Source organism: Paenibacillus sp. 1_12, assembly GCF_900114475.1.
In the GTDB taxonomy this organism is placed as follows: Bacteria; Bacillota; Bacilli; order Paenibacillales; family NBRC-103111; genus Paenibacillus_S.
On record NZ_FOTE01000003.1, the window covers coordinates 288,358 to 346,028 of the forward strand.

Here is a 57,671-nt window from a genome sequence, read left to right on the forward strand (position 1 = left end):
CTCGGTTGATGCAGGATACTTACGAAGTCGAGTTTTTGCTGGGCAAAACTCTATCACTTCAGATTGAATTCGCTGTAGAAACAGGCTGTAACAACAGCCGCCTTGTATACCGTCAAGGTACACCGACTTACCGTTGTGCCTTGACGGATCAGCGGATTAATCAACTGCGCTGTGATCCAAGGCAAGCCAAACACGGGGTATGAGAGGAGCTTGCTCTTAAGTATGGATACAATTACACATACATTATTCGGATTGACGCTGTATGCAGCGATGAATAAAGCAGCCTATAGCCGCAATGAAAAAAGAGCACTGTTCATAACGGCAGTCGGCGGTTCGCAAATCCCGGATATCGATGTGATCTCTGCCTGGTGGGATACGGCTGGACGTTACCAAATGTGGCATCGGGGTCTGACGCATTCCGTATTTCTGATTCCGGTATGGGCAGCTCTGTTGGCGCTGTTGAATAAGCTGTTCTTTAAAACGGGGATCTGGCGTTTTTTTGGACTAGGTCTGCTGGCCGTATGGATTCATGATACTAGTGATCTGTTCAATGCATGGGGGACAGGTTATTTGGAGCCGTTTTCTTCAAAAAGGATAACTTTTGGAACCGTGCCTATCGTGGATTTGACACTATGGGTTATCATGCTGGGTGGTCTGCTGTTCGTGAAGCTGCGCAAGCCGGAGAAGCCTTATCGTGTATATCGGCTTGTTGGTTTGCTGCTGGTCTGCCATTTTATCATCCAATCGGCGCAAGGTTATGTACTATATCAGCAGCATGGCAGTCGCTATGATCAGTTCGCTCTCTCGGCTGGCTTTGTACCGGGACAGTTTCAAATCATCGGTAAAAAGGGTGACCAGATTGAAATAAGCGAGGCTACCGTATTTACCCAGCCAAAGCTGCAAGTTGCCTTGCAATCCAGTGAGAGTGCCAATCTCGATCGCTTGTTCGCCGGCAATCCAAAAGCTAGAACCTTGTATGAATGGTCACCATTCGTTGTGACTGTGGACGATGAGCAGCGACTTGGCATTTATGATCCGCGTTTTTACCGCAATGGGCAATCATTCCTATTCGAATTTATTTTAAAGTAAACAAAGACCGACCTCATCCAAATTCGGAGAGGGTCGGTCTTTGTTTGATTCATGTTTGTAGTCAAGCAGACAATCTGTCTGCTTATGCATACTGGTTATGGTTGATTTTGTTTTTCGCCAGCTTTAAGTATCCGTTGACGTTCAACAGCTCGCTTTCATCCACAAAACGCAATTTAATGGGACCAGCGGCTTCAACAATATAAGAACGAAGTGCCGCAGCGCCACCACCGATGACATAAAAGCATTGTATATCAGGATGCTTTTTCCAACGCTTCTTGATCAGGTCCACGATTTTGTTGGCTGCCCGGCTGAAGTACAGATCGACTACCTGCTTCATACTGGATTGCCCTTCGCCGATGCGCCGAATCGTGAAATCATTTTTCTTGATCCGTTGGACCAGCTTGGCACGGCTTGGAAACCGGTATCCGTATTGATCCTCCACATCGCGAATAATGCTGTCCAAATAGGTAGCCATTCCGATCTGCTCCCCAGTGCTGAATTGATTATCGATGCTCATTTTATTGATGACAGGAAAGTCGGTAGTCAAGGCGCCAATCTCGCAAATTCCGATGCAGCCCTGATGCAGCTCTTCATCCCTTACTTGCAGGTTGTCATGAGTGGCCATGTGGAATAGCGCCGCTGCACCTTCAATTGAAATGATCGCGCGTCGGATCGACACTTTGACTTTTCGATTTCGCAAGGTAGGCGTAGTCAGGAAGGTGACTTCATGCTCACCGACTAGCCGGTCCTCGAACATTTTATTGTAATAGGAATAGCTGCGTACAGGAAGACCTGTTCCCAGTGTATATTCGACTTCCTCAATGTTGCCGTAGCCATTGGCTGTCGCGGATTGACTGACAAGGCCTGCATAGGCTAGAGCCGTTAATGCTACGACTAAGGACTGGTCAGAAACAGCTTTATTGTCCGTCTCCTCAAGTTCCATGCTGTCCTCATTCTCCATAGCGAGTAAGCCTACAAAATAACGCTGATTGTTCTTGGACAGCCGCGGACTGTGAACTACCACATCAAGCGCCTTGAGTGGAGAGTCCTCCTCCTGAAAGATATGCCTTTCATAGCCCGGAGCCACAATATTTTGAATCATTAATGGCTCGCGTACTCCGTCTAATACTACTTTAATACTATCATTGCCGATATCAATACCAGCCAGCTTCATTATACAAATTCCCTCCAATCATTTCCTAACAAATTACTTTAGTACTAGAATTCGATTTGCTTCTACAAAATCCCTTCGTACTTTAGAACCATTTTCCAGGGAAGCCCGTAAATAGGCAGGGTTATGAAGCAGATTTGACGAATAAGAACGTAGATTTAGCGAATTTTGTTGGTAAATATTACTTGATGAGCGCGTATCTTGCCGAAGGAGCCAATATGAAATTGGGATGGGGTAGTAAAAAATTTACATTAGTCATTATTCCAGATGCTAACCGTTCGGTTCGCCAGTTTGAGATGCTGCATTCGATACCTTACCTAGCAGTGGCAGCTGTATGCATCCTGATGCTCATGACTTTAGCACTGCTTTTTTTTCAGGGTCGAACAGCAGTCATTGCAGATCAGCTGAAGGTAAGGATGGATAGTCAGGAATTGGTGTATAACCATACGGTGGAGGATAAGAATGAAACGATTGAGCAGCTTCAGAATGAAGTGATCAAGCTCTCTCAGCAAACAACGGATATGAAAGCAAGAATTGACGATATTCGCAAAATGGAGGACGAAGTACGTTCGATCACAGGCTCCGCCAAAATAGCAGCAGCGGCTGAAGGCACTAATGGTGTTGACAGCGCTATGGGGGGAATCAGCCTTCCGGCTACGAATAACGAAGTGAAAGATCTGCTCAGTCAAACCAAAACACAATTAGGCGATATGAATCAAGAATTGGCTGCCCTGCAGCAAAGTATTACGGATACGAAGTACAAGGCATTGGCCATTAAGGAGCAGCTTCGTGTTACGCCTAACATTTGGCCTGTAGACAGCCGGAGGATCACATCAAACTTTGGCTTGCGTCAAGACCCCTTTACACGTCGTCCGAGCTTTCACAGCGGCTATGATATTGCCGCGCCTGCCAATTCGGAGGTTTCGGTCACAGCAGATGGTACTGTGCGTACCACTGGAAGTGATTCTGAGAGAGGCAATTATATTGTGGTTGACCACACCAATGGCCTGCAAACGATGTATATGCATCTTAACAAAATCCTTGTGCAAAAGAAGGATTCGGTTCAAAAAGGACAGCTGATTGGACTTGTCGGATCAACAGGCAGAAGCACAGGCTACCATTTGCATTATGAAGTTTTGCAGAATGGTGTCAGTATCGACCCACTGCCTTATTTAAAATAAACCAGCTTGAAAGGGGAACGATGATGTTTAAAGGTAAGAAGCACGCGCTCGGTTTATATGCGACCGATACGTTAATCGGTGAGAGCACCTTGTTTGAAGGCAGAATCAAGTCGGAGGCAAGCATCCGCATTGAAGGGCAGGTTACTGGGGATGTAGATTGCGCAGGAGATGTAACCATTGGAGAGAAGGGCATTGTTAAGTCCAACGTCATTGCGCGAAATGTCATTTTGGCCGGAACGGTCAATGGAAATGTTTTGTGCAAAGGCAAGCTTACTATCCATTCCACTGGCAAGCTGTACGGAAACACAACAGCTCAATCACTTGTTATTGCGGAAGGTGGCCTGTTTCAAGGAATGAGCAAAATGGAGAACGCCGATTCCAGCTCCTTTGAGCAGTCGACTTTATCCAAAATGCCGGATTCGGCCCAAGCAGCACCTTCAGCTATCACTTGGCAATAGTTTACATAAAGATAAGACATGCGTACAGTGGGTGAACCTGTATGCATGTCTTTTTTTGTAAAAAGTCGCGTGATGCCTTAGATTGAAGTATAATAAAAGCTAATAGCGAAGTGGAACAGAGGCATTCAAATAGGTTTGTCTCAATCTATAACAAGGGGAGATACGATGCTCGGTAAGTTTCAAATCAACAGGCGCAGTGTGCTCCTTACTTGGCTTCTATCTTATCTGGCCGTTTTACTACTGCCGGTCTTTATGAGTATAATCGTATACACGCAGTCAAGTAAAACATTGGAAAATGAAATCAACCAGGCCAATCAATCGCTGCTTAAGCAGGTTCGCGAAGTGATGGATAATCAATTCGAAGCGATGGAGCGGCTGAATTTTGAATTAACCTGGAATGTAAGACTTCAACAGTTTCTATACTCAGGCAAGTATCAAATCTACCCGAATGAATTTTTGTACGACTTGCATCAAATCACACAAGATTTGTTGATGTACAGAACCTCCTACTCCCTCATTGATCTGTTTTATATTTATATAGCAAATAGTAATCAGGTTCTTATGCCTGATGTATATAGAGATGCTCCTTTTGCCTACAGCTTGATTCATAAGAATGGTATCTATAGCTACGAGCAATGGAGTCAAATTGTGAACCAAAAGGAGTTTAAAGGCTTCATTCCGATGTCTCGCATCGATGATAGCGGCAAATATCGGGAAACAGTAGCTTATATCAGCACGTATCGCAAGGAAATGGATAAGCCTGGAGCTACAAATGTGATCATGATTGACCAATCCCGTATTCTTCGTGCTATTGAAAACATAGAGCTTTTTAATAAGGGGCACGTAATAATCTTAAATGAGGCCAACCAGGTATTGGTAACCAGCTCCAAGGAAAGTCAAAATTTGTTGAAGGATTTTCCTTTTGAGAAGGGAATGTCCGGATCGAATCTATTTTTATGGGAAAAGGCAGGCCAAAATTACGAGGTCACCTACATCAAATCAGACCGTTCCAAGCTTAAATATTTATCGATCATCCCGAGCCGATTGTTTTGGGAAAAAGCCGAGCAGGTACGGAACCTGACCTATATGAGCATTTGTATCAGCTTGCTTGGGGGAATTATTTTAACCTACGTGTTTTTACGCAAAAATTACAATCCGGTTAGGCGGCTTGTTGCCACTTTATCTGGAAAAACCGAGATGGCTGGCGGTCAAGGTTATAATGAGTTTCGTTTTATTGAGCAAGCCGTTGACCATACGTTGGTAGAAATGGCCAAAATTATGTCTGAACGAAAAAAACAATATCATATTTTGCGATCCAATTTCGTAGGACGGATGCTAAAAGGAAAGCTCAATGAACAAATCCCTGTCGATGAATCCTTGGCAACCTTTAATATGCGGTTTACTACAGATGATTTCGCCGTTATTGTGCTCTATATACAGGAAAGCGCTACTTTCCATGAACGCATTCAGGAAATCGGTTCAACGGACCCACAGCTGCTGATGCAATTTATTATTACCAATGTGATGGAGGAACTAGCAGCACAGAACCATCAAGGTTATGTGACCGAAATGGAAGATACACTTGTCTGCCTCATTAATTTCTCTGCCACAGATCCAGAGCTAAGAATGGAAGAATTGATTCGTATCTCCAAGGATGCCCAATCTTTCATCTTGTCCAAGTATCATATTAGTTTGACCCTTTCGATAAGTGGTATTCATAGTGGGATTAACGGAATTTCTCAAGCCTATTTGGAAGCGCTTGATGCTATGGAGTATAAGCTGGTTATGGGCAGTAAGGAAATCCTATCCTATGAAGATATTCATCAAAGTGCAGTGACCGAAGATACGGATACCGTATATTACTACCCGCTTCAAGTGGAGCTGCAGCTCATTAATTACGTCAAAATCGGGGATTTCGCAATGGCTCGACAAACACTCGATGATATCATTGAGCGCAATTTTAAGCGTTCGTTTATGTCTGTGTCCCTTGGCCGATGCTTGATGCTAAATTTGGTCAGCACGATGATCAAAACGATCAGTGAGCTCGGATATATCGAGGACAGCTTGTTAATACGCAATCCAAGACGTATCGAAAAAAGGATTGAGCAGCTTGCGACCTGTGAAACGATTCAGGAAATGCAGGTTCAAATGACGGAATTTTTGGAAAAGGTGTGTGAGTATACCTCCAACAAGCGTCAGCAAAATATTCAACAATCCAAACAGCGGGTCATGGATGAACGGATTCAGCAAATCGTTAATTACATTAATGAAAGCTACATGGACCCGAATCTCAATATTTCCATGATCGGCAGCCATTTTGACATGAAGCCAGCTTATTTATCCAAATTGTTCAAGGACCATACCAATGAAGGGTTATTAGATTCAATTAACAAAACCAGGGTAGCCCGTGCCAAGGCTATATTAGATGAAAGCAGTAAGAATATAAGCGATGTAGCAGTCTGTGTAGGCTTTAATGATGTTAATGCTTTTATTCGGACCTTTAAAAAATATGAAGGGATAACTCCCGGAAAATATAAGTAAATGAAGGAGGAATAGGCCGCTGCGAAGCGGTTTTTTCAATAGTATTGATCATTTTGTATATCCATTTGTACTTTTTGTTGATTCATAATCGTGTTTTTGCCGATAAAATTGGCACAATTTACGATATCATTTTATGTAAGCGTAATCATATAATACGGGTATGGGAAACAGGCACTTTCAAATCTCATATAGAAGTTTCATTATTCGGTTCAGCCGAAATATTAGGGAGGTCTTCATACTATGAAGAGCAAAAAGAAAATCGTCTCCACTCTAGTAGTTACAGCCATGATGAGCACTGCGGCAATCGCTTGTTCTACACCTGCAGCCACACCCGCACCTGCACCTGCTGACACGAAAACACCTGCTGCTACAACTCCTGCACCCGCACCAGCTGCTGCCGCAACTACGTATCCGATGAAGACGGACAAAACACTTACTTATTGGATGGAGATGACAGGTAACCTCGTCGGCGTGAAAGCGACTCACCAAGAGACCCCATTTTTCGCAGAATGGCAAAAGAAAACCGGCGTTCCTTTGAAATTCATTGCACCTCCGGTCAACCAAGCCAAAGAAGCTCTTAACGTAATGCTGGCTTCTGGAGATTTGCCTGACATGATTGAGTTCAACTTCTTTAAGGACTTCCCTGGCGGTCCAGAAAAAGCGATAAAAGACGGATACATTCTAAAGCTGAACGATATGATCGATAAATTTGCGCCAAATCTGAAAAAATATTTAAAAGAGCATCCCGAAATTGATAAGATGGTCAAGACGGACAACGGCAGTTACTATTCGTTCCCATTCATTCGCGGTGATGATTTGTTAATGGTATATCAGGGCCCCATTGTTCGTCAGGATTGGCTCGATGAGCTGGGAATTCCAATGCCGCAAACGATCGACGACTGGACAGCGATGCTGAAGGCCTTTAAAGAAAAGAAAGGCGCAGCAGCTCCTTTCACTGCAAGCAGCAAGCCTCGCGTTTTTAATGAATTCAATAGTGGACATTTCATGGGTGCCTATGGGGTAACACGTGATTTCTATCTCGAAGGCGGTCAAATTAAGTTCGGTCCTGCAGAAAAAGGCTATAAAGATTGGCTAGGATTATTCCGTGGTTGGTACGAGCAAGGATTACTCGATAAGAACATCGCAACCGTTGATGCCAAGGCTTTTGATGCGAATATATCTTCAGGCGCTTCCGGTGCTACTGTAGCGAATGCAGGTGGCGGTATTGGTAAATGGCAGCCGCTGGTTGAAGCCACTAATCCTAAAGCGAAGCTCGTACCTGCACCACAGCCGGTATTGAAAAAAGGCGATACACCGAAATTCGGGCAAAGAGACCTGCCGTTCTCCATTAATGGAGGTATGGTAGCGATTTCAGCTACATCCAAAAATGCAGAGCTGGCAGTTAGGCTGCTGGACTATGGCTACAGTGAAGAAGGACATAACTACTTCAACTTTGGTCAAGAAGGCGTCAGCTACAAGATGGTGAATGGGGTTCCAACCTATACGGATCTCCTTATGAAGAACCCGGATAAATTGGCTCCAGCTCAGGCGCTTTCCTTGTATACTCGGGCAAACTACAGCGGCCCATTCGTACAAGACAAAAATTATATTTTGCAATATCTGGCGCTTCCACAGCAAAAAGATGCTGTTGCTCTTTGGGCTAAAACCGATGTAGCTAAATATCAATTGCCACCGATTACACCGACGCCAGAAGAAAGCTCAGAAATGGCCAAAATCATGACGGATGTTAATACACTGGTAGATGAAATGACATTAAAAATTATCCTGGGTGCTGAGCCATTGGACACTTATGAGAAGTATGTTGAAAAACTGAAATCAGTAAAGCTTGACCGTGCTATCGAGATTCAAAAGGCAGCTCTGGATCGCTATAACAAACGCTAAACGAATATGGGGAGGGCCGACGAGCCCTCCCATCCATTCACACTATGAGCTTGTGACAAATAGGTAAGGAAGGAGCGGTATGAGATGGCTAAAACGATACAGCTTGAAAGTTCACAATCGGTGAGGAAGTCAAAACCTACCTTTATGAATCGGTTTATTCGCGATTTTGTGATGAACAAATACTTATATTTAATGATGGTTCCCGTCATTGCTTACTATGCCATTTTTCACTACACTCCTATGTATGGAGCTATAATCGCTTTTAAAGATTATACTCCGATGAAAGGTATTGTGGGCAGCCCTTGGGTTGGCTTGCAGCACTTTAACGATTTTTTTGGCAGTTATTATTTTTGGCGTATTTTAAAAAATACCGTTGTGATCAGCTTATATTCTTTGATATTTGAATTTCCGACTCCGATTATCCTTGCGGTTCTGATCAATGAGGTTCGCAATCAAATATTTAAACGAGTAGTACAATCGATTACTTATATGCCGTTTTTTATTTCGTTGATCGTTGTCTGTGGTATGATTAGTGATTTTACAAACTCGGATGGAATCATAAACACACTCCTGATGTACTTTGGTTATGATGGAAAAGCCATGCTGCAAAAGCCTGATTTATTCCGTAGTATCTATGTTCTTTCTGAAATTTGGCAAAAAATCGGCTGGGAGTCGATTATTTATATTGCAGCACTGATGGGTATCGATCAGGAGCAATATGAGGCAGCCCGTATGGATGGCGCAAGTCGTTGGAAGCAAATTTTCCATATTACACTGCCTGGTATTATGCCGACGATCACCATTTTGTTTATCTTACGGATGGGGAATCTGCTGAATGTAGGCTTTGAGAAGATCATCCTGCTTTACAATCCCGTTACCTACGAAACAGCGGATGTAATTTCCTCCTTCGTATATCGTAAAGGTTTATTGGAATTCGGTTGGAGCTACAGTGCGGCTGTCGGTATATTTAATTCTGTGCTGAATTTAATGCTCTTGGTTACAGCCAATTACGTTAGCCGCAAAGTAAATAATAGCAGCTTATGGTAAAGTGAAGGAGGGAATACGTTATGCCGAAGGATCAAGGCTTAATGGATAAAATATTAGATATCGGGATTCATATTGGACTCGTCATCTTAGTGATATTTGCACTCTATCCGATGCTGTATGTAGCATTTGCATCGATCAGTGACGCGGGTCAGCTGATAGCTCATAAAGGATTGCTATATAGACCGCTGGGATTCAGCATCGAGTCCTACAAGAGTGTATTCAAGAACCCGGGTATTTTGATTGGATATCGCAACACCTTATTTATAGTAATTGTGGGCGTTACGATTAACCTGCTCATGACCTCTATGGGTGCTTATGTGCTCTCTCGTAAAAATGTGATGTGGAATCAAGCTTTTATCTTTATTATCGTGTTTACGATGTTTTTCAATGGCGGTTTGATTCCCATCTACCTGACAGTTAAAAATGTTGGATTAATCAACACACTTTGGGCTACCATCATTCCTTTTGCGATTACTACATTTAACCTGATCATTATGCGTACAGCCTTCATGTCTGTACCGGATAGTTTGGAAGAATCAGCCAAAATGGATGGAGCGAATCATTTTACGATCTTGTTCAAAATCATTATTCCTTTGTCTATGCCGGTTATTGCGGTGATGGTACTGTACTATGCAGTGGAAAAGTGGAATGGTTGGTTCTATGCATCTATTTTCATAAAGGATCGTGAGCTGTTCCCGCTGCAGCTGACATTGCGTGAAATATTGTTGGCTAATCAGACTGACAGTATGTCGGCAGGTGCGAGTGCAGGCGACCAGTTCCAGATTGGGGAAACGATCAAGTATGCGACCATCATGGTAGCTACGATTCCGATTCTGTGCGTATATCCATTCGTACAAAAATATTTTGTTAAAGGTGTTATGGTAGGCGCATTAAAAGGTTAATGAATAAGATTCTGTCATGAAAAGTCGTTCATACTCCTATTTAAGATAGGTCCATGAACGACTTTTTGATGTTGAGAGCAACAAATATACGGATCATTTTCTGCCCTATTACTCCATCTTAATTAAAGGAATGATTGGAATGACCTATATTACGGATAACAATGGGAAAAAACAATTATTATACGAGCAGACTATTGAAAAAATAAGAGAGGAAATTCGCTTAAGAAAGCTGAAGCCTCATGATCCGGTTCCATCAGAGGGCGAGTTTGCGGGTTTATTCGGAGTGAGTCGGATGACCACGAAGCTAGCCTTAGAAGCATTGGCTAAACAGGGACTTGTATACAGGCTGGCACGCAGAGGAACGTTCATTGCGGAAAATTACGAAACGTCCCAAGCAGAGAGGGATAATGGGAACTCCCCCGTACAAGAAGCGCAGCATTTAAAGATGAAAAGAATTGCTATTGTAGTTCCTAATTTAGACGACTACTTATCCCGAATTATCATATCAGTAGAGAGTGAAGTGCGTAAATTAGGCTGTCATCTGCTGATCAAGATTACAAAGGATAAGGATGATGAAAGCAGCTGCCTCCAGGAGCTATACGACGATCAGGTGGATGGTGTTATTTTATTCCCAAGAGGGAGGAAGACGTGCAGCGAAAAGATACTCAGGCTCACGCTTTTAAACTACCCATTGGTTATCATTGACCGCATTTTCCGTGAGGTTCAAATCGACTGTGTGTACCATGATCATTATCAAGGCGCCTATCGACTCGCTGAATACTTGATCACAAAAGGGCACAACAAAATTGGGTATTTATCGATGTCTTTTGACGGAGTGACGAGCAGGGAAGATCGCTATAAAGGTTACATGCAAGCGCTTCTGAATTACCATATCCCCATCAACAGTCACTGCATGCTTTTGAACTGCTCAGAGGACTATATGGACAATTTGACTGTCTCCAACCAAGAGCTAATTTCCTTTTTTGAACAGAATCCGGAATTGACTGCCGTGATGTGTGCGGATGATTATTTGGCTGTTTCCTGCATGTACACGGCTTTGAATATGAAGATGTCTATTCCGGAAAAGCTGTCGATCGTAGGCTTTTCTGATATTCAGCTCGCAAGCCTGCTGCCGGTTCCCCTCACCACAGTCCGACAACAAACCAAGAGATTTGGGCAGGCGGCCGTACAATTGCTAGTCAAACGAATGAACAATAACAAAGAAGTGGCTACAGCAATCAAGGTAGACACGGCTTTGGTTGAACGCAGCTCGGTTCATTTTCTTCAGGCGATTGAGCAATCCAAATCATAAAAAGCGGTTCGAAACCAGCGGTGCTGGCTATGAACCGCTCTTTGCTGAAATATGGAACTTAATCCAGTTTGGTTCCATCCGTCAAAGCCGTCTTTTCCTGAGGTCCCGTAGGACCGTTATCGAGCAGCGGTTGTCCGAAGACAGAGCCTTGTGATGGATTGCCCCAACGATAGATAGCTCCGCTGCTTGCGCTGGTGTAATCTTTTTTCAACCAGTCAGGCCAAGTCGTGTTAAGACCTCTTCCTGTAGATTGAGCAGGGAAATATTCATAGTTTTTCATATTGTTCCATGTATCCCATGCTGTGCCCTGACTGCAGTCATCCGTTAACTGAGCCACCACAATATTTTGGTAAACGTGACTGCCTGCATCCTTCCACATCCCGTGCGAGCCTAACGCGGAAAAGGCAACAGCATGCGTACCATTTACCTTAGTGACTTCATTCCAATTGTAACCGGTTCCAAAACTATGTGCCCCATAATATACTTGTACAGGCTTTACGTAATTGATCTGATTATCCGTAAATTTGGCCAGACGGACGGTTACGCGCTCCCAATCCCCGACATGATCACCAAACTCAGATCCAAGCACGACCTTACCCAGATTGTACGGACTATATTGGAAATAAACGAGGTCGATATTGTTATATTCTTTTTCGACCCAGAACGAATAGACAGGTGCGTTAGCTAGATCCCCAGCAAAAAAAGGCAGCTTCAGGCTGTATGGATTCAGGGTTTGAACCGTTTTGAGCTCGTAGTTGCCTGTGCTGGTATTCAAGTAGCGCTGCATAAAAGGTTGAGCGTACTCAACGGAAGATGGAAAATATGTCTCTCCCTGGGCCATCCATATTCTTGGTGCAAACGCTTGCAACAATGCGTTTTTGGCGGCATCATTGAATGTATTATTTAAGACTGGGACACTTGTCGAGTCTATAGGTGAAATGGTCTCAATCTTCAGACTCGAGGTTTGATCGTTAAAGTCACTGAGATATAATTGATCGCTGGTTAATACTTTGGTGGAGCCTTTAAAACCGGCATCTTTGTACAAAGTAACCTTATAACCCGGAGCAACCCTTATGCTGGAAATCGCATCATTCCCGACTACGCTTAACGCACTTACATCATACGATCCAACATCAAATTCTTGCGAAGAGCCTGAGTATGGAGAATCCTTATAAACGGTTACGGGTAAATGATTGATGGCAAAAATGCTCTGAGGAACAACAACTAAGGATAGTAGGATGGATCCCGCAAGAGATATGGATTGAAGCCGTTTCCATTTGATCACAGACATGTCTCCCTTAACTTATAATTTTTTTGCCAAAAAGAAAGCATCATCCATGTAACTGCTTATCATTTCACCTCCCGTTTGATGCTCAGTGTCCAAGTAATCAGTTCGATAAGTTTTACAAATTATACCACTGGCAACATTATCGTATATTATATCACTGACATATTCAATACATTAAAAATGGAATATTATTCTTATTTTTATAAATATGCCGTTCACAAACAAAAAATAAACTATTGCAAAAAACTGGAATACGAGGTATTATACAGACATTAATAAAACGCTTTCATTCCCAATTTAGGTACATTAAACCGGTTTAATCAAGGTGGTGAAAATTAAGTTTTGGTCAACGAAATATAAGCCAAATAATTGCAATCAATTCTATTAAACCGGTTTAATCACATACATATGATGCATACATAAATGGTTTTATAAACATATCAGCTTTTATTAAACCGGTTTAAATTATGGGGGAGGTGTAAAATACGATTTACCGAAGTTTGTAACACAAGTTGAATGATGAACTCAATATGGAGGGGATATTTTTTGAAAAAAATCGCGTTGTTTATTGTTATGATGTTGATGTTTACAGCTGTTCTGGCAGCCTGTGAAAGTGACCCCAATGCAAAGACAGCCGTAGTTGTGACTCCTGTTACTCCAGACAAAGCGACTCCGGTTGTTCCTGCGAAAATAGAGGGCTTTAAAGAGGCTCCGATGCTGGCTAAGCTTGTTGCTGCTTCTACTTTGAAAGCGGTTACTGAACGCCTGCCGGCTAAGGAAGATATCATGGTAGAAAAGGTATTAGAGGAAACCGGCAAGTATGGCGGCGATTGGAAGCTGCCTTGGAGTGGGGTTAATGATCGCTGGACGGTGGGTCAACCTACAGAAGAAGCACTTTTCCGTTTTAACAAGGATGGAAGTACGGTTGAACCTAACATAGCCAAAGGCTTTGATGTCAATAAAGATTCAACAGAGTTCACGATTTACTTAAGAAAGGGCATGAAATGGTCGGATGGTATGCCTTTTACAGCTGATGATGTCCTGTTCTATTGGGAGCATATGCTTACCAAAGAGACCTTCGGTAAAAAAATCTATGATGCTTATTACTCGATTGACCCTGTGACCGGAGATAAGGCTCTAGCGAAAGTCACCAAAATTGATGATTACAGCTTCAAGGTCGTTCATAAATATCCAAGCGTGCAGTTCCTGGAGCGTGTGGCGATTGACAACAAATGGTTCCAAGCACCAGCGCACTTTCAAAAAACGATTTTACCTGAATTTATAGGTCAGGATAAAGCGCTTGAGATCGCAAAAAAATGGGGCTTTGAGGACGTAAAATCTTTCTTAGTAGCTACCGGATATTATTACTGGGTCTACCCGCAAATTCCAACCTTAAGAGCTTGGGTAGCGAAAAATGATCCGAATAGTGATCAATTCATTATGGAACGCAATCCGTATTTCTGGAAAGTCGATGGTGAAGGCAACCAACTTCCATACATGGACCGTATTGTGGCTACCAAGGTTCAGGACCCTGCTCAACGCATTCTCGGCACCTTGGCTGGAGATTATAATATTCTCGATTTTGACTTTAAAGATTTCACTGTATTGAAAGAGAATGAGAAGAAAGCGAACTTCCGTGTATTGCCTTGGACAACGCCAACCTGGTCAAGTGCAGGCATTCAACTCAATCAAACGACTGAAGATCCGAACCTGCGCAAGTTGTTCCAAGATATTAAATTCAGAGAAGCCTTATCCGTTGCTGTAGACCGTAAAGAAATTTCCGAAATCGCTACGAATGGCTTAGGCGCTCCGATACAGGCTTCAGTTCCCGAAGGTTTGGTAGGCTATCAAAAAGGCTGGGGGGACCAGTGGAGTAAATACGATGTGAAGCGTGCGAATGAATTATTGGATGGACTTGGTTTGACTAAACGCGATAAAAACAATTTCCGTTTAAATGCGGATGGTTCTGATTTAACGATTACCGTGATTGAAGGCAGTACGAGCACGGCAAGCTTCCTGGAATTAGTAAAGAAATATTATGAGGCTGTTGGCATTAAAGTAGACCTCAAGGTTGTGGATACAGGAACCCATCAAGAGCTCAAATACGCGAATAAAATCCCGGCCACGACGGAAAACATTTCTTTAGTTAATGTATCTTTTAGACCTGATACGGTAGTGCCTCTAAGAGTATTGACTCCATGGTACGGGCAATATGGATTGTACAGCTCTTCCAATGGAAAAGAGGGGGTTAAGCCTGAAGGTGATGTTGCCTTGATTCTTGACTACTGGAATAAAGTGAAAGCATCGACAAGCAAGGACGAAATCAATAAATGGAGTACTGAGATCCTTAAGCTTCATCAAAAGAATCAGTGGGTTATTGGTTATGCAGGTCCAACGCCACGGTTAATTGTCGCATCAAACAAAGTGGGCAATGTGCCGAAGGATTTGGTATTTGCGGATGAATTCCGCAGCATCGGACATGGTCATCCTTCACAATTCTTTATTAAACAATAAGTCGATATAGTAATCAACATGCGGGGAAGCGAGCTTCCCCCATGATTGGTTTCAACAACATCTTCGAATTCAGCGGAGAGGATAGGATCAGCGATGCTCCAATATATTTTAAGAAGAATCATCCTAGTGATACCGGTTGTCATTTTTATTTCCATTATCGTGTTCTACATTATTCAGCTCCCTGCTGGTGATTATGTATCTAGTTATGCGGCCAAGATGGCTGTAGCCGGCGATGTGATGACCCAACAGGATATGCATGAAATGAGAGTAAGCTTGAAATTAGATCAGCCCTGGTATATACAGTACCTCGTCTGGATGAAAAATATCATTTTACATTTCGACTTTGGTTATTCGTTTAGCTATAACAAGCCAGTAATGGCTGTCATCCAGCAATATATGGCATTAACGATCATCGTGTCTCTTGTGACTATGGCGTTTACGTATGCGGTAGCAATTCCGATCGGTATCTATTGTGCAGTGAGGCAATATTCCATAGGCGATTATTTATATTCAGCGATAGGTTTTCTTGGGATGGCGACCCCGCATTTCCTGTTAGCTATAATCCTTATGTATCTCTCTTACGTGTATTTTGGAGATCCGCTGCTCGGCCTTTTTTCAAGCGAATATGTGAATGCCGGATGGTCGATGTCTAAGGTTCTAGACTTACTGAAGCATATGATTATCCCTGTTATCGTTATTGGTTTGGCGAATACAGCTGAACTGATCCGTGTCATGAGAGGTCAAATGTTGGATGAGCTGAATAAGCCGAATGTGGTGACAGCCAGATCCAAAGGTTTGTCCGAAACCAAAATCCTGCTTAAATACCCGACGCGTGCAGCTATGAATCCTATTGTCAGCACCATAGGGTGGTCACTCACTTCGATTTTCACAGGCTCGACGATAACGGCCATTGTTTTGAATTTACCGATTCAAGGTCCCGTGATGTATAACGCGTTATTAGGACAGGATATGTATTTGGCAGGGACCTGGTTATTGTTTATGGCCGTATTAACGGTTATAGGGACATTGATCTCCGATATTTTATTGGCATGGCTGGATCCAAAAATTCGCACAGAGTTCAGAGGTATGTAATCTATGAAAACAATCCCGATATTTGGAAGACAGAAAATAACGAAGCTCAAACCAGCCGTAAGTAACGACGTCTACTACAGCTCGCAATGGCGTCTTATGTATCTAAGGTTAAAAAAGCATAAATTAGCACGCATCAGTTTGTTCGTTCTATCGGTACTGTATATTGCCGCGATCTTCGCACAGTTCATAGCGCCGTATGGCTTGCAGAGCTATGACAGTAAGTATGTAAATGCCCCTCCTGTCAAAGTGAGCTTTGTAGATGCTGATGGCAAGTTTCAATTCAGACCCTATGTTAGCGAGCTAAAGTCAGGCAGAGATCCGGTTACACTGCGCAAAATGTTTGTGCAGGATGACAAGGTTCGCCATGCAGTCCGTTTCTTTGCCCAGGGTGAAACTTATCAATTTCTTGGTTTATTTTCAACAAATATTCACTTGTTCGGCGTAGACGAGCCTGGACGCTTATTTATATTTGGAACAGACGGAATGGGTCGTGATCTATTATCGCGGATCGTTCTCGGGAGTCAAATTTCATTAAGTATTCCTCTCATTGGGGTAGCTATCAGTTTTGTGCTTGGATTGCTTATCGGTGGGGTATCGGGGTATTTCGGAGGCTGGATTGATTCTGTAATTCAGCGGGTTATTGAAATTATTCGTTCCTTTCCAACACTCCCGCTGTGGATGGCCTTATCGGCTGCAATACCGCCACGTATACCTGTCGTCACGATGTATATCTATATCGTCATCATATTCGCATTTATCGGATGGACGGAGCTGGCAAGGGTTGCCCGAGGCAAGTTTATCTCCTTGAAAAATGAAGAGTATGTATTGGCCGCCAAAATTGCAGGCGTCAGCGATGCCAAAATCATACTTAAACATTTATTGCCTGGTTTTATCAGCTATTTGGTTGTCGCAACAACCTTGGCAATACCAAGCATGATCCTTGGTGAGACAGCGATGAGCTTTCTTGGTCTTGGTATCCGGTCACCCGCTACGAGTTGGGGCGTATTGCTTCAGGAAGCGCAGCAGATTGAAAATATCGCTTTATATCCGTGGAAACTAATACCTTTGGGCTTCGTTATCATCACCGTATTAACCTTTAATTTTCTGGGTGACGGATTACGTGATGCAGCAGATCCCTACAAGAGATAATTGTGAAGAGCACGAACCGTTTACCTATTTCAGTATAGTGAGGGGATATTATGGCATCGCAAGCTTCTCAAGCAGCACATCCTTCAATGGCTCCACAAGCTGAATCTGAACAGCCTCTTCTCTCCGTTCAAGACCTCAAAATTCGCATTCAAATGGATAACGGGGAAATAAAAGCTGTAGATGGAGTCGATTTCGAAATAAAGAAGGGTAAAACGCTGGGTCTGGTGGGTGAGTCTGGCTGTGGTAAAAGTTTGACCAGCAGAGCCATCATTAGCATCAATCCGAAAGAGTGTGAAACCACAGGCAAAATTGTTTATCATTCTACTTCCGAAAAGGCGTTAAACAATTTGAACCTACTATCTCTAGACCCGCGTGGCAAACCAATCCGTTCCATTCGCGGCAGAAAAATAGCGATGATTTTTCAAGAGCCGATGACCGCATTTTCACCGATGTACACCATTGGCAATCAGATCATGGAATCGATATTGATCCACCGCACAAAAAACAAAAAAGAAGCTAAGAAAATAGCACTCGAAATGTTAAGTAAAGTTGGAATTTCTGATCAGGAAAAACGTTTTGATCAATATCCGCATGAATTTTCCGGCGGCATGCGCCAGCGGGCGATGATCTCAATGGCCTTGTCCTGTAACCCTGAATTATTGATTGCAGATGAGCCGACGACGGCACTCGATGTGACGATTCAAGCACAGGTTTTGGAGCTAATGAAAGGACTGCAAAAGGAATTTGGCATGGCGATTTTGCTTGTAACCCATGATCTTGGCATCATAGCAGAAATGTGTGACGAGGTAGCGGTGATGTATTTGGGGAAAATCGTTGAGCAATCGACGGTAGATGAAATTTTTTACAATCCGAAACACCCGTATACGAAGGGATTGCTTAAATCAATGCCTAAATTAGGTGCTGATCGAAATAAACGATTGGAATCTATTGAAGGAACGGTTCCGATGGCCATCGATATGCCCCCTATGTGCGGTTTTTATGATCGCTGCACGGACCGAATGGAAGGCGTATGCAATGCGCAGGCTGTACCCAAAACCCGGATATCCGATAACCATATGGTTAGATGCTTTCTGTACAAGGACAAGAATGAAGGAGAATAACGATGTCTAAACCTATCTTGGATGTAAAGCATCTAAATAAGGATTTTCAAGTGAAATCCAAAACCAAGTTATTTAGTAAACCTTCTAACATTCGTGTGTTAAACAATGTTTCTTTTGAGCTTATGGAAGGGGAAACCTTAAGTATTGTAGGTGAATCCGGCTGTGGTAAAACAACGCTTGGTCGATGCATTGTAAGGGGAATGAATGCCAGCTCGGGCGAGGTGCTTTATCATACGGATGGTGGAGAACAGGTTAATTTTTTAGGGCTGCGCGGAAAGGAATTCAAGAAATACAGAAAAGATATTCAAATGATTTTTCAGGACCCGTATTCCTCGCTTAGTCCAAGAATGAGTGTGTATGACATTATTTCCGAGCCGTTGATCGCCAACTTCAAGCTGAGCAAAGCCGAGGTCGATGACAAGGTTACGGAAATCGCACAAAAGACCGGATTAAATGTCAGCTATTTGAAACGTTATCCGCATGCATTCTCTGGCGGACAAAGACAGCGTATCGCAATAGCGAGGGCTCTTGTTTCCCAGCCCAGACTTATTGTCTGCGATGAAGCCGTATCTGCTTTGGACGTATCGATTAAAGCACAAATTATTAACCTGCTGAAGGACCTTCAGCAGCAGCTGCAGATCACATATATTTTCATTTCTCATGATCTATCCATCGTACAAAATATTTCTGATCGGGTGGCTGTTATGCATCTGGGGAAAATTGTGGAATTAGCCCCAGTGGATTCACTATTTGATCATCCCAAGCATCCTTATACCGAAGCGCTTTTGTCAGCTGTGCCTGAGCCTGATCCGCATCTGAAAAAAGATCGAATTATTCTAGAAGGCGAAGTCCCGAACCCAGCCAATCCTCCAAGCGGATGTCACTTTCATCCAAGGTGTGCTTATAAGACTGACAAGTGTATTCAGCAAGAACCGGAGCTGCAACTTGTAGGTGACCATCATTATGCTGCATGTCACTATGCTAACGAATTTACATTAAGGGGCGTAAACCATGAGTCATAAGACAAGTAATATTTCAGAGCAAAAGAAATTAATTGTATTTCTGGACTGCGGAGACACCATCATTGATGAAGGTACCGAAATTCGGGACGATCATGATATTGTCCTCACTGCCAAGGTCATTCCTGGTGCCGATATCATGGTCAAGACGCTGGCTGAACGTGGTTATACGCTGGCTATCGTAGCGGACGGTTACGCGCAATCGTTCAAAAATATATTGACGGAAAATGGGTTATACGACTATTTTGCCACGATGGTATATTCAGAGACGGTTAAAGCTTACAAACCAAACTCTCGTATGTTTAAAGCAGCAATCGGAGCTTTGGATCTTACTGAACAAGACTGTTCAAGAATAGTCATGGTAGGCAATAATTTGAGCCGTGATATTAAGGGTGCCAATGAAATGGGCATAACTAGCATCTTTCTGAGCTGGACCCCGAGATACCCCAAGCTGCATGCAGATGAAAGTGAGATTCCCGACTATACCATTAGTGAACCACTGGAGCTGATTGATTTAGTGGAAAAGCTTAATCAACAATTAGGCTGAATTGATTCTGAGGAGATGTTAATCAGATATGGCCAAAATTGATGATGTTGCAAGATTAGCCAAGGTATCCAAAGGGACCGTATCGAATGTTTTTAGCCAAAAAAGACCCACCAGCAAGGAAGTAACGGAGAGAGTCATGAGTGTTTCCAGGAAATTAAATTACGTGCCTAATCATATTGCGCGAAGCTTGGTTACCAAAAAAACAATGGCAATTGGGTTAACGATTCCGCATGGAAGCTTCTTTTTTAACGCATTTCATACTCAGTTCATCAACGCGGTTATTTTGGAAGCTTCCTATTATGGATATAGAGTGCTGCTGGATATGATCCCTTTGCAAAAGGTAAAGACGCCCTTCTTATCGAGTTATCCGATTGATGGCGCCGTTGTGATGAGCCCTACGACAGATGACGAGCGGATCAATCTGATGCATCTTGGGCAAATTCCATTTGTTACCGTCGGTAAAGTGATGAATGCGGATATTGATCATGCTGCAAGTGTGGATAACGATAATCTGAAGATCATTACTAGCATATGCAACTATTTAATACATAAGGGTCATCGCAATATGATGTTTTTGAATGCACATGAGGATATGACAGTGTCGATCGAAAGAACCGCAGGATTTATAAAAACGATGAATGATCACCAGATCGAAGTGGAAACCCATATGATTCATCATAAGCCGGCGATACTTTCCAATGAATACATGGATTATGGCTATGCAGAGACGATTCGTATTTTGGGGAAGCTCCAGAAAAAAGTTACTGCTATTATTGCCGATGATGACCGGACCGCATTTAGCGTGTTGAATGCTCTCAAGGATCTGGATTTAAGAGTGCCTGAGGATATCTCTCTATTCGTGATATGCGGAGATCTCACAATGATGGTGCAATCGAATCCTTCTTTGACGAGTATGGATTTGCAGCCAGCGGAACTCGGGATTCAATCGGTTAGACTGTTAATGCACAAATTGGACGTGTTAAAGGGCGACTTTCCGGAAAATACCATTATTGAAAGTAAAATCATCGAAAGAAACTCTTGTTCTTCTATTTAAATAGAAGAAAGCCGCCCGGTGAAGAACGAGCGGAGCGGCCAAATGATCCTGGAGAAGCGCAAGCGCTGCGCAAGGATATTTGGCAGCACAGCGAGACTTATTCGCCGTACTTTTAAAGTGATTGCTTACGAAGAAAGTTTGCTTAAGCAAACTCTAAGGAGGAAACCATGAAAGATAAAATGTGGAATGTCGGTATTATTGGGCTCGGGGGTATAGGCGATTATCATATGAATAATCTTTCCAAAATCCCGAATACAAGAGTTGCAGCTATTTGTGATGTTAATGTACAAGCGGTTGAACAAGTCGGCAGCCGCTTAGGGCTTTCTGCAGGCAAAAGATATAGCCATTATGAGGATATCATTGCAGATACTGAAATTGATTTTGTTATATCTGGAGTTTCTAATAAATTTCATTACGATATACTAAAATGTGCGATTGCCTACAACAAACCGATATTTTCCGAAAAACCCTTCACACGAACGATGGAAGAGGCAGATGACCTATTGGAATTGTATGAGCTCAATCCCGTTCCGTGCATGGTTGGTTTTTCGTATCGATACAGACCTTGCTTTCAATATGTTAAGCAGCTAGTCGAGCAAGGAGGTATAGGTCGGATTCGGCATATCGCTGCCCATTACCTGCAAGAGGAAAATGCGCCGATGTTTAACAAGGAGTATACGTGGCGGTTCAATAAAGAAATGGCCGGGTCCGGCATATTGGCGGATATTGGCTCTCATATGGTGGATGCAGCTCGGTTTTTTGTAGGGGAATTTACTCAGGTGTCCGGCATCATGAGCACATTTATTGACCGACGGTTGGATCTTCGAACTGGACAGCTTACTGCGATTGACGTTGATGACTTTACCGGATTCCAGTGTGTGCTTGAAGGCGGAGTCATGGGTACTTTTTATACGCATAAGAATGCGATAGGAACCGGCAATCAATTTAATGTGACTTTGTTTGGTGATCTGGGCACGGTCCGAATATCGGTCGAACAACCCAATGAAGTCCATTTGACAGTTAGAGAAGGTGAAAGCCTGGAGCTGATTGAAAAAAAGATTTACTTAAATGAAAAACCGATGAAGCCGATGCTCCAGGATTTTGTGGATTATTTGGATCAGGCGAATTCACCTTTATTCCCGACATTCATGGACGGATACCGTAATCAGCAAGTGCTGCAAGCGATCATAGATTCGGCTAAAGACGGAGTAACAAGAAGCTTATAAACACATTAAATAGATGCAAAGGAGCGAAATCGATGATTAAAGTAACGATATGGAATGAATTTCTCCAGGAGCAGCGTAAGCCGGAGGTAGCCCAAATATATCCAAAAGGTATGCATGGCGCTATTGCCGATGGGATCCAGCAGGAAGGGTTTGAGCTTTCCTTTGCAACCTTTGATGAACCTGAGCATGGACTCACCGAGGAAAAACTCGACCATACAGATGTACTGATTTATTGGGGCCATGTTGACCATAAAGGCTTTCAGGATCATATTGTCGATCGTATTTGTGCTCGTGTCCATCAAGGTATGGGGTTGATCGTGCTGCATTCAGGACATCATTCCAAGCTATTCCGTAAGCTCATGGGAACATCCTGCGACCTATTATGGAGAGAAGCGGATGAGAAGGAGCGCCTTTGGGTCGTAGACCCGTCTCACCCAATTGTAGAGGGTATTGGCCCTTATATCGATTTGGCGGAGGAGGAAATGTACGGAGAGCATTTTGACATTCCCGTGCCTGATGAATTAATTTTCGTGAGCTGGTTTGCAGGGGGAGAAGTGTTCCGCAGTGGCTGCACGTATCGCCGCGGTCAGGGCCGAATCTTTTATTTCCGCCCTGGACATGAAACGTATCCGACCTATCATAACAAGGATGTTCATCGTGTCATCGCCAATGCCGTAAAATGGACGGCTCCCATACAAAGAGAGCAGACGTTCTACGGACATCATGAGCCGCTAGAGGAGATTAAGAAATCATAGCATGTTCCAGATTATTGTACGTATAGCTGAGAAGAGTTAATAGCGAGCTTCTATCACCATTTATGGGTGAGGGAAGCTTTTTTCTATGTAAATATATTCGGAGCATCCTGTGTTAACTGCGCGAAAAAGGGTAGAGACGACCCGCCTGCAGAGTGTTATCCAAACGAAAACATGTATATTGAGAACTGCATGCGTGGTGATTTATGCTAGGTGCTATTCAGTTACTCAGCTAATCAGCTGTTAATAGAAAGGGGAGGGATACAGCATTGGAAACGGAAAAACTGCATAGGGATTCATGGATACAGGATGCATGGGATACGGCTGCTGCAAATCCATGGGGATTATTATTACATGAAGGCTTTATCCAAGCTAAGAGGTCACCCCTCATTCTGGGGTCCGAAGGAATAACGTCATGTATATCGCTCAAAAAAAAGTATATAGCCGTTCTAATACGGTTCTAATACCGTTCAAATACGTAATGATACCTGCATGTTAACTCAGCGAAATGATGTATATTGAATCATCAGTTGGTGTGCTATACGATTGAGCTCAAATCGCAGAATGAGGAAGTGACATCCATGAGACCATCGACTCCGTCATCTCCACCGACTATTGGAGATCCAGCCATAACCAGATCAGGCTGGCTGGAGAGGAAGTATTCAAAGCGGATTCTTAGGCAGAACATTCCCTTGTACATCATGTTTGTGCCTATTATCATCTTTTTCCTATTGTTTAAATATGCTCCAATGGCAGGGTTAGTCATCGCATTTAAGAAATACAGCTTTATAAAAGGGATATGGGGCAGTCCCTGGGCCGGGTTCAGTTCATTCGAGCTTATTTTCAATAATGATCAAATGCTGGGTATCGTGTGGAACACGCTGCTGCTTAGCGGATTAAATATTGTGGTCGGATTTCCGATGCCAATCATCCTGGCTCTGCTGCTTAATGAGATGCGCAAAGCCTGGTTCAAGCGGACGATTCAAACCTTCGTTTACTTGCCGCATTTTTTAAACTGGGTAATTATCGGGGGAATCGTCGTTACGGTATTTTCACAAAGCACGGGAACCATCAATCATCTGGTGGAGCTGTTGTTTGGATCGACCTATCCTTTTTTATACAAGGAAGCTTCCTGGATAGCCATTTATGTCTCCTCAGGTATATGGAAAGATGCGGGTTGGGGAGCGATCATTTATTTAGCAGCGCTCACGTCTATCGACCAAAGCCTCTATGAAGCGGCGAGTATAGACGGAGCGAACAAGTGGCAGCAGATGAGAAATGTGACTATACCCGGAATTTTACCAACCGTTTTCATTATGCTGATTTTGAAAATTGGTCAGCTGATGGAAGTCGGCTTTGATCATGTGTATGTGCTTCAGAATAATGCAGTTGCCAATATATCGGAGGTCATAAGTACCTTCATGTACAAGATCGGAATTCAGCAGGCACAATTTAGTCTGGCTACTGCGATGGGTTTGTTTGAATCACTTGTAGGACTGGTGCTCGTCGTAACGGCTAATGCCATTGCCCGGCGCTTTAATCAAGGCTTGTGGTAAGGAGGGGATTTCTTGAAGAGTACTACAGGAGAAAAAATATTTTATTCATTCAATTACATTGTTATGTTCCTGATCGGCATGAGCTGCGTGCTGCCGCTTGTACATATATGGGCGTTATCGCTTAGTGACAAGCATGCCCTGGCATCCGGGATGATAAGCTTCTGGCCTGTCAATCTGGATTTCAGCGGATACAGCACTTTATTTACGGAAACGCCTATTCTGAAAGCTTTCCGCAACAGTCTGATCATTACGGTCGTCGGAACCGTGTTGAATATGCTGTTTACTGTACTGGCCGCTTATCCGTTATCCAAACGATATTTTATCGGACGCAAATTTTACTCCTTCGCCATCATTTTTACGATGCTGTTCGGAGCGGGAATGATCCCTACCTACCTGCTGCTCAAAAGCTTGGGGCTGCTCAATACTTACGGAGCCATCTGGTTTCCGGGTCTGGTCAGCGTGTGGAATCTGATGGTACTCAGAAGCTTTTTTGAAAGGCTTCCTGAGGAGCTGGAGGAGGCTTCGCGCATAGACGGATGCTCAGAGTGGAGATTGATTATACAGATCGTGCTGCCGCTATCCGTACCGGTTTTAGCTGCTTTATCGTTATTTTATGGGGTTAGTCACTGGAATGCTTTTATGAATGTACTGATCTACATCAATGATTCGACCAAGCACAATTTGTCTGTCTTGGTGCAGCAAATGATTCAGAGCCAGAGTTTGATGCAGGAAATGACGAATGTTCAGCCCGATTTGGCGGCAAACCTCACGCCGGAAGGGCTTAAGGCAGCAGGGGTTATGGTAATGACGCTTCCGATGCTGATTGTGTACCCGTTTTTGCAAAAGTATTTTGTCAAAGGTGTTATGATTGGGGCCGTAAAAGGTTAGTTTGCCATTATGATGTAGTTAAGGGGAGAATGTCACTATGAAAAAACAGAACAGTAAAAAAGCGGTATCCGTTACCTTGGCGTTATTATTAAGCAGTACTGCCGTTTTGGCAGCCTGCAGTACTCAGGACAGCAAGCAAGCTGCTCCTATTGCTGGCGCCGATTCCGGTAAGGAGGGTGCTCAGGCCAAAGGACCCAAACCAAAAATAACCGTGTCTGTATATGATCGCAACAATGTACCCGAAGGCGAAGGGACCATTACCAATAACCGTTGGACCAAATGGATTAATGAAAAGGCTCCGGTTCAGGTTGAATTTATTCCCGTTCCGAGAACGACTTCTACAGAGAAGTTTAATGTTATGTTTGCATCTGGTGAAGCGCCTGATTTAATCATGGAATTTACCAATAGCTACACCAAAGAGTTGGCATCAAAAGGACAGATCATCCCGCTCGATGAGCCGATTGAGAAATATTCAACTACGTATAAGAAGTTTTTGAAGGAAAACCCGGTTATTCAGAAATCCACCTTGTATAACGGTAAAACGTATTTTTTTGGCAGACTGCTTCCGTTCACACCTAACCATTACTTGATGATTCGCAAGGATTGGCTGGATAAGTTAAAGCTTTCCGTGCCGAAGACTACTGAAGAATACTTGCAAACAGCCAAGGCATTCACGGAACAGGATCCTGATGGAAATGGGAAGAAGGATACTCTTGGAACCACGTTCCACGATATCGAATTTTTCTACCAGTTTGACCCGGCTACCTTAAGTGCTTATTTATTGCAAAATGATCAGTATGTACGCTCATGGGATCGTGCCAAAGCAGTTATTGATATGAAGAAAAAGCTGTATGACGCAGGAACCGTGGATAAGGATATATTCGCAGACAAGACTGGCGCTAAGACCCAGCAGGATTGGGTAAACGGTAAGCTGGGTATTTATGGATCTGATAATCTTGAGGGTGTTAAAGGGTATAGCGTGTTTGAAACCTTAAAGAAAAACAATCCAAGTGCTGAGGTCATGGTGCTCCCGATGCCTAAGTCCGAATTCGGTCAGTTTGCACCGGCGACGTCCACACCGATTCAATTCAATGCCGCAATCAATGCGACAGCCAAGAATGTAGAAGCCGTTATCAAGTATGTGGATTGGTTAGTAAGCGAAGAGACACAGAATACCTTGATGTTCGGGTTTGAAGGTGAGCATTACAAGATGGAGAATGGGTGTCCGAAGCCTATTGATGCAGCCAAGAATAAAAAGGAGCTTAGCTGGAATGGCGATTATCAAATGTTAAGCAATACAGCGCTTTTAGGCAAGTGTGCAGAGTTCTCCAATCAACTGGATCCGAATAAGCCTCTGGACAAAGAATATATGAAGCTTATCGAACAGGGAAGAGCAGCCTATGTTTCCCCGGACCGTCCGCTTCACATTGAGGTCCTTATTCCTCAAACCTTGCCGGATGACCTGCTAGTCATTAACAATACGGTTAAAAATACGATTACCAATATTTATACCAAGGCGGTCGTTGGCGGCAGCAGCTACACAGTGGATCAAGCCATGAAGGATGCGATGGATGCTTGGGACAAGGCCGGTGGTAAGAAAATCGATGATTTCTATGCCAAATCTTATACAGAAAACAAAAAAGATGTCGTTTATACGAAGGATTTCTACAAATATATGCAGAAATAAGGCAAGGAGCAAGGCGAGCTGACCCCTCGTCTTCTCTTTGTTTTCCACGGTAGTCTGGCAATATGATAAGATAATCGTATCATTTCGAAGGAGAGAATACTTCATGAGAAGAAATTGGTTTTATCGCTTGCTTCTTTCCTATTTGCCGGTTCTTCTTTTGATTGTCTGTTTATTTATCTTCATAGGCATTGTACAACTGAACGAGTTGTCGAGGAAGGAAGCGATAAAATCAAGCCATGTGTATGTTCAGAATCTTCAGAGCAGCATGGACATGTCCCTGAGATCGATAGAAATGATTATGATTGAGACGATTACAAGGAATAATAAGTTTGCTTCCTTTGCCGGCATGGAAAGTGACTCACCATTTATTATTGAATTGTCTCAGCTGCTCCAAAGCATGACAATGACCAATCCGTTGATCGATTCCGTCTATATATATCGAGCTGGAGACGGAACGATTGTCAGTGATAAGACGAAGCTTACCATTGAACAATTTGGGGATCGTCCCTACATAGAACAGAATTTAAATAGTTCCGGCAAAAGCAGCTGGAGTGCTCCCCGGGTGTTTCGCATTCTCAATGATGTAGATGGTGAGAGTAAGGTCATTTCTATGGCCAAAGGGGTCCCGATTAACGCAAAAGGCATTTCACTGCTTGTAGTGAATGTCAGGGTGAGTGCGATTCAAGAATTTTTGGAGAAATATGGGAACTCCGAAGTGAATCAAATTGCTGTTTTGGATAGTTCAGCTAATTATTTATTCGAGCAAATACACAGAGAGCGAAAGTCTGACGATGTGGCACTCCTATCGAGTTATACCGGATGGACCTATTACAGCGGCTTAAAGACGGCTGGACTTGGCCATCTATACAGTTATGTAACCAGTGGTTGGTTTTTATTCGGGTTCCTTGGTTTACTTATTGGGATCGGGTGGATCGTCTATATTACACGTAAAAATTACAAGCCGATTGAAACGATGATGTCCCGAATTCAGAAATACAATCAACAGCATAAAGAGCAGTCCATCCAGGAGCCGACTGTGGATGAGCTCAAATATATAGATTATACGCTTAACAGTATGATGGAGTTCACTCGGGATTATGAGAACCAAAATAAAGAAAACCATGAGTATCGTCGTTTGCGGCTATTTCAGGAATTGGTTGAAGGGAGCCGCGTTATAGATCAGGCTGAGTGGGATGCGGAGCTTCACGGGATGGGATTGGAGGTGTTTGGCAGCGCCTCCGTAAGTATTATTGAGATTGATAAGTATATGGATTTTATTAGTCTGCATTCTCGTAAGGATCAGGGTCTTTTTAAATATATATTAAAAAAAGTAGTTGATGAGACGGCGGAAGCCAAGGGGCTGCATATATGGCAGGAATGGGTTACCAACCACAGACTGTGCATCATGTGTCTCGATGGGCAGCAGCTTCAAACAGAAAATCATATGTTGGCTCTCTCTGATCAGGTCCGTCTATGGATGCAGCATAATTTGAAGCTTACGGTGACGTTTGGTTTAGGATGTACCGTATCTGAGGTGTTTGCCATATCCCGGTCCTATGAGTCTGCAGCAAGAGCACTTGATTATAAATCGGCGCTTGGCAGCAACCGAGTCATCGGCCATTGGGAAATCGAATTGCTGTCCCATGATGATCTTTTTATTTATTTGCAGTATGTTCGGACCATCGCTCAAGCCTTTCGTGTAGGCAACGAAGGCTGGGAGGAGCAGCTGAAGCTATTATTTGAAGGATTAAGAAGGCTGATGCTGCCTAAGGAGGAAATCAGCGGTATCCTTATATATATGAACTATTATTTTTACCGAGAAATGATGGAGCTGCCACCGGAATATCAGGAGCTGTGGAATCGGGAGTTCCGGGCCCCGTGGGATGAGAGCATGGATATGCTGGAAACTTTGGATGAGCTGGAATCCTTTTATTCCAAGAATCTGTCTGCATGTGCGAGGAAAATGGCAGCAATTCGCGAAAGCAAAGGCAATCATGCCGTGGTCCAGAAGGTTAGAGACTATATTGAAGCCAATTTCAGCAATCAGGACCTTTCCTTATCGGGACTCAGTGAGCAATTTCATATGAATACATCCAGCTTGAGCACTTTGTTTAAGGAGGAGTTCGGGGAAAAGTTTGTCGTCTATCTGTGCCAGGTCCGGATGGAGCGTGCAAAGGAACTGCTGAGGGGAACGACGCTTCCGATTCAGGAGATTTCTGAGAAGGTAGGATATCTTCATCAAATGTCGTTCATTCGAGCTTTCAAGAAAATGGTGGGAACGACTCCCGGGGATTATCGTAAAGTTCACCAGTAACAGACGATACGATTATTTGCCTGTCTGCAGTTAAGATGGCATATATAAAGAAGCACGCCTTTTGAAGACGGAATGGTTAGCTTACCTCTATGAATGGGCAGGCTAATTATATCATTTTAAATCCGGCTGCAACCTTTTGAACAAGAGTCCCGTCTGTAGGTATAACTTCGAAGTTGATTTGATACTCTTACACCATGGAAGGATGAAGATAATGAAAAAGATCATAACTTTAGTTTCTACAGCGGCATTGTTATGTACCGTATCGTCAGGCTCGGTATTTGCATTCTCGGATTTGAATGCAGCAGAGAAGGAGCCGATTATGATGCTTAAAGATAAAGGAATCGTAACGGGTGTGGACAGTGAGCATTTTGCACCACGCAGCACCATTAGCTATGCACAAAGTATTAGCCTGATTGTCAAGGCACTGGATATCAATTTGAATGCCACCTCTTTTGTAAAGCAGCCGCAGGCCAGCGATTTCTTTACGAACATCCCGAACGATGCCTGGTATGCAGAAGCATTTATTAATGCCAAGGTGAACGGGCTGGATATCCCTAAGGATGTGAACCCGAATGCGGCAATTACCCGTGAGAAATATGCAAATCTGCTGGTGACTGCTTTGGAATTAAAAGGAACGTTCCCGATGGTCAAGATGATGGTCCTGTTTGATGATAATGATCAAATTGATCCCTTATACCAAGGGACGCTGCAGCGCCTATTCTTATATCGAATTGCTAAGGCGGACGAAAGCCGAATGGTTTATCCGAAGCGTGAAATGACGCGTGGCGAAGCAGCTGTCTGGGTTGGCAATACGGTGAAATTCCTGGGGAGTCAACCTGACTTTGCGCCGCCTGTTAAGCCGGCTCCTGATCAGCAGGACGATGTAACCGTGACGGTGGAGCAAGTGAATGCAGATATCAATAAAGTTACGTTAACCCGCAGTTTGCCGAGTCCAGGGTATGGCTTCACCATTAGCGGAATTCGTTTCCAGCAAGATGGAACAGCAGTCATCCAATATCAGGTGATTGACCCGAAACCGGGCATGATGTATCCGCAGGTTATTAAAGAAGGTAAAGCCGAAACGTATATTTCTTCCAAATATAAACTGGTCACTGAACGGGAAGCAGGCCCTATCATTGCCATTGATCCTCCTGCACCTGCCTCTGTGAATCCGAATCCAAGTTAACGAGATTATCCTATACCTCCAGCTTCACGATCTTAGTGAGCTTGGAGGTTTTTTTGCTTTTGGGGATATTACAAAATATGGTATTCGATTGCAGCCTATATATGGTATTATCTTTACGACAAGCAGGATAGTGGAATGGAAGCGACACTCCTGATCATGTTCACTGGAGGCACAGATGTATAAAATTATTATAGTGGATGATGAAATAACGGTTCGGGAAGGCATTCGCGATCATTTAAACTGGCATGAGCTGGGTTTTGAAGTGGTAGGCGATTATGAAAATGGCCGTGAGGTGATCGAGGTCATGGAGCAGCTACAACCCGATGTGGTGTTAACCGATATCAATATGCCTTTTGTAGATGGTTTGGAATTGTCGCGCTTTCTGTATACCCATTACCCACGGACCAAAGTGATCATCCTAACCGGATATGACGAATTTGAATATGCCCAGCAAGCGTTAAAGTTGAAGGTGCATGATTATATAGTTAAGCCGAATACAGCGGATGAAATTCGCCAAATTCTCATTCGCCTCAAGGCCGAAATGGATGAAGAGGGTCGCAAGACGGAGGACTTAACAAAGCTGAAGGAGAGACTGAGAGAAAGCTTGCCGCTAGCGCGCGAACGTTTTCTCAATCAACTGACTTCTGGCAGTATGCGCGAAGGCGAGCTTAAGGATAAGCTTGCTTATCTAGAGCTTTCTATAGAGGGCATGCATCATCTGGTTGCGGTGATTGATGTTGATGATCATGGCGAGCTTGAAAGATTTTACCCGGAGACGGAGAGCGAATTGCTTTATTTTGCCGTATTCAATATTAGTGAAGAAATCGTGGGTAAGCATAACGCGGGAATTGTATTCCAGAATAACAACGAAAAAACCATCGTGATCTTATCAGGTGAGGATATCGAGGTACTTTATGATAACGCTTTAATTATGCTTGAGGAAATTAAAGGCGCAGTGAAAAGCTTTTTGAAATTTACGGTTTCCATAGGTGTAGGTGATGTGTGTACAGGTTTGAATAGCATTCACCTTTCGCACAAAAGAGCGGCGTCTGCATTGGATTACCGGTTTTTGCTGGGTAAAAATCGCGTGATCAGCATTAATGATTTTGAGGGGAATGCCAATGCCCGTGTGCCCTATAACAAAGTGTGGGAAAGGAAGCTGGTTTCGGGAATCAAGTCGGGAACATTGCAGGAAATGGAGCACATTATTAGTCAAATCGTACACAATTTCAAGCAATCCTATCTGCCGCTGGATCGCTGCTATATCCATATCCAGCAATTGATAATATCGATTATGGATGCTTTGGACGAGTTGGGTATCCATGATGATTCCATATATAGAATAGACAGCAGTCCGTTGACCGACATCTATCAGTTGAAAACACTTGATGAAATAGGGGTTTGGTTAGCTGCCCATTGTCAGAAGGTATCCCTGATGATTTTGGAGAAACGAGATCATTTTGTCCGGGTCCAGATGATGAAGGCGGAAGCTTATATTCATGCTCATTACGCGGATGAGCTCATATCCCTCGACGCTGTATGTAAGCATGTATCGATGAGCAAAAGCTATTTCAGTCTCTTGTTCAAAAGCTACCAAAGTGAAACCTTTATCGGTTATTTAACCAAGCTCAGAGTTGAGAAAGCCAAAGAAATGCTGAAGCATACGGACTTGAAGTCGTACGACATCGCTGATCGCGTCGGCTATGCGGACCCGCAATATTTTAGCTTGATATTTAAAAAAACGACAGGGATGACGACGACGGAATATCGTAACCGGATTTGAAGGAAGGGGCAGACCCATCATGCTAAGGAAGCTTGGTTTTGTTTTTTTTCATTATAAAAGCATTCAATCGACCATGGCGGTTGCCTTTTCCTGCCTGATTTTGTTTACGACGTTTTGTATTGCCTACACAACCTATACATTATCCACGAATGCCGCAGAGAAAAGCTCTAGAGAACACACCTCGCAATTAATCGATCAGGTCAACACCAACATTGAAACTTACCTTACCTACATGGAAAATATATCACAAATGGTGCTATCCAATTCAGATATACGCCAATATTTAGTAAATAAAACACTGTCAAGCACAGATGGCAACGCCCAGTTAGAACAGCGGATTAGCTCACAGCTCAGCTCAGTATTGAGTACCAGAAAGGATATTTCTTCAATACTTATATTTGATAATAACGGAGGTATCATTCCGTATAACCATATGAAGCTCAATCCATTTGCCGGTCCCACGCAGCAAAGCTGGTTTTTAAAAGCAATCGAGGGGAATGGCAATGTGGTGATTTCGGCTCCTCATGTGCAAAATATTATTCAGGAATATAATTGGGTTGTCTCATTAAGCAGGCAGCTTTCTGATGTGGATGGGAATAGGCTCGGCGTCATGCTTGTCGATTTGAACTACAGTGTCATAAATGATTTATGCAACAAAATAGAACTTGGCAAAAAGGGTTATATCTTCATCCTTGATCAGGAAGGAAATATCGTATACCACCCTCAGCAGCAGTTGATCTACAGTAATTTGAAGCAGGAAAATATCGACCAGGTCATGTCTTCTCAAACGAGCAATTTCACCACCTCCGAAGGAAAGGACAGCCGCATGTATACGATCAATCAGTCTAAAAAGGGCTGGAAAATTGTCGGTGTCGCTTATGTGGATGAATTGGTTCCGAACAAGAAAGAAATTCAGACTTATATTTTGATGTGGGGCATCGGGTTGATTGCTGTTGCAATCTTTATCTCTATCTTTTTGTCTTCGCGTATTTCCAGACCGATTAAGAATCTGGAGACCTCCATGAAGGAGGTCGAAAAAGGAAACTTCGATATTCAGGTGCCGATCGAAAGCCGCAATGAAATAGGGCAGCTCAGCAAGCGATTCAATCGAATGACCGCAGAGATTAAAGAGCTGATGGTTCAAAACGTCACGGAGCAGGAGTTAAAACGAAAAAGTGAATTGAAAGCGCTCCAGGCTCAAATCAACCCGCATTTTTTATATAATACACTCGATTCGATCATTTGGATGGCTGAAGGCAAGAAGTCGGAGGAGGTTGTATTGATGGTGTCCGCTCTAGCCAAATTATTTCGTTTGAGCATAAGTAAAGGGCAAGAGCTGATTACGATTGCTAACGAAATTGAACACATAAAAAGCTATTTAACCATTCAAAAAATGCGCTATAAAGACAAGCTGGATTTTCAGATTGCTGTAGATCCGCAGATTTTATCATACAAGGTACTCAAAATTATTTTACAACCCTTAGTCGAAAATTCGATCTATCATGGGATTAAACATCAGGCAGGCACAGGCACGATTTTGATTACCGGAGAAATTATCGCGCATCGCATCCGTCTTCAGGTTATTGACCATGGCATTGGCATGTCGCCGGAGATGGTTCAACGCATGCTTGAAAAAAAAGAAAATTCCGGCGACGGAAGCGGTATTGGTGTAAGTAATGTAAATCAAAGAATCCAGCTCTACTATGGAACGGAATATGGGATTACCTTTGAAAGCGAGTGGGGACAAGGCACAACGGCCAATATTTGGCTGCCAATACTGGAGTGAGGGAGGGATGGGTAACTTGAAAATGAAGCTTGGTTCGTTAAGATGGCTCCCTCTCCTTCTTGCCGTTATCATTATTGGTACTGTGCTGGTATTAATTAAAGTCAATATGGCTAGGCCTGGAGGCAACCAGCCCCACATTCTCGTGATGATGAAAGCGATCGATCCCAAGATTGAATTTTGGAATACCGTAGGAGCAGGTATTGAAGCGGCGAGAAAAGAATTTGATGTGCAAATTGAAGTACAAGGACCTGATAATGAATTTGATGTCGAGGGTCAAATTCAAAAGCTGAAAGAAGCACTGAAATCCAAGCCTGATGCAGTTGTACTCGTTGCCTCCGACTATGAAGCTTTAGTACCGTGGGCTGAGAAAATTCACAAGCAGGGCATTCCTTTGATCATGATGGATTCCGGAATAAACAGTACGGCTGCTAACAGCTTTATTGCAACAGATAACATTGCAGCAGGTCGTAAAATGGGAGAGATGCTGTCGAAGCTGGTGGACCCGTCCAAGCAAATCGCGATTGTTAGCCATGTGCAGGGTACGTCGACCGCCATTCAGAGGGAACAGGGCGCCAGAAGCGGACTCTCCGAATCCTTTAAAAAATCGGTAGTAGGCACTTACTTTAGCAATGGCTCGCAGGAAAGGGCTTATGAGATTACAAAAGAGCTGTTAAGTGCACGTGATGATATCGGGGGGATTGCGGGACTCAATGAAATTACGACGGTTGGCGCTGCTCGGGCCATCAAGGAATTAGGATTAAAGGAACAGGTGAAGCTTGTCGGATTTGACAGCTCGACGAATGAGATTAAATGGATCGAAGAAGGTGTGATTCAGGCCGTTGTGATTCAGAAGCCATTTAACATGGGTTATTTGGGCATTAAGACAGCCTATGAAGCTTTGCAAGGAAAAAAGGTTGCCCCCATTATAGATACAGGCTCTGAGGTCATTCATAAGCAAAATATTTATACCATTGAAAATCAAAAGCTGTTGTTTCCTTTTTCAAGCCCTTAGTTTAGAAGTGCGGTGAATAAGTCCCGCTGCGCGGCCAAATATCCCTACAATCGCTGTTGTTTCCATATTTTTTTGATTTTATAAGAGATTTAGCGGTAAAAATACGGAAACAAAGGCGAGCGCTGACGCTTCTCCAGGATTATTTGGCCGCTCCGCTCTTTATTCACCGTACTTCTCCCACTTTTAGATAGCTTTGCAAATATCTCTTTTCCATAAAAAACCTCTTTGGACTTAGCACCCGGAGAGGCTTTTTGATGTGCAAAATGAATTTGTGGAAGAAAATCAAATATTCAAAGAAGATCCTCCATTATGAATGGCGGCATTCAATTGTATGCTTAATTCAATGAACGAAGCGATTAGAGGTGATCCACTTGAGGGAATTATTAGTGCAGATGGAAGGTATCGAAAAGCATTTTCCAGGTGTACATGCGTTGAATCAATGCCGTTTTGAATTAGCGAGTGGAGAGGTCCATGCTTTAGTCGGAGAAAATGGAGCAGGTAAATCCACGCTCATGAAGGTATTAACCGGAGTATATACGAAGGACGCGGGCCGAATTATGTACAAAGGTCAGGAAATTGAAAACACTACGCCCAAGATGGCGCAGGATTTAGGGATCAGCATCATTCATCAGGAGCTTAATCTCATGCCGGACTTGACGGTAGCACAGAACATATATATTGGACGTGAACCGAAGAAGCTGCTGAACCTGTTTTTGGATGAGCAAGAGCTGAATGCACGTACGCAGCAATTGTTTCAGCGTATGAATCTGCAAATGGACCCAACCGTTAAAGTATCTGATCTTACCGTAGCCAAGCAGCAAATGGTCGAAATTGCCAAAGCGTTGTCTTTTCGTTCAGAGGTGTTAATTATGGATGAACCAACGGCAGCTTTGACAGCTACCGAGATTGACGATTTGTTCCGCATCATTCACCAGCTTCGTGACAACGGTGTTGGAATCGTTTACATTTCGCATCGAATGGAAGAGCTGAAACGAATTACCGATCGGATTACGATCATGCGGGATAGCCGCTATATTGAAACGCTGGAAACGAAAGACGCCACGATCGATCACATTATTTCACTGATGGTGGGTCGAGAGATTTACAGCAAGCCTACGGAATCACAGGAGATATCGAACCAGCCTATCGTATTGGAGGTCAAGAATCTCAACAGAGGCAATGTGATCCGAGACGTCAGCTTCCAATTGAAAAAAGGGGAGATTCTCGGGTTCGCAGGTTTAATGGGTGCAGGCCGGACGGAAGTGGCGAGAGCCATTTTTGGCGCAGATGCGAGTGATTCAGGTGAAATCAGCATTCATGGCAAACCCGTGAAAATTAATAATCCTCACGATGCCGTGAAAAATGGTATGGGCTATTTATCAGAGGACCGCAAGCGATATGGACTTCTTGTGGGGATGGATGTAGAAACCAATATTGGGATTTCTTCATACAGGAGGTTTAGCAGCTGGAGCGGGTGGATGGATCAAGCACAAATCCATGCAGCAGCAGAGCATTATTCAGAAGCCTTGAAGGTCAAAACGCCAAGCATGAATCAGGAAGTCAAATTTCTATCAGGTGGCAATCAACAAAAGGTCGTCATTGCCAAATGGCTGACGCGGGATTGTGAAATTCTGATATTCGATGAGCCGACACGCGGCATCGATATTGGCGCCAAAAGTGAGATTTACAAGCTTCTAAATGACTTAGCGTCACAAGGGAAATCGATCATCATGATTTCATCGGAATTGCCGGAGATCCTTCTTATGAGTCATCGCATTATGGTGATGTGTGAAGGTCGAATTACAGGTGAATTAAACCATGGTGAGGCCACTCAAGAAAAGATCATGGCGTTTGCAACAAATCGATCGGGGGGCGTAATCGCTTGAAAACCTTACTCTTCAAAAAACCAACCGCTTTTCAAACCGGAGCGACGCAAAAATTGTTGGCATTTGCCAGCCTGATTTTACTAGTCATTATTTTCTCCATCTCCTCAAGCAATTTCTTTCAATTTGATAATCTTGTAGGCATTATGCTCTCAACCGCAGTCATAGGTGTACTTGCCTTGGGGTCAACGTTTGTCATTATTACAGGTGGCATTGATTTAGCGGTTGGAACGGTTATGACCTTTTCTGCTGTTATGGCAGGCGTGATGATCACGCTGTGGCAGCTGCCTATGCCATTGGGCATAGCGGGTGGGATAGCAACAGGTGCGCTCTGCGGTTTGATCAGCGGCTTAGCCGTGGCCAAGATGAACATTCCTCCTTTTATTGCAACGTTAGCGATGATGATGATCACCAAGGGCTTGTCGCTCGTCATATCGGGAGCAAAACCGATTTATTTCAATGACACACCCAATTTCACCAAAATTTCAATGGGATCTGCGTTCAATTGGATCATTCCAGGACTCGAAATTCCGAATGCGATTGTTATTTTTCTGGGAGCGGCGATCATTGCCAGCATCATTTTAACGAAAACCATTATCGGGCGTTACAATTTTGCATTAGGCAGCAATGAGGAAGCGACTCGGCTCTCGGGAGTCAACGTGAACTTTTGGAAAATAGCGATTTATACGCTTACAGGTGTATTTAGCGGTATTGCCGGAATTATGATAGCCTCACGGTTAAATTCTGCGCAGCCTGCGCTTGGTCAAGGCTACGAGCTTGAGGCGATTGCAGCCGTTGTTATTGGCGGGACTTCATTAAGTGGTGGAAAAGGATCGATTCTCGGAACCGTGATCGGCGCTTTAATTATGAGTGTATTAACCAATGGTCTGCGTATCCTCTCGGTTAAGCAGGAATGGCAAACGGTGATCGTCGGGCTGGTAGTCATTATTGCGGTATATGCGGATATTCTCCGCCGTCGCAAAAAATAAGGTAGTTCCTCCCAACGGGAGTTCTATAAATAATCAGGTAAGGGGAGATTGAATTGAAAAGCAAAAAAAACCTGTTCGTTCTGGTGTTTATGCTTATGTTTACAGCAATCGTATTAGCCGCATGTGGCGAAGCTGCCAAACCGACAGCTGCTAAACCGGAGGAGGCTGCGAAATCGGCAGCTCCAGCTGCTGCACCCGCACCTGCCGCCGCGGCTCCTGAGGCGAAAAAAGCAGAAAAAATGTACATTCCCGTTATTTCCAAAGGCTTTCAGCATCAATTTTGGCAGGCTGTAAAGATTGGCGCTGAGAAAGCAGCCAAAGAATTGGATGTCACGATCACGTTCGAAGGTCCAGAAACCGAGGCGCAGGTGGATAAACAAATCGAGATGCTGACTGCAGCGTTGGGCAAAAAGCCGAGTGCTATCGCATTTGCGGCATTGGATAGCAAAGCGGCTGTTCCTTTATTGGAGAAAGCCAAGGCTGCGAAAATTCCAGTCGTAGGATTTGACTCCGGTGTTGACAGCGATATTCCTGTAACTACAGCCGCTACGAATAATATCGCAGCTGCCGCTCTGGCAGCGGATAAAATGGCAGGACTCATTAATAATGAAGGCGAAGTAGCCGTCGTTGTTCATGACCAAACCAGCCGTACAGGGATTGATCGCCGTGACGGCTTCGTGAATCAAATCAAAAATAAATATCCAAACATCAAAATTGTCGACATCCAATATGGTGGCGGCGATCAATTAAAATCAACCGACCTTACCAAAGCCATCATTCAAGCACATCCCAACATTAAAGGGATCTTTGGTTCCAACGAAGGATCAGCAATCGGCGTTTTGAACGGTGTCACTGAATTGAAGAAAGACAAAATTATTGTTGTAGGCTACGATTCAGGCAAACAACAAATTGATGCCATCAGGAGCGGCAAAATGGCAGGAGCCATCACGCAAAACCCGATTGGAATTGGTTATGAATCTGTCAAAGCCGCTGTAAAAGCTGTAAAAGGAGAAAAGGTCGAGAAAAATATCGATACCGGCTTCTTCTGGTATGATAAAACCAATGTCGATTCACCGGATATCAAAGCGGTTCTTTATGACTAAAAACCAAGGAAAGTCAAAAAGCTAAACTTTATTTTAAATAGACGTAAAAGGCTGCTGCGGCGGTCTTTTGCTGCTTCTACAGTTATTTATTCATCCATAATCTTTGTTTAATGAACAGGAAAGTAGGGTATCGTTATATAGATAATATTCAGAAGAGTGCCGTATAATATAACGTATAGCTGGGGAAGGGGAAATAAAAATGGAAAACAAATTTGTTGCGCTGGATGGTGGAGGCAAGTTCTCCTATAAGGAACAAGGCACAGGCAAACCTGTTGTGCTGCTGCATGGTTTTTGCGGAAGCTCTGCTTATTGGGATGAGCTGCTTCCGCTGCTGCCCAATGGTTATCGCTGGGTACTGCCGGATTTGCGAGGACACGGGCAATCGGGAGCGCCTGCTGGCGAATATTCAATGGAAGCCTTCGCGGGTGATCTGGCGCAGCTGCTTAAGGGACTCGATGCCGGACCTGCGATTGTACTTGGTCACTCCTTGGGAGGTTATATCGCGCTTGCTTTCGCCGAACGGTACCCTGAGCTGCTATCCGGGTTTGGTTTGATTCATTCCACAGGCTTCCCGGATACGGATGCCGGAAAAGAAGGACGATTGAAAGGCATCGCTACGATAGAAGAACAAAGTCTGCCAGCTTTTATTGAGGGTCTGGTTCCGAAGCTGTTTGCTCCAGATCATCTTCAATCGATGCCGGAGGCAGTCGCCAGAACGATCGAGATCGGCAATAGCACGGATCCACAGGCTGCAATCCGTACACTTCAGGGAATGAGATCACGCCCAGATCGCAACGATGTTTTATCGAACACGAAGGTTCCTGTACTTCTGGTTGCAGGTGCGCATGATCAAATTATTCCGGTTGAACGAACATTTTCGGTAGGCGGAAGCCAAATTACGCAGCGCCTGATCGAAACGTCAGGCCATATGAGTATGCTAGAGGCGCCGGAAGCATTGATGGAAGCTATCGAATCGTTTCTAGCTACGGTTTACTAAGTTGCATGTCATTGCCTTATTACTCGTATTGCTCTCAGGGATGCTGCATGCCGTCTGGAACCTATTTGCCAAGAAAAGCGTTAATAAGTCTGTTTTTCTATGGCTGGCGCATTGGGTAGGCACTATAGTCTTTCTACCGGGAGCCTGGTATGAGTGGGGAAGCTTTGCTTTTACGATAAAGAGCATGGGATTGTTGGCAGGCTCCATGTTCATACACGGACTGTATTTATTTTTGCTTGCCCGAACGTATCAGATTGGTGATCTGTCCCAGGCTTATCCAATCATGAGGGGAATCAGTCCGATTATCGTCCCGCTTGTCGCCGTGCTTCTGCTGGGTGAAACGATGTCCAGCCTCGGTTGGGTCTGTATTCTGGCTATTATAGCTGGAATCGTTTGGGTGAGTGGGGGCAGAGCGTTGTTTCGTCAGCCCGCTCATACCAATCATACCCTGCTGCTGGCGGGTGCAGTCGGGATCTGTGTCAGTGGTTATATCGTTGTGGACAAAATCACCATCGAGTCGATTCCGCCTATTGTGTTAAATGAAGCTACGAATATCGCTAACTTATTGGCATTAACGATAGCGGTCATCCGTTCAAAAGGGATTGCTGCTGAATGGAAGCTGAACTATCGTACGATTATAATCGGCGGAATTTTGGCACCTGGCGGCTACATGCTATTTCTGTATGCGTTAACATTGGCACCAGCGTCCCAATTGGCGCCAATGCGGGAAATCGGAACCGTATTTGGCACCTTGTTCGGCCTGCTGCTTTTGAATGAGCCGCAAGGCCGCAGTCGTATTATCGGTTCTGTACTTATAACCGCAGGCGTTATCGGCCTGGGATTCTCATAATGGAACAGGCTCCCCCTGGAGCCTGTTTTCTGTTGCATAACTCCTCAATCTATATAAGATGAACTAAGCATCATGACAGCAAAGAGGCGCTGCGAAAGCAGACCCCTCTTCCAATCGCTGTTGCAGCCAGATTCTTTGGATTCTTAGCCCCGTAGGAGTAAGAATCCGTCTGCAAAGGCGAGCACTTCGTTTCTCCAGAAGGGTCCGCTTTCTCCGCTCGGGCTGTGTATTTCTTTGGTTCATCTTATATAGACAGTCGGCGTAAGATCAAGTCCAGGTAGCAACAGCAAACCTTATTTGAAGCTTTTTACACCCACATGCATCGGTGATGAATGCCTGTTGATCTTGGAGCCCAAATATAACAGTATGAGCAGCATAATCGCACCTTGAATAACAATGGCCATCGAGATCGACACCCCTTGTTCAATGACCAAATAGTACAGCCCCGATCCGATTACCATTAATATGTTCTCCACAAAATTTTGCACTGCGATCGTTTTTCCCGCCCCTACCATTTTTGTGCCTTCTTCCTGAAGCACGGTGTTCATCGGAACTATGAAAATCCCGCCCATACAGCCTACTGCCAATAAAAATACGATGGTGATTGAGGTTGAATGAAGCCATGGGAAAATAAAGATGAGCCCTACCATCAAAAAGCCATAAATAATCGATTTGTAATACCTCTGAAGCTGAACAAATTTGGGAGCCAGGAATGCTCCGATCACAATTCCGATCGAGGTCGTAGCGAGAATCAAGGAAACACTGAAATCTTCGGGACTAAACCCCAATGCTATCGGTATCCAGGCTAACACGGCTGTGCGAAGAACAGCGGAGCTCATCCAGAAGGCTCCTGTTCCGATCAAGGAGAAGTTGGTTTTGGAATGGCTCAGTAGTGTCGTCACACTTTTGAAAAACTGCAGGGCTTCCCGCGTATAGCGAATGGATTGATCTCCCGGCATGCGTGGAATCAAAAAAGACACACCGAGCGATAAAGCATATAACAGCACACAGAACAGGGATGATTGCACCGTATTGGTTGCAGAGACAATAACGCCGCCTCCACCTATCCCTGTCAGGATGGCAAGGATCGTATACGCTTCAATTCTGGAATTAGCTTTAAACAGCTGCTGATCGGTTTCGATGAGCTCTGGTAATATCCCATATTTGGCAGGTGAATACACAACGGCTCCAACCCCTACAGTAAAATAACTAAGCATTAATAATAGGATATTGGATTGATCAATAAAGATAAGTGCAGAGATGCCCAGCAGTTTGATCAGATTGCCTATAATAAGCACGACCGACTTCGGCATCTTATCTGCAAACGGGCCGACAATAGGGGCTAACAAAATATAGGGGAGGAAAAATGCCATCGTCACCAAAGCTAAGGATTCAGGCAAAAAACCATTTTTGGTTAACAGGCTGGCAATGACTAATAGTGACATGTTGTCTGAGAAAGCTGATAAAAATTGAGTGATATATAAGGCGTTCAAGGCTCGCTCTTTCATACATATCAATCCTCTCTATGCAATGGGCAAGGCATTGGTCAAAGCGTTTGGATATAAATACGGTTAAGATGTCAGGCTCCTTGCTCGAGTGCGGCTTCAACCTGCTTCTTCAATGCCACGTAGTCGGTTTTACCACTGCCCAGCAGCGGCAGCTTATCGATGATTTGTATTCTTGAAGGCAGGAGCATCGGAGTATAGCCTTTGTCGTTAAGCTTTCCTTTAAATTCCTGCAAATTTAGGCCTTTCTTGGTGGCGAACAGTAGGATACGCTCTCCCTTGCGGCTGTCGGTTACACTAATCGCAGCAAGCGGAATATCTCCGTAGCAGGAGGCGGCGAGCTCTTCAACCAATTGCAATGAAATCATCTCTCCACCGATTTTGGCAAAACGTTTCAGCCGCGACTTAATGCTCAGAAAACCTTGGGCATCCAGCTCTACAATATCTCCACAATCGTACCATTCAGGACACGGCACAAAGCCTTTGCCGTGAATCAGGTAGCCCTTCATAATATTAGGACCTTGAATAAGCAGGTTGCCGCCTTGCTCAATACCAGGTATCGGTTCAAGCTTGTAACGGATGCTCGGCAGCAGCTTGCCGACGGTGCCTCTTTTGTAATTCAGCGGTGAATTGATCGAGACTACAGGTGAAGCTTCGGTAGCGCCGTAGCCTTCGAATATACGGATGCCAAACTTTTGGCTCCATAGATCACGCACCTCGTCCTTCAGCTTCTCGGCTCCTGCTACGACAATGCGCAGTGATTGAAAGTCAAACGGGTGGGCCGCCTGACCGTAACCAGCGAGAAATGTTGAGGTTCCGAATAAAATTGTCGCATTGCGATTATAGACGACCTCAGGAATGGTGCGATAATGCAGAGGGCTTGGATAGAGCATCACTGGGACTCCCGTAAGTATGGGAAGCAAGGTTCCCGCAGTCAGGCCGAAGCTGTGGAACATCGGCAGCGCATTGAACATTTTATCAGCCGCAGTAAAATCAAATACGGCTTTGCACTGCTGGATATTCGCAAACAATTGATCATGTCCGAGAATGACACCTTTGGGCTTGCTTTCGCTGCCAGAGGTGAACAAGATGATATCGCGAATCCCCTGCTCAGCCTGAGCACCCCCCCAATAATCGAGCAGACCGGTGAGCTTGTCAGACAGCTTTACTTCGTCCTTGATATCCTCCAGATAGAGGATGGCGCACTGCTGCTCCAAGGCTTGAATGATGGTTTCCAGCTTAGCCTTTTCTACGAACTGACGGGATGTGACAATGGTGCGCAGTACCGCTGTTTCACAAGCATCCAGCAGGCTTTGCTGTCCAGCAGAGAAGTTCAGCATCGCAGGCGTTTTCCCAAGACGGAGCAGGGCAAACAAGGCGATCACGTGGCCGATCGAATTAGGCAGCAGCAAACCGATGGCTGCTTGCTTATTCAGCAAGGGGCGCAGCTTACGGCCAAATACATAGGAGGAGACGATCAGCTTTTTATAGGTAAGGCTTTGGGTTAAATCCTCGCAAATTAAGCTTTTTTGTCCATGAAGGGAAGCTTGCAGTCGAAGCTCGTTGAACAGGTTGACTTCCGTTTTCAAGCGGCTTTTCAATAAATGCTCTTGCATCGTGGTTAGAATCGTATCCGCAGCCTGCTGCTTTTGCAGCTTCATCGAGACCTGCTGTTGTTGTTCGATTCTGAAGTGATCACCAATTTGAATGCGGATTTCGGGAAAGAATACCGTTTTGATTTTATGACCGATATAGGACAGCTTGGAGCGTTCTGCACCATTGATGGCAATGGGAATGAGCTGTGCGCCAGTTTTCAAGGCAATGTAAGCAATACCGCTGTATATTTTCATCAATCCGCCTGTAGTCGTAATACGTCCTTCCGGGAACAGTACGAGCGGAACACCGCTTTGGATCGTCTTGACCATCTTACGTACCGAATAAGGATTAAGCGGGTCTACGGTTATATGCTTGACCAGCTTGAGCGGCAGGCTCAGTCGGCGGGCAATCGATGTATTCACAACGAAGGTCGCTTCCTGAGGAAGATAGAGAGCTAGCAGCAGCGCATCCAGCAGCGACACATGATTGGGCATCAGAATGGTCGGTTGACTGAAATCAAGCTTTTCAAGACCAGATAGCTTAAGCCGGAATACGATCCGGAATACGATCCGGAATAATCCTTTTAAGAACGCGATCAGAATGGACATGGTAATCGACTCCTTTAATAGAAGGCATGAATTGTCGTTGAGAATTGTAGATATTAGTATTGGTTGATATTGTTATTGTACATAGAAGGCAAAAAAAAGAAGAGTACTAACTTTAAGTAGTACCCTTGAAATAGTCTGTATTGGTTATAGGGTTCCTAACAGGCAAAACGGTTTCTCCTTGCGCCTTTGCTGTTCCTCTTGAAGCTTTAGTTGGTAAACCCGTACTGCTTGCGATATTGCCCTGGCGGCATCCCGACGAAACGCTTAAACATCCGTATGAAATTGGAGTAATCGTTAAATCCCGACATTTGGCAGGCTTCAGTGACATTGTGTCCGTCATGCAGCAGCTTCTTGGCGCGGGAGATCCGCTTCATTAGAATGTACGAGTGAATGGTGCTGCCGGTGCTTTGCCGAAACAGACGGCTCAGGTAGTATCGGTTCATGTACACCTGCCGTTCGAGCATTTCCAGTGACAGGTCTTGCTCGAGATGATGATCGATATAATCGAGTACAGGTGCCAGCTTTTCCGATAAGGCAGTCGACTCCGATGGAGCTGTGTTATCACGAAAGGAACGGTTTAGCAGCACCAGCAGCTCAATAAAATGAGTAGTCAGCAGCAGATGAGTTTCTTCTGCAGGTTGTATCAGCAGCGTATCGATCCTTTTGTAGAGGGCCGTGATTTCTTCTAGCTGCTGGGGATGCAGATGGATTTTATTGTGCTCCCCAGGCTCACGTTTTGTAAAGCAATCGAGCAGGCCGTATTGAAATAGGGATTCAAAATGTTGAACGATTTCTGGGTCGAAGTGTATCACAATGTTCTCATATGGTGCATCGGATTTGAAGGTCGATTTGTGCAGCTCACGATTGTTAATGACGATCAAGTCGCCAGATATCATCGGATATACTTTTTTCTCAATCATGAAATTCACGTCGCCCGCAATAAAAAAATACACCTCAAAACGCTCATGCAAATGAAAATCCATCTTGGGCGGCGGGGACAAACGTCTGTGGTTGTACTGAATCTGGGAGGTATTGAAATGGATATTGAAGTTCACAGCGGACACACCTTCCGAATAAACAAGATCACATTAGGAAAAAGTCAAAAAAAGCAAGAAAAACGACAATTGACGCAATGCATTTGTTTTTATTATACTGCATTATAAAGCTAACTTTAATCTTGTGTTCAAGAATATGCTCTTGGACATATCCAATCTGAAGAAATTAGGTGAATCCATTGACAACATTGGGTACAGCAATAATCGGGCTCGGAGCCATTTCAGGGGTCCATTTAAAGGCATTGGCAGATTTGGAACTGGCGGATTTGAAAGCGGTTGTAGATATTGATGAAAGTTTGGCGCGTCGGGTAGCAGAGGAATATGGCTGCGATTATTATACCGACTATAAGGAAATGCTGAAACGCGATGATATTCAGGTCGTTCACTTGTGTACAGCACATTATTTGCACTCTCCTATGGCGATTGATGCGTTAAAAGCGGGCAAGCACGTGTTAACCGAGAAGCCGATGGCAGAAAGTATGGCTTCCGCTCAAAAAATGCTGCAGGCAGCTGTGGAGAACCCTAATGTGCAGCTTGGCGTTATTTTTCAAAACCGTTATAATGCCCCTTCAAAAAGGATGAAGCAGTACGTTGAATCCGGTGAACTGGGCAAGTTGATCTGCATGAAGGGTCTCGTTACCTGGAATCGGACAGCAGCATATTATGAAACGGAGTGGAAAGGCAATTGGGCGACTGAAGGTGGCGGCGTGCTGATTAATCAGTCCATTCATACCGTCGATTTACTGCAGTGGCTGGGTGGCGAAATCTCATCCGTAAAGGGTTCCATTTCGACCGATTCCTTGGAAGGTGTTATCGAAGTGGAAGATACAGCGCATGCTTACATTGAATTTAAAAATGGTGCTACCGCGATTTTCTATGCAACCAATGCGTATGGACGGAACTCACCAGTTGAGGTGGAGTTGGTGTTCGAGCAAGGAACCTTGCTGCAGCGCGGCGATTCGTTGTATCTCGATCAGGGCGGCAAGCTTACCACGTTGGAAGAGCCTGTGGTGAACACTCTGGGCGAGAAATCATACTGGGGAATGAGCCACGAGCTGCAAATTCGCGATTACTACGAGCATCTGCTGGCTGGTAAGCCATTCTGGATCGATGGTCCTGAAGGCTTCAACGGTTTCCGTCTGGTCATGGACATTTATGAATCCTCACGTACAGGGAAAAAGATTGTCTACAGTGGGGCAGAGGTCGTCCTGTAGAATCGATTAAGTTTCTAGCTATCAAATAATAAATAAACAAGCAGGGTGCTTCTAGAACGACTAGAGGCACCCTGCTTGTTTATTTTACTTCCGACTACTGCAATTGCTTATAGAACGCTATGACCTTTTCCTCATATTCCTTCGCAAATTTGGCATGTGACCGTACATGCTCTTTGCCGGTTGTCTGCCAAATTTGAAAGCGGTCTTTATGCTTAGCCCACATCGCTTCACTGTTCGAATAGGGAATGGAACCATCCTCGATGCTGTGAATAAACAAGACAGGTCGCGGATACACACGGTCTACGGCGCTCAGTGCATCGACTTGGTCAGGGTCCATATTCGTCAATGGCGGCAAAATGCCCAATATAAGCGGTGTGTAAGGAAAGCTCGGCAGGTGCGACCAAACGGGGAGATTGTCCTCCAAATAGCGAGTTAAATGATTGAAGGGACTGTCTGCGACAACACCGGCAATATCAGGCTCATCCGCTGCTGCGAGCAGCGAGGTCGCAGCACCCATCGAAAATCCGTGCAATGCTATACGTCCAGGATGTTGGGCTCGAACCCAATCGATGGCACCGAGCAAATCACCCTTTTCCAAATAACCAACGGTTGTCAGACTGCCGCCGGATTCGCCGGAACTGCGGAAATCGAACATCACCACATCAAAGCCTTGGGCGGTTAGCGCCTTGGTCAATTTGATTGCTTCCGCACCGCTCTGCAGTCGGTTTTCCCGATAGCCATGGGCCATGATGATTGTCAGCTTGTCCGGCGTTGGTTCCGTGGTTGCCGGTATGTACCAGCCTTTTAGTGTCACATCCTGGCTCCGGCTCGGAAATTGGATAGGGGTAAAAGCTAATCCATAACGGTCCGGACTGTCCGTCAACGCTTTGCGTTCAGGATGAGTCAGCTGCCAGCCTACATAAGTAGACACTCCAACACTGACTAAGAATAAGATGACAATCAATAGGATCAAGCCCAATAGCACGGTTGTAATGGGTTTGCGTCGGGGACGGGCTGCTCTTGAAATCATCAAAGTCGGTCTCATTGAAATCGTTCCTTTCTTAATGTAGAGCTTACTTGAAGCGATGGTAGAGCACTGAGCCAAGGGCGGCGATGACGAGCATGGCAGCTGCCCATAACGGCGCAGACAAAGTCCAGAATGCAGGCAGTATCATCAGCACGAGCACGCATAAATGAAGGGTCAGGCGGACTGTCCGCAGGGAACGCTTTCGCAGCTGTGGAGAAAGCGGATAAATATGCTGCCATAGATGCTCACGATAGTAACGCAGCAGATCGGCAAGTTGAACAGCACTAAAGACGGCAAGGATAGCATACAATATGGCTGCTAATACCTTATTGTCGAAAGCAATCATTAGCAAAATACCAATGAGTGTGAAGCGGCAGGTCATCCCAAACAGCTCTGAGCGCAGCCAGACGAGTGTAAATAAATAGTTATAAGTAGATTTACGTTGAAAAGGGATGTAACGGACTAATCGGTTTAACCCACGAATGTTTCTTGCTTTCCCTCGCAACTCTGGCACATCAATGAACAGGTTCAGAACCCGATAAATACTCGCCTTATGTCGAAGCTCCCAATCAATGAGCAGGTTCCAATGTACTTTGTACTGCCGCGGAAGCTTCAGAATACCAAGATAAGCAAGCGATCCAATCGCTAAGATCCCTGCGCCATAGCCCGGTCCCAGCTTGAATACAGCGTAGGTCAGTCCGGCGCACAGCAGCCATCTCAGCACGATGAACATGTATCGTGTCCGCTGCTCTAGCAGCTGCTGCTCTGTCCATTTGCCGAACAGCAGCACCTGTTTAAATATAAGCCAGACGAGCAGCAGCACGAAAAATAACAAGCCGCTTGAAGGCGCAAGCTTATGGTACATCGGCCAGACGACCAGCCAGCCTACAGCAACAAGAATGGACCCCATAATTCGAGCTCTGCGCATAGCTGTTTGCAAGTAGATAGCCATTGCAGGCTCCTGAGGCAGCAGGAACAAAGTATCTGCTTGCTGTAAATAAGTACGGATGCGGCCACCGCCAAGCATGACCATCATACAGACCGTCGCTGCCAGCTGCCAAGGGAAATCCGGTGTAACCCACTGCAGGAACTGTCGATAACCAATCATAAATACTAGAAAGCCGATACCTGCAGCAATGGATAAGCTTTGGAGTGCGTAATGAAGATAGGGACGAATCTCTTTCAGGAATTCCGCCTCCCGGCGGCGGTATAAAGCTTGAGTATCCATCATCGCGGATCGCCCCTTGTCACCAGCTCGCAGAATAGATCGTCCAAGGAAGCAGTAGGCATTCCTGCAGCAGCCTGCAGCGCGTCCACAGGACCGGAGGCAATCAGCTTGCCTTGATGAAGCACGAGAAATCTGTCGCAATAACGTTCGATTGTAGCTAAAATATGAGAGCTGATGAGAATCGAGGCACCACTTTGTTTGACACTAACGAGCAGCTCAAGCAGAGAACGCATACTGAGGGGATCTAATCCAAGAAAAGGCTCATCGATAATATACAGCTCCGGCTGCACGAGGAAGGCACACAGAATCATGACCTTTTGACGCATGCCTTTGGACAGGTGGGAGGACAGCCGTTCTTGATACGCATCCATCTGAAATTGCTTGAGCAAGACGGCCGCGCGTTCTTCATAAGCTGCCCGATCCAGGCCATAGGCCATAGCCGTTAGCTCCATATGCTCCCGAACATTCAGCTCTTCGTATAATAAAGGACTTTCCGGCACATAGGCAAAAGTTTGCCGGTACTTCTCCTGAGAAGCAGCCAGTGTTTGTCCATTCAGGCGAATCTCCCCTTGGTGAGGCATCATAAGTCCAAGGATATGCTTAATGGTCGTGCTTTTTCCTGCTCCGTTCAACCCGATCAAGCCAATCATTTCTCCCGGCTGTACATGAAAGCTGAGATTGTGCAACACAGGCTGAAGGCGGCTGTAGCCTCCGGTAATGCCGTCCACTTCGAGAATGGGCTTCATCATTAAATGGTCCTCCTTGAAATCCGTATCTACTAAGAGTAGCGGAAATAGCAGCAGATTTCCAGTAAGGCTTTAGATACCATTGTTGTTAAACAAGCGGGATGTGCTGCTTTTAAGGATATGGATGGAGATCTTGGATATGATGTAAGCAGGATCACTGATCCTCTTTTTGCTTTGAAGTGCCTTTTTCTTTATTCGATGTGTCCTTTTGTTCGGTTTTCTTATTAGAGTTAGTTGACGTCTTGGATTGAGATTCTGAGCGATTCTGCTGAAGTTTTTTTAGCTGGGTTTTGTTAGCTTTTTGAAGCTTCTCGGATTCTTTAAATTCGTATTGTTTAATATCCTTGTACATGTTCATTTGTTCCTTAAGCGCAGAATCTATCGGCTTGTCAGAGGTTTGCTGCTTTCCCTGTGCTTTTTGCTGGTTTCCACTTTGTTGCTCTGCTTTTTTTCCTCCGCAGCCTGCTACTGATAGGAATACGGAGACAGCTATGAGCGCAGCGGTAATCGATATCATGAATCGGATAGATGAACCTTTCATAACAATCAGCCCCTTTTTTATGAGAGAATTAATGTTAGGTTGCCCGATCCATAGACAGAACATGACATGAGAAAAAAAGATTTTTTGTATACATTTGAATACAAAAAAGTTAAAATAATATTAAGATAAGGGAGGGTTGATATGGCAGAAACTTATCGTAAATCCAAGGTAGAGCACTACTTGGAACGACTGCAGGTGCGAAAAGATGCTTTGACCGCACAGCTTGAAATGCAGGGCTTGGAAATATCCAAAGAGTTTATCTGTGGCCAGCTCTCGGCTACCGATCTGATTATTCGAGAAATTTGGATGGAATTCGGTTTGAATGAAACCAATACTCAAGGAGGCGATGACGATGTCAACAAAACTTGTTCCAAGTAGTTCGGAGCTTACAAGCCCTCAGCATACTAGGGCGACAAGGATCCAAGTTATCAAGCGCTTTATATTCCTCTTGATCGGGGCAGGACTAGTTTCAGTTGGTTTGGAAATTTTTCTTGTCCCGAACAATATTATCGACGGTGGGGTAGTGGGTATATCCATTATTTTGTCCCATTTGACTTCGATTCCTCTGGGTGTCTTCTTATTTGTTCTTAACCTTCCTTTTTTCTTTCTTGGCTATAAGCAAATCGGTAAAACGTTTGCGTTATCGACTCTTGTAGGTGTTCTAATTATGTCAGTAGGTACCTCATTGCTCCATCCGGTACCGCCTCTGACGAACGATCCACTGCTTTCTGCTGTATTCGGCGGGATCATATTAGGTATAGGTGTGGGGATTGTAATCCGCTATGGAGGCTCGTTGGATGGAACGGAAATTGTCGCCATTCTGCTGAACAAAAAATCACCCTTCTCCGTCGGTGAGATTGTGATGTTTTTTAATCTCTTTATTCTTGCTAGCGCTGGCTTCGTGTTTGGTTGGGATCATGCCATGTACTCTTTAATTGCTTATTACATAGCTTTCAAAATGATTGATATTACGATAGAAGGATTCGATGAATCCAAAGCTGTATGGATAATTAGTGACAATTACCGCGATATTGGCGACGCGATATTGGATAGATTGGGACGTGGAGTTACATATTTGGACGGTGAGGGTGGCTTTACAGGCGGGGAAAAACGCGTGATCTTTTGTGTCATTACCCGATTGGAAGAAGCCAAGATGAAATCGATTGTAGAAAACTATGATCCAACCGCTTTCCTCGCCGTAGGCAATATTCATGATGTTAAGGGCGGGCGATTTAAAAAGAAAGATATTCACTAAGTTGTTTAACGGAGGATAGTGTTATGCGCAGACTGGAAGGCAAGCGGATTGCGATCACCGGGCCGAGGAAGGCTGCGGAGCTTAGCGTCATTGTAGAAAAGATGGGTGGTATTCCATTGGTTCGCCCGGCTCAAGGGACGGTTGCTATCGAGGAGTATAAAGTCGAGGCGGAAGTAAGACAGCTTATTGAAGAAGGTGTGGACTGGATCATCTTGACCACAGGTGTAGGTACGGAGATGCTGTACCAGGCTGCTGAACGGATGTCTCTTGCAGCTGCCTTTGTAGAACGACTTCAACAAACGCAGATTGCGGCAAGAGGCTACAAGACGGTGAAATATTTAAAAACCTTAGGGCTAGCACCGACCGTTCGTGATGATGATGGTACAACTGTGGGCATACTTCGTGCGCTCCAACCTTATAATATGAAAGATCAGCGTGTGGCGCTCCAACTCTATGGGGATCATGCGCCGCGGCTTGTACAATGGCTAAAGCAGCAGCAAGCCGATTATTATGAAATACTGCCTTACGTTCATGTTCCACCGGATTTGGTTGTACTGGATCAATTGATTTCGGAAATTATCCATGGTTCCGTGGACGCAGTTACCTTCACAAGCACACCTCAGGTGCGATTTATGATGGCTTATGCCCGTGAACAGGAACAGGCTGAAGCCTTACTGGCCGCATTCCGTGAGATTACAGTTGCCGTTGCCGTAGGCAAGGTTACGGCAGAGGCGCTAAGAGATGAAGGTGTGGAACGAGTGGTAGCTCCCGAGGAAGAACGGATGGGCAGCATGATGGTAACATTGGCACAATACTACGGAAATGCTTAGTATCTGAATGGATAGGTTGGTCTACAATAAAGGATATGGTATACTTTTCCTGAAAAGTTACCCTATCCTTATTTAAGTTGGAGGAATCATGGAATCAAATAGCATCGTACAGCTTCGTAATGTGACTAAACGGATCGGCTCCAAGACGATTATTGATCGTCTGTCATTTAATGTGTACCCTGGTGAGGTTTTCGGTTTTTTGGGACCTAATGGCGCAGGTAAAACGACAACCATTCGAATGATTGTTGGCCTGATGTCGATAACTGAAGGTGAAATCCTCGTTAACAACCATAATATTCAAAACCAATTTGAGCAAGCGATGCGTTATGTTGGGGCTATTGTGGAAAATCCTGAATTTTATAAGTTTTTGAGCGGCTATCAAAATTTACAGCATTATGCCCGAATGATACCAGGGATTACCGAGGAACGATTGCAGGAAGTCATTGCTCTGGTAAAGCTGGATCACCGGATTCATGATAAAGTAAAAACCTACTCACTCGGGATGCGTCAGCGGCTTGGTGTGGCACAAGCTATTTTACATCGGCCATCCGTATTAATACTGGACGAGCCTACGAATGGACTCGATCCTGAAGGAATCCGCGAGCTGCGTGACTACTTGCGCAAGCTGTCCATGGAAGAAGGACTTGCTGTTATCGTTTCCAGCCACTTACTCTCTGAGATGGAGCTGATGTGTGATCGGGTGGCAATCATTCAGAATGGCAAGCTTCTGGATGTGCGGTCCTTCAAGGAGATGCAGGCCGAGACTGGACGCATCGAGGTTCATTTTGATGTGGATCATCTTGAAGCAGCCTTCAGAGCAGCTGCGGACTTTATCGGTGAACAGGCTGTTGTTCAGCAAGCGGGCGGTGTATTGACCGTAAGCCTGACCAATGAACGAGAAGAAATTGCAGAGTTAAATGCAAGATTGGTTAGCGCAGGAGTGCGTGTATACGGAATTCGAACGCAGAGCAAGTCGCTGGAAGATCAATTCCTTGAAATTACGAGGGGGAATCAAATTGTCTAACTTTCTAAGTCTCATACAAAATGAGCAAATGAAAATATACAGCCGTGCTCGGACATGGATTATGCTAGTTATATTAGTATTAGTCGTCATATTGTGGGCGGTCATGCTTAAATATGTGATAGATTCGGGCCTCAACAGTATGTTCTCATTCGTATCGATGAGTACAAGTCTGTCGACACTTGTATTTATTTTTACGGTCATTGTAGCAGGTGACAGCGTGGCATCGGAGTTTACTTGGGGTACGATTAAACTGCTGTTGATCCGTCCCGCGACAAGATCGAAGATATTGGCGTCGAAATACATATCTGTGGTGCTTTTTTTAATCACCTTGCTGCTGATTCTTCTTATCGCGTCCTATTTTGTCGGTCTAATATTTTTTGGACTCGGAGGTTTGATACCTGAACAGGAATCATTTACAGACATATTGAAAACTTACGGATTCAAAAGCATTGATTTGCTCATGTCGATTACATTGGCTTTTATGATATCAGCCGCTTTTCGTAGCAGTTCATTGGCTATTGGATTATCGTTTTTGTTAATGTTCGTCACTTCCTCCGGACTGATCTTTGTTTTGGCACAATTCAAATATACATGGGTAAAATATTTGCTGTTTGCCAACACAGACCTATCTATTTATCAATCCAGTGGTAAGCCGTTGGTGGAAGGAATGACTCTTGGTTTTTCTGTGTTGATGCTTGCTGCTTACTGGGTGCTGTTCTATGCGGTTTCATGGCTGTTCTTCACGAAACGTGATATTGCCGGCTAAGTGAGAGACTGTGATTCGACCATTTCTATATTTTAATGCAATAATGAATGACAAATAGCCGAGCGCGTCAGCGAAATTAACATTCTCGTTGACGCGCTCGGCTGTATGTATAAAGAGGGACACGCATATATAAGTATTAGAGAGTATCTCCTAAAATCTGGATAACCCGTTCCTCTAGAATAAGCGGGTCAATCGGTTTGGACATATAATCCTGTGCACCTAGCTGGATACCGCGTACGACGGTGTCTCGGCGTGCATCGCCAGTTAGCAAAAGAATAGGAATCGATGCAGTTTCCGGTGTAGCTTTTAGCTTTGTCAGAGCCTCCAGCCCATTTATACCTGGAAGATTAATATCAAGCAGGATAAGGTCATAATGAGAAATACGAGAGATCAGGACCAGAAAATCAGTAGCCGTTGCGAATGTGTCTATATCATATCGATGTTCGAAAATTTGTCTAACTAATAAGCAAAAAGGGGAGCTGTCGTCAATGAGAGCGATTTGTTTGTTCATGTGTTGGGTCACTTCCTTATTATAATCGATTTGAATGGAGGGATGAATTAATATGACTGACATTAGCAGAGAACAGCGCATGCAGGCGATAATCATCAAAGCCCGCAGACTGTTTGTAGTAGACGCTCTGGAGCGTGATACTGCACTTAGGGCAAATATTGAGCTTTGGACTCGGAAACAGCTGTCGCACCAACAGATCGGCGAATATATGTACTTATATGTTCATACGCTCAAAGGAGTCGCTCAAACCGTAGGATGCGATCAGGTGCATCTGCTTAGTGAAGCAGCCGACACATATAGTATACTTCACCAGAATGATTGGACGGAAGAGGTCATTCATAAGCTGCGCCAATTCATAGATCAGCTGCACACAGAGCTTCAGCGAGAGCTTGGAAATATGGAGGCTTTATGATCGAAAAAGTGTTGATCATCTCGATCCTGACTTTTATTATTCACGCTGTTGAAACCTTGTCTTATGGAGTACGTCTGGCCGGGGTCAGAACAGGAAAGCTGGCCGTTGCTCTATCGCTAACCGGGATGATTGTGCTTGTATCGAGAACCTCGAATTTGGCCCAAGCTCCAATGATGGGCAAAATCGTTGACTATGCCAAGCTTCACGCTGAATATTCGCTGGAAGCCCAACTGCATATCTTCATTGCAGCAGCTTCGCTCGGCACTTTGTTTGCGATTGTCTTCATTCCGACAGCGATCAGGCTGTCTGTCAGTCTGATCGGCCGTCTGGAGGAAACAGGCTCACTTCCAAGGCTGCTTCGCGAATCCGTTTCGATCCGCAAGCTTAAGGTTGTCCGAAATCATGTGCGAATGCCGAGCTTGGCAATGCTGTCGAGGCTGCGGATCGGCGGAGTACCCAAACGTCTGCTTATTCTGAATATGCTGGTAACCGGAATTTATACGGTTGGCGTCTTAGCTGCACTCTATGCTTCCTTTTTATTGCCTGAATATAGTGTAACTGCGTCCCAATCGTCCGGCTTGATTAATGGAGTAGCCACCATCCTGATGACGATATTAGTCGACCCTCAGGTTGCATTGATGACGGACAGGGCGATGAATGGTAATGAAAGCTTGGCGCATATTAATAAAATGTATGGGCTTCTGATGTTCTCGCGTTTTTTTGGTACTGTGCTTGCTCAGGTTTTACTGGTACCTGGTACATATCTGATCAAGGCAGTAGTTCCATTTTGGTAAAATAATCGGCGCTGTATGTGTAATAATAATGGATTTTAAGGTTAATATTGGATTAAAATGGTTATTATTGGATGAAGTTGTACTTGCTTATTCGAGGAGATTTTGTTATGTAATAAATAGTAACATCATCAAGACAAGGAAGGAGCATAGGAGAAACTAATTTAGTCTGAGATCGATTGAAACCTAATTAAAATACAATTTCTAAATTGATAAGATGGTAGTTCGTACAATTTGCGTTGTTCGAATAATTTTCGCAAATAGAACTGACATAGTTTATATTCATTAGTAGTATAGTTAATTATAACCAAAATAACAATATTATTTTGACATACAGGCAGGAATATATTCCTATAAGTAACCTTTTAAGCTGTCCTCGACATAATCGGGCGCAGCTTTTTCAATTTGTTGTACGGTATGAAGATAACGTTGTGTAGTATTGATGTGGGTGTGACCTAACGATTCTTGAACCTGCTGTAAAGAAGCGCCGCGTAAAAGGGCTAGGGTTGCGTTGGTATGTCTTAGCCAATGGGGAGTCACTTTTTTGTCCAAACCCCACTGTTTACGCGCTTTTTGAATGATTTTTTCAACAGACCTCACGGATATTGGGAAAATTCGTTGGTCTTGAAGATTCCCATTTTGCTTCAAATTATGAATATAGGTTTCGAAAAGTCTCCATAGCATAGTGGGAACCTTGACTTCTCGCTCCTTGCCTCCCTTGCCGTTAATCGTCAGCCACATTGAGGTTTCCTCAGGATCAGCATGAAAATGGCTGCATTCCATAGTAGTTAATTCGGACACTCTTAATCCGAGCATAATAAGCGTTAATCCAATCATATAGTCACGCATTCCTTGCCTTTTTAGCTGCTCCATCAGGCGAATCACTTCGTTTTTTGTCAAATAATGATTTCTGCTGGTAACAGACACTTTTGGAGTGCGAACGGAGGTAGTAGGGTTTATTTTGAAAATGTTGATGTTCGGGTCACTTCCCCATTTATAAAGAGAACGTACAGGAGCCATATGAATAGCAACCGTTGCCGGTGCTTGCGGATTATTGGTCTTACTGAAAAATCCTTGCATGAGTCCCAGCTTGTAAACTTCGATTTCTCTCCAGGTTACATCCCGCAATGTTTTACTTCCAATAAAGGCACGAAATTTGTTAA

Annotated in this window: 50 protein-coding genes (1 of these 50 running past the window's edge); 39 read left to right on the forward strand and 11 right to left on the reverse strand. The window is 44.3% G+C overall.

The genetic code is table 11. From position 1 onward, the window contains the following. Positions 1-35: 35 nt before the first annotated feature. Together BM210_RS34710 and BM210_RS08930 are read left to right on the forward strand one after the other, a co-directional pair. Entirely contained in the window at positions 36-203 is a 168-nt protein-coding gene (locus BM210_RS34710) for a hypothetical protein (protein ID WP_218184905.1), read from the forward strand. A gap of 19 nt (positions 204-222) precedes the next feature. Further along, a complete protein-coding gene (locus BM210_RS08930; RefSeq protein ID WP_091167198.1) occupies positions 223-1,089 on the forward strand; it encodes a metal-dependent hydrolase in 867 nt (288 codons plus the stop codon). A gap of 82 nt (positions 1,090-1,171) precedes the next feature. Here BM210_RS08930 and BM210_RS08935 read toward each other — a convergent pair whose 3' ends face one another. Beyond that, a complete protein-coding gene (locus tag BM210_RS08935) occupies positions 1,172-2,263 on the reverse strand; it encodes a ParM/StbA family protein (protein ID WP_177237721.1) in 1,092 nt (363 codons plus the stop codon). A gap of 215 nt (positions 2,264-2,478) precedes the next feature. Here BM210_RS08935 and BM210_RS08940 point away from each other — a divergent pair, with 215 nt between their 5' ends. From BM210_RS08940 to BM210_RS08970, 7 genes are all read left to right on the forward strand, one after another. Next, positions 2,479-3,441 carry a M23 family metallopeptidase gene (locus BM210_RS08940; RefSeq protein ID WP_218184906.1) on the forward strand — a complete coding sequence of 321 codons (963 nt, stop codon included), beginning with the start codon at positions 2,479-2,481 and terminating at the stop codon, positions 3,439-3,441. Between the two features lie 20 nt (positions 3,442-3,461). Then, positions 3,462-3,899, forward strand: a complete 438-nt coding sequence (locus BM210_RS08945; protein ID WP_256223399.1) for a bactofilin family protein — start codon at positions 3,462-3,464, stop codon at positions 3,897-3,899. 165 nt (positions 3,900-4,064) lie between these two features. Beyond that, the gene (locus BM210_RS08950) at positions 4,065-6,440 is read left to right on the forward strand and encodes a helix-turn-helix domain-containing protein (RefSeq protein ID WP_091167202.1); all 2,376 of its coding nucleotides are present in this window, start codon (positions 4,065-4,067) and stop codon (positions 6,438-6,440) included. A gap of 240 nt (positions 6,441-6,680) precedes the next feature. Then, positions 6,681-8,342, forward strand: a complete 1,662-nt coding sequence (locus tag BM210_RS08955; protein ID WP_091167203.1) for a type 2 periplasmic-binding domain-containing protein — start codon at positions 6,681-6,683, stop codon at positions 8,340-8,342. A gap of 84 nt (positions 8,343-8,426) precedes the next feature. Further along, complete coding sequence (locus tag BM210_RS08960; RefSeq protein ID WP_091167205.1) at positions 8,427-9,389, forward strand: ABC transporter permease; 963 nt, start codon at positions 8,427-8,429, stop codon at positions 9,387-9,389. Between the two features lie 20 nt (positions 9,390-9,409). Next, positions 9,410-10,291, forward strand: coding sequence for a carbohydrate ABC transporter permease (locus tag BM210_RS08965; RefSeq protein ID WP_091167206.1), 882 nt, complete (start codon positions 9,410-9,412; stop codon positions 10,289-10,291). Positions 10,292-10,430: 139 nt separating this feature from the next. Next, a complete protein-coding gene (locus BM210_RS08970) occupies positions 10,431-11,603 on the forward strand; it encodes a GntR family transcriptional regulator (RefSeq protein ID WP_091167208.1) in 1,173 nt (390 codons plus the stop codon). 58 nt (positions 11,604-11,661) lie between these two features. On the opposite strand, the gene BM210_RS08975 is transcribed toward BM210_RS08970, so the two are convergent. Continuing rightward, positions 11,662-12,888, reverse strand: a complete 1,227-nt coding sequence (locus tag BM210_RS08975; RefSeq protein ID WP_091167209.1) for a Vps62-related protein — start codon at positions 12,886-12,888, stop codon at positions 11,662-11,664. A gap of 549 nt (positions 12,889-13,437) precedes the next feature. Here BM210_RS08975 and BM210_RS08980 point away from each other — a divergent pair. The 22 genes from BM210_RS08980 (at position 13,438) to BM210_RS09090 (ending at position 41,399) form a co-directional block, all read left to right on the forward strand. After that, positions 13,438-15,405 (forward strand): ABC transporter substrate-binding protein, encoded by a 1,968-nt coding sequence (locus tag BM210_RS08980; protein WP_256223400.1) that lies wholly within the window; start codon positions 13,438-13,440, stop codon positions 15,403-15,405. 93 nt (positions 15,406-15,498) lie between these two features. Beyond that, a complete protein-coding gene (locus BM210_RS08985; RefSeq protein ID WP_091167211.1) occupies positions 15,499-16,497 on the forward strand; it encodes an ABC transporter permease in 999 nt (332 codons plus the stop codon). 3 nt (positions 16,498-16,500) lie between these two features. Beyond that, positions 16,501-17,646 carry an ABC transporter permease gene (locus BM210_RS08990; RefSeq protein ID WP_091167212.1) on the forward strand — a complete coding sequence of 382 codons (1,146 nt, stop codon included), beginning with the start codon at positions 16,501-16,503 and terminating at the stop codon, positions 17,644-17,646. Between the two features lie 50 nt (positions 17,647-17,696). Next, a complete protein-coding gene (locus tag BM210_RS08995) occupies positions 17,697-18,767 on the forward strand; it encodes an ABC transporter ATP-binding protein (protein ID WP_256223401.1) in 1,071 nt (356 codons plus the stop codon). Positions 18,768-18,769: 2 nt separating this feature from the next. Next, a complete protein-coding gene (locus BM210_RS09000; protein ID WP_091167214.1) occupies positions 18,770-19,789 on the forward strand; it encodes an ABC transporter ATP-binding protein in 1,020 nt (339 codons plus the stop codon). Then, positions 19,779-20,333: an HAD family hydrolase gene (locus BM210_RS09005; RefSeq protein ID WP_091167215.1), complete on the forward strand. Its 555-nt coding sequence runs from the start codon at positions 19,779-19,781 to the stop codon at positions 20,331-20,333. The genes BM210_RS09000 and BM210_RS09005 overlap by 11 nt, the downstream gene beginning before the upstream one ends. 28 nt (positions 20,334-20,361) lie before the next feature. After that, complete coding sequence (locus BM210_RS09010; protein WP_091167217.1) at positions 20,362-21,387, forward strand: LacI family DNA-binding transcriptional regulator; 1,026 nt, start codon at positions 20,362-20,364, stop codon at positions 21,385-21,387. Between the two features lie 167 nt (positions 21,388-21,554). Continuing rightward, a complete protein-coding gene (locus BM210_RS09015) occupies positions 21,555-22,613 on the forward strand; it encodes a Gfo/Idh/MocA family protein (protein ID WP_091167219.1) in 1,059 nt (352 codons plus the stop codon). Between the two features lie 32 nt (positions 22,614-22,645). Beyond that, complete coding sequence (locus BM210_RS09020) at positions 22,646-23,368, forward strand: ThuA domain-containing protein (RefSeq protein WP_091167220.1); 723 nt, start codon at positions 22,646-22,648, stop codon at positions 23,366-23,368. Positions 23,369-23,946: 578 nt separating this feature from the next. Then, positions 23,947-24,921 carry an ABC transporter permease gene (locus BM210_RS09030; protein WP_091167223.1) on the forward strand — a complete coding sequence of 325 codons (975 nt, stop codon included), beginning with the start codon at positions 23,947-23,949 and terminating at the stop codon, positions 24,919-24,921. Between the two features lie 12 nt (positions 24,922-24,933). Beyond that, positions 24,934-25,809, forward strand: a complete 876-nt coding sequence (locus BM210_RS09035; RefSeq protein ID WP_091167225.1) for a carbohydrate ABC transporter permease — start codon at positions 24,934-24,936, stop codon at positions 25,807-25,809. A gap of 37 nt (positions 25,810-25,846) precedes the next feature. After that, on the forward strand, positions 25,847-27,496 hold the full coding sequence (locus tag BM210_RS09040) for an extracellular solute-binding protein (protein WP_091167227.1): 1,650 nt from the start codon (positions 25,847-25,849) through the stop codon (positions 27,494-27,496). A 103-nt stretch (positions 27,497-27,599) separates the two neighbouring features. Continuing rightward, positions 27,600-29,810, forward strand: a complete 2,211-nt coding sequence (locus BM210_RS09045; protein WP_091167229.1) for a helix-turn-helix domain-containing protein — start codon at positions 27,600-27,602, stop codon at positions 29,808-29,810. A 211-nt stretch (positions 29,811-30,021) separates the two neighbouring features. Continuing rightward, positions 30,022-30,996, forward strand: a complete 975-nt coding sequence (locus tag BM210_RS09050; protein WP_256223403.1) for an S-layer homology domain-containing protein — start codon at positions 30,022-30,024, stop codon at positions 30,994-30,996. A 175-nt stretch (positions 30,997-31,171) separates the two neighbouring features. Beyond that, complete coding sequence (locus BM210_RS09055) at positions 31,172-32,779, forward strand: response regulator (RefSeq protein WP_091167232.1); 1,608 nt, start codon at positions 31,172-31,174, stop codon at positions 32,777-32,779. A 19-nt stretch (positions 32,780-32,798) separates the two neighbouring features. Next, positions 32,799-34,565 (forward strand): sensor histidine kinase, encoded by a 1,767-nt coding sequence (locus BM210_RS09060; RefSeq protein WP_091167234.1) that lies wholly within the window; start codon positions 32,799-32,801, stop codon positions 34,563-34,565. A 7-nt stretch (positions 34,566-34,572) separates the two neighbouring features. Further along, on the forward strand, positions 34,573-35,577 hold the full coding sequence (locus BM210_RS09065; RefSeq protein WP_256223404.1) for a substrate-binding domain-containing protein: 1,005 nt from the start codon (positions 34,573-34,575) through the stop codon (positions 35,575-35,577). Positions 35,578-35,948: 371 nt separating this feature from the next. Then, on the forward strand, positions 35,949-37,463 hold the full coding sequence (locus BM210_RS09070; protein ID WP_091167235.1) for a sugar ABC transporter ATP-binding protein: 1,515 nt from the start codon (positions 35,949-35,951) through the stop codon (positions 37,461-37,463). Continuing rightward, positions 37,460-38,449 (forward strand): ABC transporter permease, encoded by a 990-nt coding sequence (locus BM210_RS09075; protein ID WP_091167237.1) that lies wholly within the window; start codon positions 37,460-37,462, stop codon positions 38,447-38,449. Before BM210_RS09070 ends, BM210_RS09075 begins: the two co-directional genes overlap by 4 nt. A 53-nt stretch (positions 38,450-38,502) precedes the next feature. Further along, entirely contained in the window at positions 38,503-39,552 is a 1,050-nt protein-coding gene (locus BM210_RS09080; RefSeq protein WP_256223407.1) for an ABC transporter substrate-binding protein, read from the forward strand. A 199-nt stretch (positions 39,553-39,751) separates the two neighbouring features. Next, positions 39,752-40,549, forward strand: a complete 798-nt coding sequence (locus tag BM210_RS09085; protein WP_091167239.1) for an alpha/beta fold hydrolase — start codon at positions 39,752-39,754, stop codon at positions 40,547-40,549. Position 40,550: 1 nt separating this feature from the next. Beyond that, complete coding sequence (locus BM210_RS09090; RefSeq protein ID WP_091167240.1) at positions 40,551-41,399, forward strand: DMT family transporter; 849 nt, start codon at positions 40,551-40,553, stop codon at positions 41,397-41,399. Positions 41,400-41,692: 293 nt separating this feature from the next. Here BM210_RS09090 and lplT read toward each other — a convergent pair whose 3' ends face one another. The 3 genes from lplT to BM210_RS09105 form a co-directional block, all read right to left on the reverse strand. Then, positions 41,693-42,907 carry a lysophospholipid transporter LplT gene (gene lplT, locus BM210_RS09095; protein WP_256223408.1) on the reverse strand — a complete coding sequence of 405 codons (1,215 nt, stop codon included), beginning with the start codon at positions 42,905-42,907 and terminating at the stop codon, positions 41,693-41,695. Positions 42,908-42,978: 71 nt separating this feature from the next. Beyond that, positions 42,979-45,108, reverse strand: coding sequence for an AMP-binding protein (locus BM210_RS09100; protein WP_091167241.1), 2,130 nt, complete (start codon positions 45,106-45,108; stop codon positions 42,979-42,981). A gap of 206 nt (positions 45,109-45,314) precedes the next feature. Next, positions 45,315-46,163, reverse strand: a complete 849-nt coding sequence (locus BM210_RS09105) for an AraC family transcriptional regulator (protein WP_256223409.1) — start codon at positions 46,161-46,163, stop codon at positions 45,315-45,317. A 179-nt stretch (positions 46,164-46,342) separates the two neighbouring features. Between BM210_RS09105 and BM210_RS09110 the strand changes: the two genes are divergently transcribed. Continuing rightward, positions 46,343-47,377 carry a Gfo/Idh/MocA family protein gene (locus BM210_RS09110; protein WP_091167243.1) on the forward strand — a complete coding sequence of 345 codons (1,035 nt, stop codon included), beginning with the start codon at positions 46,343-46,345 and terminating at the stop codon, positions 47,375-47,377. Positions 47,378-47,471: 94 nt separating this feature from the next. Here BM210_RS09110 and BM210_RS09115 read toward each other — a convergent pair whose 3' ends face one another. The 4 genes from BM210_RS09115 to BM210_RS09130 all read right to left on the reverse strand — a co-directional run bounded on the left by BM210_RS09115 (position 47,472) and on the right by BM210_RS09130 (position 50,919). After that, positions 47,472-48,422: an alpha/beta hydrolase gene (locus BM210_RS09115; RefSeq protein ID WP_256223410.1), complete on the reverse strand. Its 951-nt coding sequence runs from the start codon at positions 48,420-48,422 to the stop codon at positions 47,472-47,474. Between the two features lie 28 nt (positions 48,423-48,450). Next, positions 48,451-49,635 carry an ABC transporter permease gene (locus BM210_RS09120; protein ID WP_091167244.1) on the reverse strand — a complete coding sequence of 395 codons (1,185 nt, stop codon included), beginning with the start codon at positions 49,633-49,635 and terminating at the stop codon, positions 48,451-48,453. Beyond that, complete coding sequence (locus tag BM210_RS09125) at positions 49,632-50,378, reverse strand: ABC transporter ATP-binding protein (RefSeq protein WP_091167678.1); 747 nt, start codon at positions 50,376-50,378, stop codon at positions 49,632-49,634. Before BM210_RS09125 ends, BM210_RS09120 begins: the two co-directional genes overlap by 4 nt. Positions 50,379-50,532: 154 nt before the next feature. Continuing rightward, complete coding sequence (locus tag BM210_RS09130; protein WP_091167246.1) at positions 50,533-50,919, reverse strand: hypothetical protein; 387 nt, start codon at positions 50,917-50,919, stop codon at positions 50,533-50,535. Between the two features lie 141 nt (positions 50,920-51,060). On the opposite strand from BM210_RS09130, the gene BM210_RS09135 reads away from it, so the two are divergent. From BM210_RS09135 to BM210_RS09155, 5 genes are all read left to right on the forward strand, one after another. Beyond that, on the forward strand, positions 51,061-51,297 hold the full coding sequence (locus BM210_RS09135) for a hypothetical protein (RefSeq protein WP_091167248.1): 237 nt from the start codon (positions 51,061-51,063) through the stop codon (positions 51,295-51,297). Then, a complete protein-coding gene (locus tag BM210_RS09140; protein ID WP_091167249.1) occupies positions 51,272-52,174 on the forward strand; it encodes a YitT family protein in 903 nt (300 codons plus the stop codon). The genes BM210_RS09135 and BM210_RS09140 overlap by 26 nt, the downstream gene beginning before the upstream one ends. A 23-nt stretch (positions 52,175-52,197) precedes the next feature. Further along, the gene (locus tag BM210_RS09145; RefSeq protein WP_091167251.1) at positions 52,198-53,004 is read left to right on the forward strand and encodes a uroporphyrinogen-III synthase; all 807 of its coding nucleotides are present in this window, start codon (positions 52,198-52,200) and stop codon (positions 53,002-53,004) included. Between the two features lie 88 nt (positions 53,005-53,092). Further along, entirely contained in the window at positions 53,093-54,028 is a 936-nt protein-coding gene (locus tag BM210_RS09150) for an ABC transporter ATP-binding protein (protein ID WP_091167253.1), read from the forward strand. Further along, a complete protein-coding gene (locus tag BM210_RS09155) occupies positions 54,021-54,794 on the forward strand; it encodes an ABC transporter permease (protein ID WP_091167254.1) in 774 nt (257 codons plus the stop codon). The genes BM210_RS09150 and BM210_RS09155 overlap by 8 nt, the downstream gene beginning before the upstream one ends. A 136-nt stretch (positions 54,795-54,930) precedes the next feature. Here the strand turns inward: BM210_RS09155 and BM210_RS09160 are convergent, their stop codons facing one another. After that, complete coding sequence (locus tag BM210_RS09160) at positions 54,931-55,305, reverse strand: response regulator (protein WP_218184907.1); 375 nt, start codon at positions 55,303-55,305, stop codon at positions 54,931-54,933. A gap of 52 nt (positions 55,306-55,357) precedes the next feature. On the opposite strand from BM210_RS09160, the gene BM210_RS09165 reads away from it, so the two are divergent. Both BM210_RS09165 and BM210_RS09170 read left to right on the forward strand, forming a co-directional pair. Next, positions 55,358-55,717: an Hpt domain-containing protein gene (locus tag BM210_RS09165; protein ID WP_143101021.1), complete on the forward strand. Its 360-nt coding sequence runs from the start codon at positions 55,358-55,360 to the stop codon at positions 55,715-55,717. Further along, entirely contained in the window at positions 55,714-56,511 is a 798-nt protein-coding gene (locus tag BM210_RS09170; RefSeq protein WP_091167259.1) for a lipid II flippase Amj family protein, read from the forward strand. The genes BM210_RS09165 and BM210_RS09170 overlap by 4 nt, the downstream gene beginning before the upstream one ends. A gap of 348 nt (positions 56,512-56,859) precedes the next feature. Here BM210_RS09170 and BM210_RS09175 read toward each other — a convergent pair whose 3' ends face one another. After that, a protein-coding gene (locus tag BM210_RS09175) for a tyrosine-type recombinase/integrase (RefSeq protein WP_091167261.1) crosses the window boundary here: on the reverse strand, positions 56,860-57,671 show its 3' portion. 139 nt of this gene lie beyond the right edge of the window; the window shows 812 of its 951 coding nt (coding positions 140-951); its start codon lies beyond the right edge, outside the window; it ends in the stop codon at positions 56,860-56,862.

Excerpts from the sequence above, each read along its gene's own strand:
- BM210_RS08930 (WP_091167198.1), top strand. The coding sequence starts at position 223 with ATGGATACAATTACACATACATTATTCGGATTGACGCTGTATGCAGCG.
- BM210_RS08935 (WP_177237721.1), bottom strand. The coding sequence starts at position 2,263 with ATGAAGCTGGCTGGTATTGATATCGGCAATGATAGTATTAAAGTAGTA.
- BM210_RS08940 (WP_218184906.1), top strand. The coding sequence starts at position 2,479 with ATGAAATTGGGATGGGGTAGTAAAAAATTTACATTAGTCATTATTCCA.
- BM210_RS08945 (WP_256223399.1), top strand. The coding sequence starts at position 3,462 with ATGATGTTTAAAGGTAAGAAGCACGCGCTCGGTTTATATGCGACCGAT.
- BM210_RS08950 (WP_091167202.1), top strand. The coding sequence starts at position 4,065 with ATGCTCGGTAAGTTTCAAATCAACAGGCGCAGTGTGCTCCTTACTTGG.
- BM210_RS08955 (WP_091167203.1), top strand. The coding sequence starts at position 6,681 with ATGAAGAGCAAAAAGAAAATCGTCTCCACTCTAGTAGTTACAGCCATG.
- BM210_RS08960 (WP_091167205.1), top strand. The coding sequence starts at position 8,427 with ATGGCTAAAACGATACAGCTTGAAAGTTCACAATCGGTGAGGAAGTCA.
- BM210_RS08965 (WP_091167206.1), top strand. The coding sequence starts at position 9,410 with ATGCCGAAGGATCAAGGCTTAATGGATAAAATATTAGATATCGGGATT.
- BM210_RS08970 (WP_091167208.1), top strand. The coding sequence starts at position 10,431 with ATGACCTATATTACGGATAACAATGGGAAAAAACAATTATTATACGAG.
- BM210_RS08985 (WP_091167211.1), top strand. The coding sequence starts at position 15,499 with ATGCTCCAATATATTTTAAGAAGAATCATCCTAGTGATACCGGTTGTC.
- BM210_RS08990 (WP_091167212.1), top strand. The coding sequence starts at position 16,501 with ATGAAAACAATCCCGATATTTGGAAGACAGAAAATAACGAAGCTCAAA.
- BM210_RS08995 (WP_256223401.1), top strand. The coding sequence starts at position 17,697 with ATGGCATCGCAAGCTTCTCAAGCAGCACATCCTTCAATGGCTCCACAA.
- BM210_RS09000 (WP_091167214.1), top strand. The coding sequence starts at position 18,770 with ATGTCTAAACCTATCTTGGATGTAAAGCATCTAAATAAGGATTTTCAA.
- BM210_RS09005 (WP_091167215.1), top strand. The coding sequence starts at position 19,779 with ATGAGTCATAAGACAAGTAATATTTCAGAGCAAAAGAAATTAATTGTA.
- BM210_RS09010 (WP_091167217.1), top strand. The coding sequence starts at position 20,362 with ATGGCCAAAATTGATGATGTTGCAAGATTAGCCAAGGTATCCAAAGGG.
- BM210_RS09015 (WP_091167219.1), top strand. The coding sequence starts at position 21,555 with ATGAAAGATAAAATGTGGAATGTCGGTATTATTGGGCTCGGGGGTATA.
- BM210_RS09020 (WP_091167220.1), top strand. The coding sequence starts at position 22,646 with ATGATTAAAGTAACGATATGGAATGAATTTCTCCAGGAGCAGCGTAAG.
- BM210_RS09030 (WP_091167223.1), top strand. The coding sequence starts at position 23,947 with ATGAGACCATCGACTCCGTCATCTCCACCGACTATTGGAGATCCAGCC.
- BM210_RS09040 (WP_091167227.1), top strand. The coding sequence starts at position 25,847 with ATGAAAAAACAGAACAGTAAAAAAGCGGTATCCGTTACCTTGGCGTTA.
- BM210_RS09045 (WP_091167229.1), top strand. The coding sequence starts at position 27,600 with ATGAGAAGAAATTGGTTTTATCGCTTGCTTCTTTCCTATTTGCCGGTT.
- BM210_RS09050 (WP_256223403.1), top strand. The coding sequence starts at position 30,022 with ATGAAAAAGATCATAACTTTAGTTTCTACAGCGGCATTGTTATGTACC.
- BM210_RS09055 (WP_091167232.1), top strand. The coding sequence starts at position 31,172 with ATGTATAAAATTATTATAGTGGATGATGAAATAACGGTTCGGGAAGGC.
- BM210_RS09060 (WP_091167234.1), top strand. The coding sequence starts at position 32,799 with ATGCTAAGGAAGCTTGGTTTTGTTTTTTTTCATTATAAAAGCATTCAA.
- BM210_RS09065 (WP_256223404.1), top strand. The coding sequence starts at position 34,573 with ATGGGTAACTTGAAAATGAAGCTTGGTTCGTTAAGATGGCTCCCTCTC.
- BM210_RS09085 (WP_091167239.1), top strand. The coding sequence starts at position 39,752 with ATGGAAAACAAATTTGTTGCGCTGGATGGTGGAGGCAAGTTCTCCTAT.
- lplT (WP_256223408.1), bottom strand. The coding sequence starts at position 42,907 with ATGAAAGAGCGAGCCTTGAACGCCTTATATATCACTCAATTTTTATCA.
- BM210_RS09100 (WP_091167241.1), bottom strand. The coding sequence starts at position 45,108 with ATGTCCATTCTGATCGCGTTCTTAAAAGGATTATTCCGGATCGTATTC.
- BM210_RS09115 (WP_256223410.1), bottom strand. The coding sequence starts at position 48,422 with ATGAGACCGACTTTGATGATTTCAAGAGCAGCCCGTCCCCGACGCAAA.
- BM210_RS09120 (WP_091167244.1), bottom strand. The coding sequence starts at position 49,635 with ATGATGGATACTCAAGCTTTATACCGCCGCCGGGAGGCGGAATTCCTG.
- BM210_RS09125 (WP_091167678.1), bottom strand. The coding sequence starts at position 50,378 with ATGAAGCCCATTCTCGAAGTGGACGGCATTACCGGAGGCTACAGCCGC.
- BM210_RS09130 (WP_091167246.1), bottom strand. The coding sequence starts at position 50,919 with ATGAAAGGTTCATCTATCCGATTCATGATATCGATTACCGCTGCGCTC.
- BM210_RS09135 (WP_091167248.1), top strand. The coding sequence starts at position 51,061 with ATGGCAGAAACTTATCGTAAATCCAAGGTAGAGCACTACTTGGAACGA.
- BM210_RS09140 (WP_091167249.1), top strand. The coding sequence starts at position 51,272 with ATGTCAACAAAACTTGTTCCAAGTAGTTCGGAGCTTACAAGCCCTCAG.
- BM210_RS09145 (WP_091167251.1), top strand. The coding sequence starts at position 52,198 with ATGCGCAGACTGGAAGGCAAGCGGATTGCGATCACCGGGCCGAGGAAG.
- BM210_RS09150 (WP_091167253.1), top strand. The coding sequence starts at position 53,093 with ATGGAATCAAATAGCATCGTACAGCTTCGTAATGTGACTAAACGGATC.
- BM210_RS09160 (WP_218184907.1), bottom strand. The coding sequence starts at position 55,305 with ATGAACAAACAAATCGCTCTCATTGACGACAGCTCCCCTTTTTGCTTA.
- BM210_RS09165 (WP_143101021.1), top strand. The coding sequence starts at position 55,358 with ATGACTGACATTAGCAGAGAACAGCGCATGCAGGCGATAATCATCAAA.
- BM210_RS09170 (WP_091167259.1), top strand. The coding sequence starts at position 55,714 with ATGATCGAAAAAGTGTTGATCATCTCGATCCTGACTTTTATTATTCAC.